This is a genomic window from Isoptericola sp. S6320L, assembly GCF_023015685.1.
Lineage (GTDB): Bacteria > Actinomycetota > Actinomycetes > Actinomycetales > Cellulomonadaceae > Isoptericola > Isoptericola halotolerans_A.
In genome coordinates this window covers 113,611-164,795 of sequence record NZ_JALKAT010000005.1, presented here as the reverse complement: position 1 = coordinate 164,795, position 51,185 = coordinate 113,611, and the positions used below count along the sequence as shown (strand labels likewise).

General features: G+C 74.9%; 46 protein-coding genes (1 of these 46 running past the window's edge). 31 read left to right on the top strand and 15 right to left on the bottom strand.

The genetic code is table 11. From position 1 onward, the window contains the following. Positions 1-74 precede the first annotated feature (74 nt). Positions 75-1,754: a glycosyl hydrolase family 18 protein gene (locus tag MWU57_RS05120; protein ID WP_281495270.1), complete on the top strand. Its 1,680-nt coding sequence runs from the start codon at positions 75-77 to the stop codon at positions 1,752-1,754. A gap of 95 nt (positions 1,755-1,849) precedes the next feature. Here MWU57_RS05120 and MWU57_RS05110 read toward each other — a convergent pair whose 3' ends face one another. Together MWU57_RS05110 and MWU57_RS05105 are read right to left on the bottom strand one after the other, a co-directional pair. Beyond that, complete coding sequence (locus MWU57_RS05110) at positions 1,850-2,935, bottom strand: LPXTG cell wall anchor domain-containing protein (protein WP_246907687.1); 1,086 nt, start codon at positions 2,933-2,935, stop codon at positions 1,850-1,852. A gap of 130 nt (positions 2,936-3,065) precedes the next feature. Further along, a complete protein-coding gene (locus MWU57_RS05105; RefSeq protein ID WP_246907685.1) occupies positions 3,066-4,937 on the bottom strand; it encodes a DUF4012 domain-containing protein in 1,872 nt (623 codons plus the stop codon). A gap of 156 nt (positions 4,938-5,093) precedes the next feature. Here MWU57_RS05105 and MWU57_RS05100 point away from each other — a divergent pair, with 156 nt between their 5' ends. From MWU57_RS05100 to MWU57_RS05090, 3 genes are read left to right on the top strand one after another with little or no spacing between them, the layout of a single operon-like run. Further along, complete coding sequence (locus tag MWU57_RS05100) at positions 5,094-5,672, top strand: RNA polymerase sigma factor (RefSeq protein WP_246907683.1); 579 nt, start codon at positions 5,094-5,096, stop codon at positions 5,670-5,672. A gap of 46 nt (positions 5,673-5,718) precedes the next feature. Next, positions 5,719-7,110 carry a hypothetical protein gene (locus MWU57_RS05095; RefSeq protein ID WP_246907680.1) on the top strand — a complete coding sequence of 464 codons (1,392 nt, stop codon included), beginning with the start codon at positions 5,719-5,721 and terminating at the stop codon, positions 7,108-7,110. Between the two features lie 55 nt (positions 7,111-7,165). Then, positions 7,166-7,609, top strand: a complete 444-nt coding sequence (locus tag MWU57_RS05090) for an OsmC family peroxiredoxin (protein WP_246907678.1) — start codon at positions 7,166-7,168, stop codon at positions 7,607-7,609. Positions 7,610-7,741: 132 nt separating this feature from the next. On the opposite strand, the gene MWU57_RS05085 is transcribed toward MWU57_RS05090, so the two are convergent. Then, on the bottom strand, positions 7,742-8,857 hold the full coding sequence (locus tag MWU57_RS05085; protein WP_246907676.1) for an NAD-dependent epimerase/dehydratase family protein: 1,116 nt from the start codon (positions 8,855-8,857) through the stop codon (positions 7,742-7,744). A 291-nt stretch (positions 8,858-9,148) separates the two neighbouring features. On the opposite strand from MWU57_RS05085, the gene MWU57_RS05080 reads away from it, so the two are divergent. Then, on the top strand, positions 9,149-12,046 hold the full coding sequence (locus MWU57_RS05080; RefSeq protein ID WP_246907700.1) for an FAD-binding and (Fe-S)-binding domain-containing protein: 2,898 nt from the start codon (positions 9,149-9,151) through the stop codon (positions 12,044-12,046). 34 nt (positions 12,047-12,080) lie between these two features. Further along, positions 12,081-12,686, top strand: a complete 606-nt coding sequence (locus MWU57_RS05075; protein WP_246907674.1) for a nitroreductase family protein — start codon at positions 12,081-12,083, stop codon at positions 12,684-12,686. A gap of 4 nt (positions 12,687-12,690) precedes the next feature. Here MWU57_RS05075 and MWU57_RS05070 read toward each other — a convergent pair whose 3' ends face one another. Next, on the bottom strand, positions 12,691-14,124 hold the full coding sequence (locus tag MWU57_RS05070; RefSeq protein WP_246907673.1) for a PLP-dependent aminotransferase family protein: 1,434 nt from the start codon (positions 14,122-14,124) through the stop codon (positions 12,691-12,693). Between the two features lie 70 nt (positions 14,125-14,194). On the opposite strand from MWU57_RS05070, the gene MWU57_RS05065 reads away from it, so the two are divergent. Together MWU57_RS05065 and MWU57_RS05060 are read left to right on the top strand one after the other, a co-directional pair. Continuing rightward, positions 14,195-15,175, top strand: coding sequence for an aldo/keto reductase (locus tag MWU57_RS05065; protein WP_246907671.1), 981 nt, complete (start codon positions 14,195-14,197; stop codon positions 15,173-15,175). A 38-nt stretch (positions 15,176-15,213) separates the two neighbouring features. Continuing rightward, positions 15,214-16,182 carry an aldo/keto reductase gene (locus MWU57_RS05060; RefSeq protein ID WP_246907669.1) on the top strand — a complete coding sequence of 323 codons (969 nt, stop codon included), beginning with the start codon at positions 15,214-15,216 and terminating at the stop codon, positions 16,180-16,182. Positions 16,183-16,186: 4 nt separating this feature from the next. Here MWU57_RS05060 and cofC read toward each other — a convergent pair whose 3' ends face one another. Together cofC and cofD are read right to left on the bottom strand one after the other, a co-directional pair. After that, complete coding sequence (cofC, locus tag MWU57_RS05055) at positions 16,187-16,930, bottom strand: 2-phospho-L-lactate guanylyltransferase (RefSeq protein WP_246907667.1); 744 nt, start codon at positions 16,928-16,930, stop codon at positions 16,187-16,189. After that, on the bottom strand, positions 16,927-17,889 hold the full coding sequence (gene cofD / locus MWU57_RS05050; RefSeq protein ID WP_246907664.1) for a 2-phospho-L-lactate transferase: 963 nt from the start codon (positions 17,887-17,889) through the stop codon (positions 16,927-16,929). The genes cofC and cofD overlap by 4 nt, the downstream gene beginning before the upstream one ends. A gap of 35 nt (positions 17,890-17,924) precedes the next feature. On the opposite strand from cofD, the gene MWU57_RS05045 reads away from it, so the two are divergent. Continuing rightward, positions 17,925-18,245, top strand: coding sequence for an MTH1187 family thiamine-binding protein (locus MWU57_RS05045; protein WP_106266177.1), 321 nt, complete (start codon positions 17,925-17,927; stop codon positions 18,243-18,245). 105 nt (positions 18,246-18,350) lie between these two features. Continuing rightward, positions 18,351-20,114, top strand: coding sequence for a hypothetical protein (locus MWU57_RS05040; protein ID WP_246907660.1), 1,764 nt, complete (start codon positions 18,351-18,353; stop codon positions 20,112-20,114). 141 nt (positions 20,115-20,255) lie between these two features. Here the strand turns inward: MWU57_RS05040 and MWU57_RS05035 are convergent, their stop codons facing one another. Beyond that, the gene (locus tag MWU57_RS05035; protein WP_246907658.1) at positions 20,256-21,215 is read right to left on the bottom strand and encodes a zinc-binding dehydrogenase; all 960 of its coding nucleotides are present in this window, start codon (positions 21,213-21,215) and stop codon (positions 20,256-20,258) included. Between the two features lie 51 nt (positions 21,216-21,266). On the opposite strand from MWU57_RS05035, the gene MWU57_RS05030 reads away from it, so the two are divergent. Next, entirely contained in the window at positions 21,267-22,256 is a 990-nt protein-coding gene (locus tag MWU57_RS05030) for a hypothetical protein (protein WP_246907655.1), read from the top strand. A gap of 9 nt (positions 22,257-22,265) precedes the next feature. Here MWU57_RS05030 and MWU57_RS05025 read toward each other — a convergent pair whose 3' ends face one another. The 3 genes from MWU57_RS05025 to MWU57_RS05015 all read right to left on the bottom strand — a co-directional run bounded on the left by MWU57_RS05025 (position 22,266) and on the right by MWU57_RS05015 (position 24,532). Continuing rightward, positions 22,266-22,685: a VOC family protein gene (locus MWU57_RS05025; protein WP_246907653.1), complete on the bottom strand. Its 420-nt coding sequence runs from the start codon at positions 22,683-22,685 to the stop codon at positions 22,266-22,268. Between the two features lie 78 nt (positions 22,686-22,763). Then, a complete protein-coding gene (locus MWU57_RS05020; RefSeq protein WP_106266166.1) occupies positions 22,764-23,999 on the bottom strand; it encodes a homoserine O-acetyltransferase in 1,236 nt (411 codons plus the stop codon). A 167-nt stretch (positions 24,000-24,166) separates the two neighbouring features. Then, the gene (locus MWU57_RS05015; RefSeq protein ID WP_106266164.1) at positions 24,167-24,532 is read right to left on the bottom strand and encodes a helix-turn-helix domain-containing protein; all 366 of its coding nucleotides are present in this window, start codon (positions 24,530-24,532) and stop codon (positions 24,167-24,169) included. A gap of 83 nt (positions 24,533-24,615) precedes the next feature. Here MWU57_RS05015 and MWU57_RS05010 point away from each other — a divergent pair, with 83 nt between their 5' ends. Both MWU57_RS05010 and MWU57_RS05005 read left to right on the top strand, forming a co-directional pair. After that, positions 24,616-25,395, top strand: a complete 780-nt coding sequence (locus tag MWU57_RS05010; RefSeq protein WP_246907651.1) for an NAD(P)H-dependent oxidoreductase — start codon at positions 24,616-24,618, stop codon at positions 25,393-25,395. Positions 25,396-25,502: 107 nt separating this feature from the next. Further along, a complete protein-coding gene (locus MWU57_RS05005) occupies positions 25,503-27,233 on the top strand; it encodes a DapH/DapD/GlmU-related protein (protein ID WP_246907649.1) in 1,731 nt (576 codons plus the stop codon). Positions 27,234-27,258: 25 nt separating this feature from the next. On the opposite strand, the gene MWU57_RS05000 is transcribed toward MWU57_RS05005, so the two are convergent. Continuing rightward, the gene (locus tag MWU57_RS05000) at positions 27,259-27,981 is read right to left on the bottom strand and encodes an ABC transporter permease (protein WP_106266159.1); all 723 of its coding nucleotides are present in this window, start codon (positions 27,979-27,981) and stop codon (positions 27,259-27,261) included. Positions 27,982-28,004: 23 nt separating this feature from the next. Further along, positions 28,005-28,901: an ABC transporter ATP-binding protein gene (locus tag MWU57_RS04995; RefSeq protein ID WP_106266157.1), complete on the bottom strand. Its 897-nt coding sequence runs from the start codon at positions 28,899-28,901 to the stop codon at positions 28,005-28,007. A gap of 164 nt (positions 28,902-29,065) precedes the next feature. Between MWU57_RS04995 and MWU57_RS04990 the strand changes: the two genes are divergently transcribed. From MWU57_RS04990 to MWU57_RS04980, 3 genes are read left to right on the top strand one after another with little or no spacing between them, the layout of a single operon-like run. Beyond that, positions 29,066-30,271 carry a sensor histidine kinase gene (locus tag MWU57_RS04990; RefSeq protein WP_246907647.1) on the top strand — a complete coding sequence of 402 codons (1,206 nt, stop codon included), beginning with the start codon at positions 29,066-29,068 and terminating at the stop codon, positions 30,269-30,271. After that, positions 30,268-30,870, top strand: a complete 603-nt coding sequence (locus MWU57_RS04985; protein ID WP_246907645.1) for a DNA-binding response regulator — start codon at positions 30,268-30,270, stop codon at positions 30,868-30,870. The genes MWU57_RS04990 and MWU57_RS04985 overlap by 4 nt, the downstream gene beginning before the upstream one ends. Positions 30,871-30,893: 23 nt before the next feature. Next, complete coding sequence (locus tag MWU57_RS04980; RefSeq protein WP_246907644.1) at positions 30,894-31,589, top strand: GPP34 family phosphoprotein; 696 nt, start codon at positions 30,894-30,896, stop codon at positions 31,587-31,589. A gap of 20 nt (positions 31,590-31,609) precedes the next feature. On the opposite strand, the gene MWU57_RS04975 is transcribed toward MWU57_RS04980, so the two are convergent. The 3 genes from MWU57_RS04975 to MWU57_RS04965 all read right to left on the bottom strand — a co-directional run bounded on the left by MWU57_RS04975 (position 31,610) and on the right by MWU57_RS04965 (position 34,678). After that, positions 31,610-32,671, bottom strand: a complete 1,062-nt coding sequence (locus MWU57_RS04975) for a zinc-dependent alcohol dehydrogenase family protein (protein WP_246907642.1) — start codon at positions 32,669-32,671, stop codon at positions 31,610-31,612. Between the two features lie 71 nt (positions 32,672-32,742). Then, positions 32,743-34,074: a bifunctional o-acetylhomoserine/o-acetylserine sulfhydrylase gene (locus MWU57_RS04970; protein WP_106266150.1), complete on the bottom strand. Its 1,332-nt coding sequence runs from the start codon at positions 34,072-34,074 to the stop codon at positions 32,743-32,745. Positions 34,075-34,183: 109 nt separating this feature from the next. After that, entirely contained in the window at positions 34,184-34,678 is a 495-nt protein-coding gene (locus tag MWU57_RS04965; RefSeq protein ID WP_106266148.1) for an inorganic diphosphatase, read from the bottom strand. 155 nt (positions 34,679-34,833) lie between these two features. Here MWU57_RS04965 and dacB point away from each other — a divergent pair, with 155 nt between their 5' ends. The 15 genes from dacB to MWU57_RS04890 all read left to right on the top strand — a co-directional run. Beyond that, the gene (gene dacB / locus MWU57_RS04960; protein ID WP_246907640.1) at positions 34,834-36,240 is read left to right on the top strand and encodes a D-alanyl-D-alanine carboxypeptidase/D-alanyl-D-alanine-endopeptidase; all 1,407 of its coding nucleotides are present in this window, start codon (positions 34,834-34,836) and stop codon (positions 36,238-36,240) included. A 22-nt stretch (positions 36,241-36,262) separates the two neighbouring features. Then, a complete protein-coding gene (locus MWU57_RS04955; protein ID WP_246907639.1) occupies positions 36,263-37,393 on the top strand; it encodes a zinc-dependent metalloprotease in 1,131 nt (376 codons plus the stop codon). A 4-nt stretch (positions 37,394-37,397) separates the two neighbouring features. Next, positions 37,398-38,513, top strand: a complete 1,116-nt coding sequence (gene tilS / locus MWU57_RS04950) for a tRNA lysidine(34) synthetase TilS (RefSeq protein WP_246907636.1) — start codon at positions 37,398-37,400, stop codon at positions 38,511-38,513. A gap of 3 nt (positions 38,514-38,516) precedes the next feature. Then, positions 38,517-39,068, top strand: coding sequence for a hypoxanthine phosphoribosyltransferase (gene hpt, locus MWU57_RS04945; protein WP_106266141.1), 552 nt, complete (start codon positions 38,517-38,519; stop codon positions 39,066-39,068). A gap of 110 nt (positions 39,069-39,178) precedes the next feature. Beyond that, positions 39,179-41,284 carry an ATP-dependent zinc metalloprotease FtsH gene (gene ftsH, locus MWU57_RS04940; RefSeq protein ID WP_106266139.1) on the top strand — a complete coding sequence of 702 codons (2,106 nt, stop codon included), beginning with the start codon at positions 39,179-39,181 and terminating at the stop codon, positions 41,282-41,284. A 26-nt stretch (positions 41,285-41,310) separates the two neighbouring features. After that, the gene (gene folE / locus MWU57_RS04935) at positions 41,311-41,910 is read left to right on the top strand and encodes a GTP cyclohydrolase I FolE (RefSeq protein ID WP_181340719.1); all 600 of its coding nucleotides are present in this window, start codon (positions 41,311-41,313) and stop codon (positions 41,908-41,910) included. A gap of 5 nt (positions 41,911-41,915) precedes the next feature. Continuing rightward, positions 41,916-42,851, top strand: a complete 936-nt coding sequence (gene folP / locus MWU57_RS04930; RefSeq protein WP_246907634.1) for a dihydropteroate synthase — start codon at positions 41,916-41,918, stop codon at positions 42,849-42,851. Next, a complete protein-coding gene (gene folK / locus MWU57_RS04925; protein WP_246907631.1) occupies positions 42,848-44,785 on the top strand; it encodes a 2-amino-4-hydroxy-6-hydroxymethyldihydropteridine diphosphokinase in 1,938 nt (645 codons plus the stop codon). The genes folP and folK overlap by 4 nt, the downstream gene beginning before the upstream one ends. 1 nt (position 44,786) lies before the next feature. Next, positions 44,787-45,260, top strand: a complete 474-nt coding sequence (locus tag MWU57_RS04920) for a DUF3180 domain-containing protein (RefSeq protein WP_246907629.1) — start codon at positions 44,787-44,789, stop codon at positions 45,258-45,260. 25 nt (positions 45,261-45,285) lie between these two features. Further along, positions 45,286-45,795 carry a PH domain-containing protein gene (locus MWU57_RS04915; protein ID WP_246907627.1) on the top strand — a complete coding sequence of 170 codons (510 nt, stop codon included), beginning with the start codon at positions 45,286-45,288 and terminating at the stop codon, positions 45,793-45,795. Continuing rightward, the gene (locus MWU57_RS04910; protein WP_246907625.1) at positions 45,792-47,474 is read left to right on the top strand and encodes a PH domain-containing protein; all 1,683 of its coding nucleotides are present in this window, start codon (positions 45,792-45,794) and stop codon (positions 47,472-47,474) included. The genes MWU57_RS04915 and MWU57_RS04910 overlap by 4 nt, the downstream gene beginning before the upstream one ends. Continuing rightward, positions 47,471-48,448, top strand: a complete 978-nt coding sequence (locus tag MWU57_RS04905; RefSeq protein ID WP_246907624.1) for a Rossmann-like and DUF2520 domain-containing protein — start codon at positions 47,471-47,473, stop codon at positions 48,446-48,448. The genes MWU57_RS04910 and MWU57_RS04905 overlap by 4 nt, the downstream gene beginning before the upstream one ends. Continuing rightward, positions 48,445-49,407 carry a pantoate--beta-alanine ligase gene (gene panC, locus MWU57_RS04900; RefSeq protein ID WP_246907622.1) on the top strand — a complete coding sequence of 321 codons (963 nt, stop codon included), beginning with the start codon at positions 48,445-48,447 and terminating at the stop codon, positions 49,405-49,407. Before MWU57_RS04905 ends, panC begins: the two co-directional genes overlap by 4 nt. Before the next feature lie 79 nt (positions 49,408-49,486). After that, positions 49,487-49,897: an aspartate 1-decarboxylase gene (panD, locus tag MWU57_RS04895; protein ID WP_246907698.1), complete on the top strand. Its 411-nt coding sequence runs from the start codon at positions 49,487-49,489 to the stop codon at positions 49,895-49,897. Then, on the top strand, positions 49,894-51,185 hold the 5' portion of the coding sequence (locus tag MWU57_RS04890; protein WP_246907619.1) for an L-aspartate oxidase. The gene runs 385 nt beyond the window's last position; 1,292 of the gene's 1,677 nt are visible here — the first part of the coding sequence; the start codon lies at positions 49,894-49,896; its stop codon lies beyond the right edge, outside the window. Before panD ends, MWU57_RS04890 begins: the two co-directional genes overlap by 4 nt.

The following is a 51,185-nucleotide window of genomic DNA, read 5'->3' as shown; positions in this document are numbered from 1 at the left end:
GTCCCCGCGCACCGGGGACCCGACCGGCACCCCGGCCCGGCCGAGCGGCCGGGCCCGACAGAGAGGAAGAGACCATGTCCAGACCAGCACGAGGAGCACGCCGGATCACGGCAGCCCTCGCCGGGACGGCCGTCGCGCTCGCCGGTGCCCTCGGCGCCGTCGCCGCGACCAGCGCCTCCGCCGCGCCGACATCGTCCGGCGACAGCGCCATCAACGGGTTCCGCAACGTCGGCTACTTCACGCAGTGGGGCGTCTACGGGCGCGACTTCCAGGTCAAGGACCTGGTGACCTCCGGCGCCGCCGAGACGCTCACCCACATCAACTACTCCTTCGGCAACATCCACCACGAGAGCCTCGAGTGCTTCGTGGCGAACAAGGCGCAGGGCACCGGGCCGAACGGCTCCGACGGTGCGGGCGACGCCTGGGCCGACTTCGGGATGGGCTACACCGCGGCGAACTCCGTCGCCGGGGTCGCCGATACCTGGGACCAGCCGCTGGCCGGCTCGTTCAACCAGCTCAAGCAGCTCAAGGAGCTGCACCCCGACCTCAAGGTCATGCTGTCGATCGGTGGCTGGACCTGGTCGAAGAACTTCTCGCGCGCCGCGGCCACGGCCGCGTCCCGGGAGAACTTCGTGTCCTCCTGCATCGACCTCTACCTCAAGGGCGACCTGCCCGTGATCGACGGTCGCGGCGGTCCCGGAGCCGCTGCCGGCGTGTTCGACGGCATCGACATCGACTGGGAGTGGCCCGGCACGAACAGCGGGCTGGAGGGCAACCACGTCGACGAGGAGAACGACGCCGAGAACTTCCGGCTCCTGCTCGCCGAGTTCCGGGAGCAGCTCGACGCCTACGGGGCGCAGACCGGGGAGGAATACCTGCTCAGCGCGTTCCTCCCGGCCAACCCGGAGGACATCGCCGCCGGCGGCTGGAACGACCCGCGGATCTTCGAGTCGCTCGACTACGGCAACGTCCAGGGGTACGACCTGCACGGCGCCTGGGACCCGGACCTGACCGGCCACCAGATCAACCTGTACGACGACCCGGCGGACACCCGTGAGCCGAGCCGGCAGTTCTCCGTGGACACCGCCGTCCAGGAGTACGTCTCGGCCGGCGTGGACCCGGCCCAGCTCGGCCTCGGCATGGCCATGTACGGCCGTGGCTGGCAGGGTGCGACCTCCTCGGACGCCTGGGGACCGGCGACCGGTGCGGCTCCGGGCACGTGGGAGGCCGGCATCGAGGACTACGACGTGCTGCGGAACGTCGGCACGGAGTACTACGACGCCACGCTCGGCGCGGCCTGGCGCTACGACGGCAACCAGTGGTGGTCCCTGGACACGCCGGCCACCGTGGCGCAGAAGTCCGCGTACGTCCGGGACGAGGGTCTCGGCGGCGCGATGTGGTGGGACCTCTCCGGTGACGACGACGCCGAGCTGCTCGACGCCGTCGCCGCGGGGCTCTTCAGCGGCCCGGCCGGACCGGTCGACCCCGGCACGCCGGACCCGGACCCCACGCCTGACCCGGACCCGACGCCGGACCCGGACCCGACGCCGGACCCGGACCCGACGCCGGACCCGGACCCCACGCCCGACCCGGACCCGACCTGTGGTGACGGGTGGAGCAGCGGTGCGGTGTACACCGCGGGCGACGTCGTCTCGTGGGACGGGCACAGCTGGCGGGCCAAGTGGTGGACGACGGGCGAGGCCCCCGGCACCACCGGCGAGTGGGGCGTCTGGGAGGACCTCGGTACCTGCTGAGAGCGCAGCGCGGGCTGGTTCCCGCGCCGCACACGCACGACGCCCCCTCCCGCGGCCCGTCGGGAGGGGGCGTCGTGCTGCGCTCGTCCGCCGGTCTACTCGCTGCCGACGGCCCCGCGGCGGCGGCGGACGACCACGACGATCACGGCGCCCGCGGCGAGGAGGCCGGCTGCGACGGCCAGCAGGCCGAGGACCTCGCCACCCGTCTGCGGCAGGAACGGCGTCGACGCACCCGGGTCCGGAGGGCCGGCCACCGTGGTGCCCGGGGGTGGCACCTCCTCGTCGATGCAGCCGTCGGTGTCCTGCGGGAAGGTCACCGGGACGGTCACCTCGGGGTTGACGGCGAACGTGACGTCGACGGTGCCGACCGCCCAGCCGAAGTCCCGGGTGTTCTGCCACATGTTGTTGACGAGCTCCCAGCCGTCCTCGGCGGACAGCTCGACGAACCGCTCGGGGTAGGCGCCGGGCCAGAGCACGCGGCCCTGGAGCGGCTGGTCGGTCTGGACGAAGTCCTCGCCGTCCGGGTTCTGCCAGGTCAGGGTCACCGTCGTCTCCGGCGTGCCCGTCACGGTCACCCCGTAGTCGAGGTAGGTCACGCCCTCCGAGCACAGGGGGGTGAGGGTGTCGACCTCGATCGTCGGCTCGTCGACCTCGGGCGGGTTCGTGGCGCAGTCCGGGGAGGACGGCGGGTAGCCGACCGTCCGCGTCGCCGACGGGTTGACCTCGAAGAGGACCTCGACCGACGGGCGGACCCAGTCCCACTCGTCGCCCACGACCCACTCGCCGTCGACGAGGCTCCAGCCCGGCCAGTCCGTGGGGTTGCCGGCACCGTCGACCTCAGCGCCCGGCCAGAGGACCCGCCCGGACAGCGGCTGGTCGGCGACGACGTAGTCGTCGCCGGAGGGGTTCACGAACGTGATCGTCACGGCGTCGGGCGGTGGCTCGACGCCCTCGGTGACGGCGTCGTACTGCAGGTACGGCACGTCGCCGTCGCAGATCGGCTCCAGGATCTCGAGCTCGAGGTTCTCCTCGGGCTCCTCCGCGTAGCCGGTCACGCTCGGGGACGGGCTCGGCCCGTCGTCGGTGTCGGCCACCGCGAGCGTCCCGCCGCCGAGCACGACGACGGCACTGAGGCCGAGCGCCATGAGTGCGCGTCGCCGCGCGCGTGGTGCCGAAGTCATCGGTCCGTCCCCTTTGGTGTGCCGTGCCCTGGTGCGCCGTGCGCCGGAGTCCCTGCGCGCCTTTCACGCTAGCCACGGCGCGGCGGCGCGGGTATGTCTGGTACGGGTGAAAGCGGCCGGACGGCCGTTTTCACCCGCAGAACGGGACCTCGAGCTCGCGGAGCCCGGACGTGCTCGCCGTCGGGGTGGACCACACCTCGAGGCGGCCGGGGACGCCGGTGCCCTCGCCGCGCGCCGCCGCGGCCGAGGCGGGCACGGCGACCTCGATCGTCGTCGTGCGCCCCGGGCGCAGCGTCACGCCGATGGTGGTGTTCTGCCGGCCGTGCACGGCCAGGCTCGACCCACCGACCGGGGCGCCGTCCTGGGTCAGGGCCGGTGCCCCGCCGCCCTGCGGCCCCGCAGCCGTGAGGTTGACGACGACGTCCCCCCGGCGCGGGTCGTCCTCGGGGCCGGCGACGTAGAAGGGCAGGTCGCGGGCCGTCTCGCGGTCGAGCCGGTTGGTGAGCGTCACCGCCACGGTGTCGAGGCGGCCGTCGCCGGTGCACACCGACCTCGCCAGGTCCAGCTCGACGTCCAGGTAGGCGGACATCTTGCCGACCCTCGTGTCCTCGAGGAACACGCCGACGGCGTCCGCGGTCCGCTCGGCACCGAACGTCCCGGCGATCAGCGTCCCCGTGAGCAGGTCCTGCTCGTCCGGATCCGCCGACCAGGTCAGGAGCCGGTGCTGCGCCGCCGCTCGCTGGAACGCCGGCAGGACGGCGCTGACCTCCATGTCGCTCGACGTGATGCCGGCGAACGTGGCCGCGGCGACGGCCGCGAAGAGCTGGTCGGCCTCCTCCGGCTGCAACGTGTCGTAGACCCGGCGCAGCAGCAGGTCGACGACGTTCTCCGCGCCGACCTCGACGCTGTCGCTGCCGACGGCGGCGGCGACCTCCTCGGGGAGCGGGACCTGGACCGGCCCGGTCACCTCGAGCAGGAACGACAGGGCGACCGGGTCGGTGGCGACGACGCCGTCCACCGTCTCGCCCTGCGAGCGCGCCCACATCTCGGCGGCGGCGGCGCCGGTCGTCGTGAACTCCGGGGTGGCCGTCACGTCCTGCACGAACCGTCCGATCCGCTCCGAGTAGGCCGCCTCCTCCTCCGGGTCGAGGGGGACGACGCTCTCCTCGAACGGCCCGACGTCGCCGCTGGCCGCCTGCTTCTCTATCGTCACCCGGCCGTCCTCGACGGCCATCAGGGTGAGGGCGCCGGGGATGCCGCCGGCGGCCCGCAGCTCGCCGTTGTTCATGCCGAGCAGCAGGTACTGGCGGGGTTCGTCCGCGCCGAGCATCGGTGGCAGGAGAGTCGTGACACGCTCGGCGGTCGCCGTGATGCCCGCGAGCTGATCGAGCCGCGCGTCGAGCGCGACCAGCGGTTCCACGAGCTCGGTGCGGATCCGGGTGGGATCGACCTGGTCCAGCTCGGCCCGCGCCTCGTCGAGGGTCACGCGTGCGGCGGACGCCTGCCCGGCCACCGCGGCGAGCGGGGCCAGGTCGATCCCGCCGTCGTCGGTGCGGCTGGTCGCCGCCGCCGCGTCGGCCGTCGCGGCGAGCGCCGGCAGCACGTCCGCGGCGAGGTCGTCGAGGGCCGCGGCGACGCGCTGGACGGCGTCCACCGAGGGGCCGATCACCGGCAGGTAGGAGGCGAGGTCCCACAGCACGCCGTCGGTGGCGTCCCGCGCGATCGCGGTCTGCTCCTGCAGCGCGATCAGCTCGGGGGCGTCCGTCATCGACCGGCCCGACTCCTCGAACAGCCCCGTGCGCAGCGTCTCCTCGACGGCGGGGACCTGCGCGGCGGCGTCCTGGAGCGCGTCGCGGGCCGTCAGGGCGTCGCGGATCATCAGCACCGCGGCGACCAGGACGGCGATGACGAGCACGACCATCGTCGCCAGCACCCAGCGCAGGGCACGGCGCCGCGGCCGCACCCTTCGCAGGTCCGCTGCACCGCCCGTCTCGACGGTCATACCGGCAGCGTACGTGGCCGGCCGACCGCGAGGTCAGCGTGTCGAAGGGTGAAACCCGCCTCGACGTGCTGCAAGGCTGGGGGTCCTCGTGACACAGAGCAGGCAACCGGCACGCGGACCGTCGCAGCGCCGCGACCACCGACCGCAGGAGGCACCGTGACCCCCGACGTGGCGACCGAGCACGACGACGCCTGGTTCGACGCGCTGTTCGCCGCGCACGCGGGTGCCGTGCACCGCTACTTCCTGCGCCGGCTCCCGGCCGGCGACGGGTCGCGGGACGAGGCCGAGGACCTCGCCGCCGACGTGCTCGCCACCGCCTGGCGACGCCGCACCGACGTGCCGCGCGGGGCGGAGCTGCCCTGGCTCTACCGGACCGCCGGTTACGTGCTCGCCAACCACCGGCGCAAGCACCGCGCCCTGCCGGTGGCCGCCGTGCCGGACGAGCCCGACGACGTCGACCCGGCGGTGCTCGCCGTGACCGACGACCGCGTGCGCCGGGCGCTGGCCGGGCTGTCGCCGCGGGACCGGCGCATCCTGCTCCTCGTCGCGTGGGACGGGCTCGGGGGCGACGACCTCGCGGAGGTCCTGGGCGTCGGCCGTGGCGGCGCCGACGCCGCCCTCTCCCGCGCCCGTGCCCGGCTGCGCGACGTGTGGGCGCAGGGCGACGAGGACGCCTCCGAGGGCGACGCACCGCCCGGGGCCACGTCCGACGGGACGCAAGGAAGCCGCCCGTGACGACACAGGCAGGGTGTCGAAGCGCGCACGCCCCGAGGAGGTCGTGATGAACACCGAGGACGAGTCCTTCGAGCGGCTCGCCGCCGCGGACCCGGCGGCCGACGCGGAGCCGCGGCCGGGTGTGCTCCGGGCCAAGGTCGACGCGCTGGCCGGCACGCCCGCGCAGGTGCCGTCGTCGGGCACCGACGAGCTCGCCGGGCGGCGGGAGCGGCGCCGGGCACCGTGGCTGGTGGCCGCGGGCGTGGCCGGTGCCGTGGCGCTGGGCGGCGGCGGGTACCTGCTCGGTGCGGCCGGTGCCGAGGGCGGGGCACCCACGGCGAGCGACGAGGCGGCGAGCGAGGTGCTGCCGCCGATCACCCTCGGCGGGGCCCGTGACGGGGCGGAGTCCGGCGGGGACAGCGCGGCGAGCGAGGCGATGGAAGGCCAGGCGGCGACCGAGGACTCGGCCGGTGCGTCGTCCTCCGCCGACATCTCCCTGCCCGGCTGGCACGACGGCCGGGCGGTGTTCAGCGGGAGCGGGCTCTCGGACGAGCCCGGCACCGCGGCGGCCTACGCCTACGACGCCCGGGAGGTGGCCACCGAGGCCGGCGCCGCCCGCCTCGCCGAGGCGCTCGGCGTCGCGGGCGAGCCCCGCTGGGAGTGGGGGTCGTGGCAGGTGGGTCCGCGCGACGGTGACGGGCCGAGCATCTGGCTCTCGGCGGACGGCACCGCCTACTTCAGCTACAACGACCCGGCGGCCGACCCGTGGCGCTGCGCCGAGGAGCCGGTCGAGACGCAGGAGCGCGAGGACGCCGAGGGCGGGGCCGACGTCATCGAGCCCGCCCCCTGCGCGGAGCCGGACCGACCCGAGGTCTCGCGGCAGGAGGCGACCGACCAGGTGCGGGACCTCATGGAGCAGGTCGGCGTGGACCCGTCCGGTTTCGCGTTCGACGTGCCGGACGACGGCGGCAGCGAGGGTGCGCGGTGGGTCTCGGCCACGCAGGTGGTGGACGGGCAGGCGACCGGGGCGACCTGGAGCGCGACCGTGAGCGACGACGGCATCGCGTGGCTCGACGGTTTCCTCGCCGCGACGGCACCGCTGGGCGACTACCCGGTGGTGAGCCCGGCGGAGGCCGTCGAGCGGCTGGGGGACCCGCGGTTCGGCGGGTCCTCCTGGCCCGTGGCGTACGCGCAGGAGACGGAGCGGATGCTCGAGGAGTCCGTCGAGGAGGACGGTGGCGAACCGACGCCGCCGCCCGCGCCGCCGTCGTCGGGCGGCGACCTGCCGTGGCCGGTGTCCGAGGTGACCATCACCGAGGCCCGCCTGGGGCTCACCCAGCACCACGACGCGGGCGGGGCCGTCCTGCTGCTGCCGGCCTACGAGCTGAGCGATGCCGCGGGGAACACCTGGTCGGTGCTCGCGGTGGCCGAGGAGGCGCTCGACACGACCTCCTCCTGAGGGCGTCCCGGGGTACGGTCGGAGCGTCCCTGAAGTCCTTCTGAAGGAGATCGGCATGCCCACTCGTACCGCACGCACCGCCTGGAACGGCACCCTGCAGGAAGGGTCGGGCCAGCTGGAGCTCTCGAGCTCCGGCACCGGGACGTTCCCCGTCTCGTTCCCGAAGCGTGCCGCCGACGACGCGGACGGCACCACCAGCCCGGAGGAGCTGGTCGCGGCGGCCCACTCCTCCTGCTTCGCCATGGCGTTCTCCGGCGAGCTCGGCAACGTCGGTGCGACGCCCGAGCAGGTGGAGGTCACGGCCGACGTCACGCTGTCGCCGGACCCGGCGGGCGGCTTCCAGATCTCCACGATCGCGCTGTCCGTGCGTGGCTACGCCACGGGCACCGACGAGGCCGGCTTCCGCAAGGCCGCCGAGGACGCCAAGCTCGGGTGCCCGATCTCCAAGGCGCTGGCGGGCGTCGGCGACATCACGCTCGACGTCTCGTACGAGGGCTGAGCCGGAGCGAGCGTGCGAGTGCAGGCCCAGCCCGACCGTGGGTCCGAGGGCTGAGCCGGAGCGAGCTCGCGAGTGCAGGCCCAGCCCGACCGTGGGTACGAGGGCTGAGCCGGAGCGAGCTCCCTCTCCTCGCTACTTGGTGAGCGGCGGGGTGTCGGCGTGAGCACCGTCGAGCACCCCGCCGATCACCTCGAGCAGCACCTCGCCCTGGGTGCGCGTCGGCTGCCAGTGCAGGACGTCGCGGGCGCGTGCGGCGTCCATGACGATGTTGGCCGCCGCCATGTCGAGCCAGCCCGCGTCGATCGGTACGAGGCGCGCGCGGGACGCCAGGTCCAGGCCGCGCCGCATCAGCCCGACCGGTAGCTGGACGAGGTGGCCGTCGGCGAGCAGGTCGGCCAGGTCCTGGCCGGTCAGCGCACCGTCGGGTGCCAGGTTGAAGGCACCGGGGTGGCGGCCGACGACGGCGGCCCGGACGGCGCTCGCGGTGTCGTCCGGGTGCAGCACCTGCAGCCGGAGCCCGCGGGGGAACGGCACGAGCGGGAACAGCGGCGGGTCGGCGGGCTCCGGCGGCCGGTCCGCCTGCCAGCCGCGGATCAGCCCTCCGACCGCCTTGCCCAGCGGCCCTGCCGCGATCTTCAGGCCGAGGCGGCCGACCGGCCCGAGGAAGTAGCGCCCGATCTCGGCACCGGCCTCGCGCTGCAGCATGATCGCCGCGCGCATCCGTGTCACGGTGAGCCACGGTTCGGCGGCCTCCACCTCGTCCAGCATGGACTCGACCTCGGCCTTGTCGAGCGCGTAGGACGAGCCGGGGACGCCGCGGGTGGGCCAGCTCTCGTCGATCGCGTGGCCGTCGGCCGGTCCGGGGGAGTAGACCCCGGACGCCGACATGAAGAGCAGGTGCTGCACGCGGTTGCGCACCACGGCGTCGACGACGGCGCGGGTCCCGTCCACGTTGACGTGGTGGAGCACGTCGGGCTTGCGCGCCGGCTGGATCGTCCAGACCAGGTGGATGACGACGTCGGCACCGGCGAGCGCCGCGTCGAGGCGCTCGGCGACGGTGGCGTCGTCCGCGAGGTCGGCGCGTGCCCACTCCACGGCGTCGTGCGGCGGGCCGACGGTGCTGGTGCCGTCCGTGCGGGGGACCCGGCGGGCGACCCCCACGACGGACGTGACGACCGGTTCGGCGACGAGGGCGCGCAGGATCGATGTCCCGACGTTCCCGGTGGCTCCGATGACGACGACTCGCATCCCCTGACGCTATCGGTGCTGGTCCGGCCGCGCGCGACGGGCGCACCGGGCACGGCGGCCTGCCCCGCGTGGCGGACGGTCGGGTCGATCCTGGCGCGGCGGTGGCACAATCGCCACGTGTCTGCCCAGTCGACGACCACACCTTCCGGCCACGACCCGTCCCCGGACGCCGCGCCGTCCGCGGAGGACGCGCAGGTGGCCGCGCTCGCGGCCCAGCGGGAGGCCGAGCGCGAGGCGCAGCTCGCGGCGGCCGAGGCGCGCGAGGCGGTCGCCACGGCCCTGCGCACGGTGATGGCCGGCGTCGTCGACACCATGACGCGCCGTCGTGCCGAGTACTCCACGGACGCCTCGAACTACCGGGTAGTCCCCGACGTGGTGGCCTTCCCGACGTCGACGGACGACGTCGTCGCGGCGCTGGAGGTGCTCCGTGAGCTCGGCGTCCCGGTCACCGCGCGCGGTGCCGGCACCTCGGTGGCCGGCAACTCGGTGGGCCCGGGCGTGGTCCTCGACCTCTCCCAGCACCTGCACGCCATCGGCACCGTCGACCCGGAGGCCCGGACCGCCGTCGTCGAGCCGGGTGTGGTGATGTCCTCGCTCCAGCGCGCCGCGGCGCCGCACGGGCTGCGGTTCGGGCCGGACCCGTCCACGCAGAACCGCGCCACGCTCGGCGGGATGATCGGCAACAACGCCTGCGGGCCGCACGCCGTCGCCTACGGCCGCACGGCCGACAACGTGGTCTCCCTCGACGTGGTGGACGGGCGTGGCCGCCGGTTCACCGCGGGCCGGGGCGACCCGACGTTCGCCGCGGTCCCCGGCCTGGCGGAGCTCGTCCGCGAGAACCTGGCGCTCATCCGCACCGAGTTCGGTCGGTTCGGCCGGCAGGTGTCCGGCTACTCGCTGGAGCACCTGCTGCCGGAGAACGGCTCGGACCTGGCCAAGATGCTGGTCGGCACGGAGGGCACGCTCGTCACCGTGCTCGGCGCCACGCTCGAGCTGGTCCCGGTGCCGAGCGCCCCCACGCTGGTGGTGCTCGGCTACCCGGACATGCCCTCTGCGGCCGACGACGTCCCGGTGCTCCTGCGGCACGACCCGCTCGCGATCGAGGGTCTCGACGCCCGCCTGGTGGACGTCGTCCGGCGTGCGAACGGTGCGGACTCCGTCCCGGACCTGCCCGACGGCGCGGGCTGGCTGATGATCGAGGTCGGCGGCACGTCGCCCGGCGAGGCCCGCGAGATCGCGGAGATGATCGTGGGGGCCTCCGCGGCGGTCGACGCCGCGATCTACCCGGCCGGCCCCGACGCGACGAAGATGTGGCAGATCCGGGCCGACGGCGCCGGGCTGGCCGGGCGCACGCCCGCCGGGGAGCAGGCCTGGCCCGGCTGGGAGGACTCCGCGGTGCCGCCGGAGAAGCTCGGCGACTACCTGCGCGACCTGGACGCGCTCATGGCGCGCTACGGCGTCGACGGCCTGCCGTACGGGCACTTCGGCGACGGCTGCATGCACCTGCGCATCGACATCCCGCTGGAGACGTCGGGCTCGGTGCTGCGCACGTTCCTCATCGAGGCCGCCGAGCTCGTGGCGAAGTACGGCGGGTCGCTGTCGGGTGAGCACGGCGACGGCCGCGCCCGCTCCGAGCTGCTGCCCCTGATGTACTCGCCCGAGGCGATCGCGCTGCTGGAGCAGGTCAAGGCGCTGTTCGACCCGGACGACGTGCTCAACCCCGGCGTGGTCGTGCGGCCCGCCGCCGTCGACGCGGACCTGCGCCGCCCCGCGGCCCGGAAGGTGCCGTCCACGGCACCGATCGGCGACCGGGGTCTGCTGGGCTCCGGGACCCTGCGCGGCCCGGCGAAGAAGACCGGGTACGCGGGTTTTGCGTTCCCCCACGACCACCACGACCTGACGACGGCGGTGCACCGGTGCGTCGGCGTCGGCAAGTGCCGGGCGGACACCAGCGCGGCCGGCGGGTTCATGTGCCCGTCCTACCTGGCGACCAAGGACGAGAAGGACGTCACCCGCGGCCGCGCCCGCGTGCTGCAGGAGGCAGTCAACGGGTCGCTCGTCGGCGGCCTCACCGCGCCGGAGGTGCACGAGTCCCTGGACCTGTGCCTGAGCTGCAAGGCGTGCTCGTCGGACTGCCCGGCCGGGGTCGACATGGCGCAGTACAAGTCCGAGGTGCTCCACCGGACGTATCGCGGGAAGCTCCGCCCGATGGACCACTACGCGCTCGGCTGGCTGCCGCGCTGGGCCAGGTGGGCGGGGCTCGCGCCGCGGGCGATCAACAAGGTGCTGTCCGTGGGCTGGGTCCGCAAGGCCGTGCTGTGGGGCGGTGGCATGGACACGCGCCGCGAGGTCCCGCGCTTCGCCGAGCTGCCGTTCCGTACGTGGTGGCGCCGCGGGTACGCCACGCACGGCGTGCCCGGCCTGGCGCACCGCGACCTGCCGGGCAAGCCGGCGCCGGAGACGCGGCCGAAGGTCGTGCTGTGGACCGACTCGTTCAGCGACTCGCTCTCGCCGTCCGTGCCCCAGGCCGCCGTGAAGGTGCTCGAGGCGGCCGGGTACGAGGTCGTCGTCCCCGACAAGCAGGCCTGCTGCGGGCTGACGTGGATCTCCACGGGCCAGCTCGACGGTGCGCGGCGCCGGCTGAGCGACCTGCTGACGGTGCTCGGTCCGTACGCGGTCAACGGGATGCCGATCCTGGGGCTCGAGCCGTCGTGCACGGCGGTGCTCCGCTCGGACCTGCTGGACCTGTTCCCCGACGACCCGCGAGCCGTCGCCGTCGCCGCCGCGACGAAGACGCTCGCCGAGCTGCTGACCGACCCGGCCACGGCACCCGCCGCGGACTCGGGCTGGGAGCTGCCGGACCTCAGCGACGTGACCGCCGTCGTGCAGCCGCACTGCCACCAGCACTCGGTGATGGGCTTCAGCGCCGACCGGTCGCTGCTGGCCGACGCCGGGGCGACCGTCACCGAGCTCGCCGGGTGCTGCGGGCTGGCCGGCAACTTCGGCATGCAGAAGGGGCACTACGACGTGTCGGTCGCCGTGGCGGAGAACGCCCTGCTCCCCGCCCTGCGGGCGCAGGGCGAGGGCGAGGAGTTCATCGCCGACGGGTTCTCGTGCCGCACGCAGGCGGTGCAGCTCGAGGGCGTCGAGGGCAAGGCGCTGGTGGAGGTTCTCGCCGAGCGGCTCTGACGCCGCGGAGGCCACGGGATGCCACGATGGCCGCATGGAGTTCCGTGACGTGGTCCGACGGCGGCGCATGGTCCGCCGCTTCCGCGACGAGCCGATCGCCCCGGAAGTGGTGGACCGGCTGCTCGACCACGCCGTGCGCGCCCCGAGCGCCGGGTTCACGCAGGGCTGGTCGTTCCTGGTGCTGACCTCCGACGAGGAGCGCGAGCGGTTCTGGGCGGCCACCACGCCCGTGGACTCGGTGCGCGACATGTCCGCCTGGCTGGCCGGGATGCGCACGGCCCCGGTGCTGGTCGTGGTGCTGTGCTCGCGCGACGCCTACGTCGGCCGGTACGCCGAGCCGGACAAGGGCTGGACGGACCGGGACGAGGCCCGCTGGCCGGTGCCGTACTGGCACGTGGACGCGGGCATGGCCTCGTTGCTCATGCTCCAGACCGCCGTCGACGAGGGCCTCGGTGCGTGCTTCTTCGGGATCGATGCCGGACGCCGGGCGGCCTTCCGGGAGGCGTTCGGCGTGCCGGACGAGTGGGCACCTACGGGCGTGGTCGCCGTCGGGCACCCCGAGGCCGGGGGAGCGAAGGGCTCACCCGCGCGCCGGCAGCGCAAGCCGATGGCCGACGTCGCGCACCGCGGGCGCTGGTGATCCCTCAGACGCACGCCGCGAGCCGGGCCACGGCCTCGTCGAGCCGGGCGTCGACGAGGTTGCCGTAGCCGAGCACCAGCGTCCGTGATCGGGCCGCCGGCCGCGCCTGGTAGCGCCGCAGGTCCACCACCCCGACATCGCGCGCGGCGGCGGCCCGCACGACGTCGGCGGCGTCGGGTGCCGACGGCGGCAGCTCCAGCAGCGCGTGCAGCCCGGCGGCCATGCCGTGCAGCCGTGCGCCGGGCATCCGGTGGCCGACGGCGCCGGCCAGCGCGTCGTGCCGCCGCCGGAACCGCGTCCGCGCGGCCCGCAGATGCCGGTCGTAGGCGCCGTCCGTGAGAAATCGTGTGAAGGTGAGCTGGTCCACCACCGACGGCGCCCCCGAGCGTGCGACGTCGCCCACCGCGGCGCGCCACGCGGTCGGCACCACCATCCATCCGATCCCGAACGCCGGTGACATCGTCTTGCTCACGGACCCGAGCAGCACGACCCGCTCCGGGTCGAGCCGCTGCAGGGCTGCCACCGGCCGCCGGTCGTAGCGGAACTCGGCGTCGTAGTCGTCCTCGACGACGAGGCCGTCGACGGCGCGGGCCCAGGCCAGCACCGCCTCGCGGCGCTCGCCGGCGAGCGCCACCCCCGTGGGGAACTGGTGGGCGGGGGTGAGCAGCACCGCTCGTGCTCCGGTCCGGGCGCCGGCCTCGGCGAGGCGGTCGACGTCGATCCCGCGGGCGTCCACCGGCACCGGCACGGGCCCCAGCCCGGCCTGTCGGGCGACGTCGCGCAGGACGGGCCACGACGGGTCCTCCACGAGCAGGTGCGTGTGCCCGGCGGCCCGCAGGGCGGCCGCGACGCGCGCCATCGCGTCGGTGGCTCCCCGCGTGACCACGACGGCGGTGTCCGGCGCCTCGATCATCCGCGCGCGGCGCAGATGGGCGGCCACCGCCGTGCGCGCGGCGGGGTGGCCCGGTCCGGGCGCCGCCGAGAGGTCCGTGCTCGAGGCCGTGGTCAGCGCCTCGCGCGCCGCCCGGAGCCAGGCGGCGCGCGGCACGTGGCGCAGGTCGGCGACCCCGGGGCGCAGGTCGAAGACGGGCCGCGGGGGAAGGGTCGGCAGGTGCGGCGGCGAGGCCGTCGCCGGAGCCGGGTCGCGGGCCGGCCCGGCACCGGGTCCCGGCCCGGCGGCCACCCGCGTGCCGGCACCGACCCGCGCCTCGAGCACGCCCTCGGCGACGAGCTGGCCGTAGGCCTCGGTGACGACCCAGCGTGAGACGCCGAGCGACTCGGCGAGCCGGCGGCTGGCGGGCAGCGCGGCACCGGCCGGCAACCGCCCGGAGCCGACGGCGTCACGCAGCGCCTGCTCGAGCCGCGCCACTCGCGGGCCGGGCGCGGAGCCCAGGTCGAGCAGCGTCTCCCACGCCAGATTGGTCTGGTCGATAGCCATGTCAGTGGACGGTACACCCGGACCGATCCCTCCGTAGCGTCGAGGACGTACCCCACGACACGGAGGAACCATGCGCTACCGCACCATCCGCAACGGCTCCACCTCCTTCGAGGTGAGCACCCTGGGCCTGGGCACCATGTGGTTCGGCACCCACACCGACGAGGAGACCGCGCGCAGCATCCTCGACCGCTTCGTCGAGGCCGGCGGCACGTTCCTCGACACCGCGAACAACTACAACGGCTGGGACGGCGGGCACGGCCGGGACAGCGAGGACGTCCTCGGCCGCTGGCTCGCGGACCGGGGCCTTCGCGACGAGGTGCGCCTCGCCACCAAGGTGGGCGCGGCCAAGAAGGACCCGGACCTGCCGCAGACGCACGTGCCGCCGTCGAACTACCAGGGCCTCGGCGCCGACACGATCGCTCGGGAGGCGCGGGAGAGCCTGCGCCACCTCGGCGTCGACCACCTCGACGCCCTCTACGGCCACGTGGACGACGTCGACACCCCGCTCGCCGAGACCGTCGGCGCGTTCGGCAAGCTCCAGGCCGAGGGAATCGTCGGGATCACCGGCATCTCCAACGCCGCGCTGCACCGCGTGGTCGAGGCCCGCGAGGAGGCCCGCCGTCAGGGCGTCGCCCCCTACGGGCTCGTGCAGCAGCAGCGCACCTACCCCTACCCGCGGCCGGACGTCGGCCGGCACAACTGGGCGTCGTCCGAGCTGCTCGACTACGCCCGCGCGTCGTCCGAGGCGGGCAGCCCGCTCGCCGTGACCGCGTACTCGCCCCTCATGCAGGGCGCCCTCACCCGTGCCGACAAGCCGTTGTGGGACGGGTTCGACCACCCCACCACCCACGAGCGGCTGCGGGTGCTGCGCGAGGTGGCGGCAGAGATCGGCGCCACCCCGAACCAGGTGGTGCTCGCGTGGCTGCTCGGCGGCGAGGTCCCGGTGATCCCCGTCGTCGGGGCGAGCAGCGTCGACCAGCTCGACGAGCTGCTCGGTGCCGCCGACCTCGACCTCGATCCCGCGCTGCGCGCCCGGCTCGACGCCGTCTGACCACCACCGACCAGCACGAACCGACCGACGGAGGAACCATGCGCTACCGCACCATCGGCACCGGAGACCGCGCCATCGAGGTCTCCCTGCTGTGCCTCGGCACCATGAACTACGGCACCCTCGTGGACCCGGCCACGTCGGAGGCGATCCTCGACCGGTTCGTCGAGGCCGGGGGCACCTTCCTCGACACCGCGAACAACTATGCGATCTGGAACGGAGGCCACGGCCGGGACAGCGAGGACCTGATCGGCGGCTGGCTGGCGTCGCGCGGCGTCCGCGACCAGGTGCGCATCGCCACCAAGGTCGGTGCCGGTCCCCGCGACCCGGCGGCACCCTTCGGGCCGGAGAACTTCGAGGGCCTGGGCGCCGCGGTGATCGAGGCCCAGGCCCACGAGAGCCTGCGCCACCTGGGCACCGACCGCATCGACGTGCTCTACGGGCACGTGGACGATCGCGACACCCCGCTCGCCGAGACGGTCGGCGCCCTCGGCAAGCTCCAGGCCGAGGGGTCGGTGGGCCTGACGGGCATCTCCAACGTCGCGCTGTGGCGCCTGGTGGAGGCCCGCGCCGAGGCCGAGCGCCAGGGGGTGCCGCCCTACGCCGTCGTGCAGCAGCAGCACTCCTACGTGTACCCGCGGCCGACGTCGCGCCCGTGGGTGAGCCGTGACCTGCTGGACTACGCCGCCTCCACGGGGGTGCCGGGCCGGCCCGCGCTGTCGGTCGTGGGGTACGGGCCGCTGCAGGCGGGAGCCCTGATGCGGGACGACAAGGGGCTGTACCACGACGCCGACCACCCCGGTTCGGTCCACCGGGTCAGGGTGCTGCGCGACGTGGCCCGCGAGATCGGGGCCACCCCCGCGCAGGTGGCGCTGAGCTGGATGATGGGCGGCGAGGTCCCGGTGGTCCCGGTGACCGGGCCGAGCTCGGTGGAGCAGCTCGACGAGCTCCTCGGCGCGGTGCACCTCGACCTGCCGGCCGAGGTCCGCGCCCGGCTCGACGCGGCCTGAGGCGCTACCGCGCGGTCAGCGGGTGCCCGACGGCGGCGCCCACCCGGGCACGGATCTCGCGCGGGAGCTCGGCCCAGTCGTCGAGGGTGTCGAGGTCGGCGGTCGTGCCGGGGCGTTGCACGACGGCGGAGGTCAGCCCGTGCGCGGCGGCCTCCGCCTCGTGGGCGGCCCGGGACCCGGGACCGAACCGGAACCGGAAGCCGTCGGCGCCCGGCACCTCCAGCGGCACGGACAACAGATTGGTGCCGGTGCCGTGCCGGTCGGTGGCGACGGCCACGTCCGCCTCGGTCGTGAGGAGGGCGTGCACGTCGGCGGCCGTGAGCCGCGGCAGGTCCGCGTGCACCACCAGCACCCGGTCCGCCCCGGGGTACGCGCCGTGCTCACGGGCGTGCTCCCGGACGTGCTCGCGGGCGTGGTCGAGGGCACCGTTCAGGCCGGGCCGGTCGGGCGGCTCCGGAATCACCTCGGCAACTCGTGACCTGATCGGCAGTCCGGACTGCCGATCAGGTGACGAGTTGCCGTTCAGACCGGGCAGTACCTCCTCGACGAACGGCACGTCCGCCGTCACGACCACGACACCCGCCAGCCCGCCGTCCGCCACCAGCGAGGCGAGCACCTCCCCGACGTGCCGGGCGAGCGCGACGACCAGCCGGCGTCGGGCACCCGGGTCCAGGGCGGCCGCCAGCCGCGACTTGCCCGAGACCCCGTCCCGCAGCGGGACGACCGCGACCGTGCGAGGGCTCGTCACGCCCGGTGCCCGACGCCGGCGAGGAGCTCGCGGGCGAGGCGCTCGCGGCCGTCCGGGCCACCCATGACGGTGTCGGTGACCACCACCTCGAACCCGAGGTCCGCGATCGGGGCGGCCAGCGCGGTGTCGGCCTCGTCGATCACCATGACGTCCACCACGCCGGTGTAGAGCCGGGCCACGCCCAGGGCCGAGACCTCGTGCCCGAGCGTCTCGAGGATCTGCGCGGCCGGACCCTTCACGGCGCGCCCGCCCACGATCGGGCTCACCGCCACCCGGCGCGCGCGCGAGGCCCGCACGGCGTCGCGCACGCCGGGTACCCCGAGCACCGGCTCCACCGACAGGAACGGGTTCGACGGCGCCACCACGAGCAGGTCGGCGTCCGTCACCGCCGGCAGCACCCCGGGGGCGGGAACCGCCGTCCCGATCCCGTCGAAGGTCAGGCCCAGCACCGCGTCCGCGTGCTGGCGACGCACGAAGTACTCCTGGAAGGCCAGCGTGCCCGACGGCGTGGTGACCCGCGTGCGCACCGGGTCGTCCGTGACGGGCAGCAGCCGGGCGTGCACCCCCAGCGACGCCGCCAGCGCGGCCGTCACCTCGCTCAACGGCGCACCCTCCCGGAGCCGGGCGGTCCGCACCACGTGGGTGGCGAGGTCCTTGTCCCCGAGCGTGAACCACGTGTCCTCGCCCAGCCGCTCGAGCTGCGCCAGCGTGGCGTACGACTCGCCCGTGAGCCCCCAGCCGCGCTCCTCGTCGTTGAGCCCGGCCAGGGTGTACATCACCGTGTCGAGGTCGGGCGAGACGTGCAGCCCGTGGCGTGCCGTGTCGTCACCCACGTTGACCACGCACGTCAGGCCGCCACCGCCCGCCGGCGCGCCGCCGTCGGGCAGCGCCAGCGCGAAGCCGTGCGCGAGCCGGGCGCCGCCGACGCCACCGGCCAGGACCGTCACCGAGGTACTCACCCCCCGAGCCTAGACGGGCACGGCATGATGGACGCATGGCTGTCTTCGCGTTCTCCGTCTCCCCGCTCGGCGCGGGGGAGTCCGTCGCGGGCCCCGTCGCCGAGGCCGTCCGCATCGTGCGCGAGTCCGGGCTGCCGCACCGGACCACGTCCATGTTCACCGAGGTCGAGGGCGAGTGGGACGAGGTGATGCCGGTGATCCAGCGCGCCACCGAGGCCGTCGGCGCGGGCGGCCACCGGGTCTCGCTGGTCCTCAAGGCGGACATCCGCCCGGGGTACACCGGCCAGCTCGACGCCAAGGTCCGCAGGGTCGAGGAGGCCCTCGCGGCGGACGAGGAGCAGGCCGGCCACGCGTGATCGTGGTCACCCACCTGGGGTGTTGCAGGTCACGGGACCCCGCGCCGTAGGCTATGCGGCACACGGCACCGGGCCGTGTGCCGCAACCGGGGAGAAGTCAGCGCGATGCCACTGTTCGAGGTCGACGCCAGCAGGCCGCTCCTCGTCCAGTCCGGGCGATCCTCCGGGGGCGTGGAGCCCGGGCTCGGGACGACGGCGCACCGCGTCGTGGACTCGCACATCGACGGGCTGCTCGGTGAGCAGATCTTCCCGGTCGCGCAGGGCGTGGGGCCGGACGAGCCGCACCTGCTCGCGCTGGACGCCACCGGCTCACCGGTCGTGGTCGAGCTGGTCGCCGATCTCGACCGCCCGGCCCTGACCCGGGCGCTGGACCACGCGGGCTGGGCTGGCCGGCTCACCCGCGGAGAGCTCGCGTCCCGCTACCACGGCGGGCCGAACGCGTTCCAGCGCGACGTCGCCTCGTTCTACGACTCCGTGCCGATCACCCGCTCCCAGCCGGGGCGTTCCAGCGCCCGGCTGATCATCATCTGCCAGGACGCCGGCGAGGAGATCCTCAACGCCGTCGACTTCCTGCGCCAGCCCACGATGCCCGTCGAGGTCCTCAAGATGGGCGTGGTGCACAGCCAGGACGGGCGGCGGTTCGTCGACGTCTCCCCGCTCGTCATCCACCCCGCCTCCGCCCCGACGGCGCCGCGCCTGTCCGGCGCCGCACCCGCGGAGGAGGCCCGCGGCGGTTCGGCGGCAGGCGGCGGCGAGCCGGAGTCGTTCGCCGAGGGCGTCAAGGTCGGCATCGCGCTCACCGGCAAGCACCCCGCGGTGACCCAGCCCGCCGCACCCAGCGCGCCCGCGGCACCCAGCACCCCCGCGGCACCGACCCGGCCGGCCACACCCGACCCGGCCCCGCAGCGGACCCGGGCGGGACGGCGGGCCGCCGCCGGCGCCTCCAGCCTGTCGCTGCCCACGGTCCGGCCCGACGCCCCGGGCGCGGGGGCACCGGGCGGTGTCGCGCCGGAGGGTGCGGTGCCCCGTCCGGCGCCCGCGGACACCCCTCCGCCGCCGCCTCCCGCGCCGCCGCAGCCGGCAGCCGCCCCCCAGCCGGCTCCGGCCCCCCAGCCGGCGCCCGCCGTCCGACGACGGTCCCGCACCGACCGCTTCTCGTCGCAGCCTCAGCAGCCCTCGCCGGAGCTCGCGGCCTTCACCGCGGCGTCCGCGGGCTCGGCGGAGGACCTCGACCTCGCGGAGCTGGCTCGCCGCACGACCACGTCGGCGGCGAGCACCGACACCCCCGGCCTCGGGGAGGACTTCGCGCGGTACACCGCCCCGGCGCTGGACCTGCCGCCGGCGCCTCGGCCGGAGCCTGCCGCACGACGTCGTGAGCCGGCGCCGTGGGACCCGCCGGAGGCCCGCTGGGAGGACCCGCTCAACGACCCGCCGCCGTACCGGTCCTCCGGCTGGGAACCGTCGACGCCGAGCACCTGGACGAACGCCTCCGAGGACCTGCCGCGCCTCGAGGTCCCGCCGCTCGAGGCGCCGTCATACACGCCACCGCCCGACCACGGGCTGTACGAGAGCGCGCCGCCGGCGCCCCTGGCGTTCGACGACGAGGTGGACGGCGACCTCATCGCGCTGGCGGCCACGCTGCACCGCCCCACCCTGCTCGTGTGGTCGCGGCCGCGCCGCCGCCAGCACTTCGAGGCGGTGCTGCACCCCGACGGCGTGATCGAGCTGTCCGACGGCTCGCGCTACCAGCACCCGGACCACGCGGCCTCGGCCGCGAGCGGCACGCCCACGGACGACGGCTGGAACGTGTGGCACCTCGGGCCCGACGGTCCGTCGTTGCTCGACGCCTACCGCGCCCGCTTCGCCTGACCCCCGCCGTCGGCCCCCTCGGGGCGTCGTGCGCGCGATCGTTGTGGGCGCGATTTCTGGGCCGAGAAGCCCGGCAAAGCGGGCATATCGGGCCATAAATCGCGCCCACAACGTGAGGTCAATCGCGCCCACAACCTGAGGTCAGGGGACGACGACGATCTTGCCCGTCTGCTCGCCGGCCGCCAGCCGGGCGAGGCCCGCGCCGACGTCGGCCAGCGACACCTCCGAGTCGATGACGGGCCGCACGCCGGTCCGTGCGCAGAACCGCAGCAGCGCGGCGAGGTCCTCGCGCGAGCCCATGGTGACGCCCTGGACGCGGATCTCGGAGAAGAACACCCGCGTGAGCTCCGCGGGCGGTGCGTCGCCGCTGGTGGCCCCGCACACGACGATCACGCCGCCGGGCCGCACGGAGCGCACCGAGTGCGCCCACGTCGCCTCCCCGACGGACTCGACGACGGCGTCGACGCGCGCGGGCAGCCGGGTGCCGGGTGCGACGGCGTGAGCCGCGCCGAGCTCGAGGGCCCGCTCGCGCTTGGCGCCGTCGCGCGACGTGGCCACCACCTCGAGGCCGGCTGCCGCGCCCAGGACGATGGCCGCCGTCGCGACACCGCCGCCCACACCCTGCACCAGGACCCGGTCGCCCGGCCGGAGCGCGGCCGCGCCGAACAGCATCCGGTAGGCCGTGAGCCACGCCGTCGGCAGGCAGGCCGCCTCGGCGAAGGTGAGCTCGGCGGGCTTGGGCACCAGGTTCGCCGTGGGGACGGCGACCTGCTCGGCCAGGGTGCCCGGGTACCGCTCGGACAGCAGCGACCGGCGCTCGTGCGGGCCGACGCCGTGGCCGTCCGCACCGACGACGCCGTGCAGCACCACCTCGGAGCCGTCCGGTGCGACGCCGGCGGCGTCCGTGCCGAGGATCATCGGGAGCTGTTCCTCGCGCAGGCCCACCCCCCGCAACGACCACAGGTCGTGGTGGTTGAGGGCGGCGGCACGGACCTGGACCGTGGTCCAGTGCTCCCGGTCCGTCGGTGCGGGCCGGTCGGTGACCTCGAGTCCGTGCAGCGGGTCGTCGGGGGAGAAGCGGGCGACGGTGGCAGCGAGCATGGTCCCAACGTAGAGGACCTTCCGGTGCCGCGGGCCACTATGTTGGTCGCCATGGTTGACGACGTCGTGCACCGACCTGCCGAGCCCGACCCCACCGATCCCGACTCCGCGGCCCTCGAGGCGCGCGTCGAGCGGGCGCAGCAGGACGCCACGCTGCTCGCCGACTACCTGGCCCGCCGGGAACGTGCGGCGTCGGGGCTGCGGGTGGCCGAGCAGGCGGTGGCGCAGGCGCAGGAGCTGCTCGCCGCCGAGTCGGCCGACGTCGACCGGCTCGAGTCGCCGAGCCTCGACCGGCTCTGGGCGACGCTGCGCGGCACCCGCGAGGACCGCCTCGACACCGAGCGCGCCGAGCAGCAGGCCGCGGAGTACGCCGCCGCGGCGGCCGAGGCCCGCCGGGCGGCGGCCCGGCGCGAGCTGCAGGTGGCCGAGGACGCCGTCGTCGGGCTCGGTGACGTCGCCGGGCGGCGGGAGCAGGCGCTGGCCGACAAGGAGGCGTGGCTGTGGACGGCGGGCGGTGGCCGCGGCGCCGAGCTCGTGGACGTCGCGGAACGCCGGGGACGCCGGCGGGCGGAGCAGGTCGAGATCGCGCAGGCGCATGAGGCGGCCGACGCCGCCGCGCACGCTCTCGAGGCAGCGGCGGGCGAGCTGGCCGGGGCCGACGGCTGGTCGACCTACGACACCTTCCTGGGCGGCGACTGGCTGGCGAGCATGGCCAAGCACCACCGCCTGGACCGGGCGGCCGAGCGGGTCCGGGTCGCCGACGCGGCGCTCGCCCACCTGGCGGTCGAGCTGGGCGACGTCGGCGAGCGCGGCGTCGGTGTGCTGGGCGTGGAGGGCCTGACGCGGACGTTCGACATCTGGTTCGACAACGTCTTCAGCGACCTGTCCGTGGCCCGGCACATCCGTGCGTCGCGCGAGCGGGTCGAGGCCGCCCGCGCCGCCGTCGAGCACGTGACACGGCGGCTGGCCGACCGGCGGGTCGTGGTGGAGCAGGACCTGGTGGCGCTCGAGCGCCGCCGGGAGGCGGTCCTGCTCTCGTAGCGGTCCGGGTCAGCTCGCGCCGACGTCGAACATCCAGGTGATGCCGTAGCGGTCGGTGAGCTGACCGTAGTGGTCGCCCCAGGGAGCCGGCTCGAACGGCATGACGTCGGTGGCGCCGTCGAGCAGCGTGCTGATCGCCGCCTGCACGTGGTCCATGTCCTCCGGGCCGCCGGTGAGCGCCACGGTCACGCCGCTCGTCGCGGGGACGTACGGCATGGACGACGGCGTGTCGGCGGCCATGAGGACGAGCCCGCCGGGCGCCTCGAGCTGACCGTGCATGACGAGCTCTTCCTCGGCGGGGTCGTCGGTCATGCCGGGCATGGAGCCGAACGTCATGATCTCCAGCTCACCGCCGAGCGCGGTCCGGTAGAACTCGAGGGCCTCGCGGGCCTGGTCCCGGAAGCTGAGGTAGGGGGTGAGCCTGGCCATGGTCGGTCCTCCTGGAGGGACGGGGACGCCCTGGCGGCGTCCCGCACCATGGTGGGGCCGGCGTGCCCCGCTCGCGCGCTATGCGGGGGGAACGGGCGCGACCTCGGTGAGGAAGTCCCGCAGCAGCGGACCCGTCTGGTCGTGCTCGAGCAGGAACCCGTCGTGCCCGAAGTCGGAGGTGATGACGCGCAGCTCCCCGGCGCCCGGCACCCCCGCGGCGATCCGGGCGCACTGCGCCGGCGGGAACAGCCGGTCGCTGTCCACCGCCACGACGAGCGCCCGCGCGGTGATCTGCGCCAGGGCGGAGTCCACCCCGCCGCGGTCCCGGCCGAGGTCGTGCGTCATCATCGTCTCGGTGAGCCGCAGGTAGGAGTTGGCGTCGAACCGGCGCGCGAGCTTGTCGCCGTGGTGGTCGAGGTACGACTGCACGGCGAAGCGGCCGTCGTCGAACGGGTCCTCGCCGCCCTGGGGCAGGCGCCCGAACCGCTCGTCGAGCTCGCGTGCGGTGCGGTAGGTGGTGTGCGCGATCTGCCGCGCGATCGCCAGTCCGGCGTGCGGACCCTCGCCGTCCGGGGCGTCGTAGTAGTCGCCGCCGTTCCAGCGCGGGTCGGCCCGGATGGCGCCGAGCTGCGGGTGGGCCCAGGCGATCTGGTCGCCCGACGACTGCGCGGCGGTGGCGATGGCGGCGACGGAGCGCACCTCGATGCCGGCCTCGGGCCCGAGGATCGCCCACTCCAGGACGCGCATGCCACCCATGGAGGCGCCGACGACGGTCGCCCACGAACGGATGCCGAGCAACCGGGCCAGCTCGACCTCGACGGCGACCTGGTCGCGCGTCGTGATGCGCGGGAACCGGCCGCCCCACGGCCGGCCGTCGGGTGCGGTGGACGCCGGGCCGGTGGTTCCCTGGCAGCCGCCGAGCACGTTGGGCACCACCACGAAGTACCGGTCGGTGTCGATCGGTGCGCCGGGGCCGATCATGGGCTCCCACCAGCCGGCGGTGAGCTGGCCGGGCCCGGCGGGACCGCGCACGTGGGCGTCGCCGGTGAGCGCGTGGAGGACCAGGACAGCGTTGGAACCGTCCGGTGCGAGCTCGCCGTACGTCTCGTAGGCCACGCGCACGTCCGGCAGGCGTCCGCCGGCCTCGAGGTCGAAGGTGCCGACGTCGGCGAACCGGCGGTCCGCGACCGGGTCGCCCTCGCGCCAGGCGCCGGACGCCGGGACGGGCGACGCGGGGCCGCGGCGGGTGGCGCGGGGTCGGACTGCCGCGGGAGCGCCCGCCGGTCTCGTCGTGCTGGTCGGCGTCGGGGTCATCGTCTCTCCTGGCTGCGGTCTCCGGCGGTGCGGTCGGGCGGGCGCACGCGGCGTGTGGCTGCCCGGTGCGTGGCCGCAGGCAGGCGAAGGTGCGCGGTGGTCAGCTGCGCATTCGACGAGTCATGGTGCGACGGTAACGCCCTGTCAGGGGCGCTGCCCAGCGGATCTCACGATGCGGGACCATATTCTGAGACGGCATCTGGTCCCGGCCGGGGGACGAACCGCTCGCTCCAGCGGCCCAGCAGCGTGGCGATCGTGGCCAGCTCGCGGCCGGCCTCCGTGAGCTCGTAGGTCACGCGCGGCGGTACCTCGGGGTACACGGTGCGCAGCACGACGCCGTCGGTCTCCAGCGCCCGGAGCTGGCGGGTGAGCGTCTTGGCCGAGACGGGACCCACGGCCCGCTGCAGCTCGCCGAAGCGCAGCGGCCCGTCGGCCAGCTTCGACACGGTGGTCAGCTTCCAGTCCCCGCCGGCGACGGCGATGCCGACCTCGACCGGGCACACCTCCAGCGCGCGTCGTACCGCGTCCCGCATGGCGTCCTCGCTTCCCCTGATGTCCCTTGGTGACACAGATGACCGTACTACCGCTGGCGGTCGGTTGTGCCTACGGTCGCACCATGCAGGCACTCATCGTCTCCGCGGCTCCGTCGGCCGGCTCCCTGACCGCGGACCTCGCCGCCACCGCCGAGTCGACGCTCCGTGACCAGGGCGACGACGTCGTCCTGGTCGACCTGGCGCGGCTCGGCTGGCACCCCGCCGTCCGGCCGTCGGACTACGGCGTCGAGGAGCTGACCGCGCCGGTCGGCACCCACGCGCTCGACGCGGCGGCGTCGGGCACCCTGGACACGGAGGTCGCGCGGCACCAGGAGCTCCTGCGCCGGGCCGACCTCCTCGTGCTGCTCTTCCCGCTCTGGTGGGCGGGGATGCCGGCCGTCCTCAAGGGATGGGTCGACCGGGTCTTCACCCAGGGCTTCGCCTACGGCCTGCGCGACGCCGCGGGCAACCCCCGCAAGTACGGCGACGGTGCGTTCGCGGGCAAGCGCGGGCTGGTCGTGACGACAGCGGGCCGGGCGGAGGCCTTCGGGCCGCGCGGCGTGAACGGCCACATCGAGGACCTGCTGTTCCCCGTGAACCACGGGATCCTCTGGTACACGGGCATCGAGCCCCTGGCGCCGCTCGCCCTGCTCGGCGTCGACTCCCCGGTGTGGGCGGGCGTCGAGGACGCCAGGGCGCAGGTGCGCAAGCGGTTCGAGAACCTCGGCACCGACGAGCCGCTGCCCTACCGGCGGCTGCTCGACGACTACGACGCGCAGCGGCGGCTGCTCGAGGAGCACGCGCCCGGACGGACCGACCTGGCGATCCACCGGCGCACCGGCGGCCCGGCTGATCGACCGTGATCGTTCCCGGACCGCGGCGGCCGAGGAGCCGTCCCGGCCACCGGGCCCGCCGTAGCATGTCCGCGTCGGCGCCGACCGGGCGTCACCCGCCCGATCCCAGGAGCACTGTGAGACCCGATGCGCAGGGCGTCGCCCCCGGCAGCGGCACACGTCCGCACGACCACGACTTCTCACCCTGGGGCTTCTGGACCGACGCCGACGACGAGCAGCGTGCCCGCCAGCTCGCCTGGCAGGACCACCTGCAGGGCCTGCACCCCACGTGGAGGCTGGCGGACGGCGTGTTCGTCTCGGAGCACGCCGCCGTGCAGAACGAGCACCTCACCCTCGGGGAGCGGACGTACGTGGCGGCCGGCGCCTATCTCACCGGGACGCTGCGTGCCGGGCGGGACTGCTCGGTCAACGCGTACACGGTGGTGCGCGGCGACGTCGTCCTCGGCGACGCGGTGCGCATCGGGGCGCACACCTCGATCCTCGGGTTCAACCACACGTTCGACGCCGGCACCGAGGTCCACCAGCAGCCGTTGACGTCGCGGGGGATCAGCGTCGGGGACGACGTGTGGATCGGGTCGCACGTCGTCCTGCTCGACGGCGTCACGGTCGGCGACGCCGCCGTCCTCGCCGCGGGTGCCGTCGTCACCAAGGACGTGCCGCCCGGCGCCGTCGTCGGGGGGAACCCGGCACGCGTGCTCAAGTGGCGGGTGCCGCCGTCCGGCGCTCCCCGTGCCGCCGCCTCGGGCGACGGCCTGGCGGAGGCCCTCCGCGCGTTCGCCGACCGCGCTCGCGACCAGGCGCCGGACGTCCTCGCCAGCCACTGGGACCCGCGGGCACGGCTGTTCCTCGACCGGCCCGGCGGCCGGGCGACGGTCCGCGCCCAGTGCGACGCGATCGAGGTCGCGGACCTCCTCCTCGGTGCAGCACCCGGGCAGCTGCCCGCGGCCGAGCAGGTCGACCGGCTGCGATCGTGGCAGGACCCGAGGACGGGGCTCGTGGGCGAGCTGTCGTCCGACGGCGGGCGTGCCCCGGCCGACGAGCCCTGGCCGCACCCGGACGAGAGCTACCACGTGCTGTGCGTCGGGTACGCGCTCGACCTCCTCGGTAGCAGGTTCGCGGCGCCGATCCGGTTCGCCCGGCGCAGCGCTTCCGAGCTCGTCGCCGCCCTGGACGCGCTGCCCTGGCGTCGCAACGCGTGGGGCGCCGGGCACCAGGTCGACGCGCTCGGGACGGCTCTGCTGTGGAACGCCCGCCGGGACGACGCGGAGGGCGACACAAAGGACGGCGCGGACCACGGCCCGGTGTCCGGGGCGCTCGAGACGCTCATGGGGTGGTTGCTGACGAGGGCCGACCCCGCGACGGGCCTCTGGGGGCGACCCACTCCGGACGGGGGTCTGCTCCAACCCGTCAACGGGTACTACCGGACGACCCGCGGCACCTTCGCGCAGCACGGCCTGCCTGTCCCGTACCCGGACCGCGTCGTCGACACCGTCCTGGCACACGTCCGGGACGACCGCTGGTTCCGCCCGGAGAGCTACACCGCGTGCAACGTCCTCGACGTCGCCCACCCGCTCTGGTCGGCTCGATCCACCGGCCACCGCACCGACGAGGTCCGGGCCACGGCCCGCCGGCTCCTGGCGGCGGTGCTCCCCGGCTGGCAGGACGGCGTCGGCCTCGCCTTCCGCGTCCCGCACCCGGCGACCCGCGGGGCCGACGACACCCTGCCGAGCCTGCAGGGAACCGAGATGTGGCTCGCCACCGTCTGGCTGCTCGCGGACCTCCTCGACCTCTCGGAGGAGCTCGGCTACCGGCCTCGAGGCGTGCACCGGCCCGAGCCGGCCGCCTGAGAGGCGGCCGGCCCGCGCGAGAGCGTCAGCGGCGCGGCTCCCACCGGAACATCTTCGCCGCGACGGCGACAGCGACCAGGACCCATGCCAGCGTCGGGGCGAGCAGGGGGAGCGAGCCGGTCAGCGCGGCGCCGCCGTCCCAGGCGGCGACGATCAGCTCGGTGGCCGCACCCCCGGGCAGGAGCCGCTTGAGCAGGGCCATGCTCTCGGTGCCGGTGATGCCGACCCAGCTGGCGACGGCGATCACGCCGATGCTCAGGGGCAGGGCGGTCACCTGGGCGTGCTCGGGGGAGTTCGTCACGCCCGCGGTCGCGATCCCCAGGGCGAGCATCATGGCGAACGCCGCGAGGGTCGCCGCGACGAGGAGCACGGCGTCGACAGGTCCTCCGCCGCTGGCGGCGGCGAAGACCCCGAGGATCAGGGCGATCTGCACCAGAGCGATGGCACCGACCGGCAGGACGAGCCCGGTCAGGATGGTGGCGTCGCTCGCCGCCGTCGACCGGAGCCGCTTGAGGAAGAGGCCCTGGCGCCGGGCGGCCAGCGTGGTGACCGTCGTCGCATAGAGGTTGAACGCGGCGATCGTGAACACGAGCACGGCGGCGACGTACCCGATGCTGCCGATCCGCGTGAAGACGTCGCGGTAGCTGATGAAGAAGACGGCGACCGCGACGGGCATGAGGAGGCTGGTGACGAGCACCGACCGGTTGCGGAAGAGCTGGACCAGCTCGGCCTGGGCGAGAGGAAGCACGATGATCTCCTGTTCGGGGTAGGTCAGGAAGCGGTGGAGTCGGCGCCGATGGCGCGGAAGACGTCGTCCAGGCGGGTCGGTGCCGCGGAGAGGCCCTCCAGCTCGACGCCGTGGGTGTCTGCCCAGTCGAGGAGCTGCTTGAGGTCTCGCTGGAGCTCGAAGGTCTCGATCGCGTAGGACGCGTCGGCCTGCGGGACGGAGCTCGTCGGCGGGGCGGGGGCGTGCCGCGGCAGCGAGAACTGGATCGAGGCCGGGAGCGACCGGGTCAGCTCGGCCACCGTCCCCTGGTGGCGGAACGTGCCGCGGTGCATCAGGCCGATGCGGTCGGCACGCTGCTGCGCCTCCTCCAGGTAGTGGGTCGTCAGCACGACCGTCGTGCCCTCGTCGCGCAGCCGCTGCACCGTGGCCCACAGGGAGTCCCGGGACGCGATGTCCAGGCCGGTGGTGGGCTCGTCGAGGAACAGGAGCTCCGGGTTGCCGTACACCGCGGTCGCGAAGTCGAGCCGACGCCGCTCCCCGCCGGAGAGCTGACCGGTGCGGGTGTCCGCCTTGTGCCCGAGGTCGACGAGGCCCAGGACGCGCTCCACGGAGTCCTCGCGTCCGCTCAGGCGGCCGATCAGCCGCGCGGACTCCGCGACGGTGAGGTCGGCCGAGAAGCCGCTCTCCTGCAGCATGATCCCGACCCGTGGGCGCACCACCGAGCGGTCGGCCGGGTCCGACCCGAGCACGCGCACCGTGCCCGAGGTGGCCTGGCGGTGCCCCTCGACGACCTCGAGGGTCGACGTCTTGCCGGCACCGTTGGTCCCCAGGAGCGCGTAGAGCTCTCCGCGCTCGATGTGGAACGACAGGTCCTTGACGGCGTGGAAGTCGCCGTACGCGACGTCGAGTCCCTCGACGTCGATCACAGTGTTGGTTGACATGGCCCCATCAGACCGCCGACGGCGGCGGGATCCCAGTGTCCCGGCGTCACCCGCCGGCATGACGGACCGCATCGCCCCGGTGTGACGCAGCGTCACTAGCAGGAGGTTCGTCCGTGGACGGATACTGGTGGGCACGATCCCTCGAGCCCTGTGAGCCGCCCACCATGGATGACCGCACCTCCGCCCCGCAGCGCGCGGCCGCGGGGCTCTGGAAGACGTCGACGGCGTCACGGTCCTCGCGTCGGCGGTTCCGCCGGGTCAACCTCACGGCGCTGCTGCCGGTGATCGCCGCCGTGGGGGTCCTGCTGGTGGCGAGGCAGGCGCAGACCTGGGACCAGGCGCTGGTGCTGGGGGCGGGCCTGCTGGCCGCCCTGGTCGCGTTCGAGCGGTGGTCCGCCGGCGACCTCGCGCGGGTGGCGGCGCCCTGCCTGCTCGTCTCGGCGGCGGTGTGGCCGTACGGCGCCCTGGTGGTCGACGGCGACACGCAGGCCGCCTACTACGCGCTGGCCGTCGTGGCGTGCCTGGTGGTCCCGGAGCTTCCGCGCCACCGGGCGGCGGCAGCCGTCGGGGTCGGGCTGTACGTCGCGGCGGTCGGCACCTGGGGGCTGGTCGCTGCCGGGCCCTTCTCGGCGGGTGCGCTGATCTCCTTCGTGATCCTGCCCACCGGTTTCACCGTCGTCTCGATCTGCCTGCGGCTTCCCAACAAGGGGTTCTACGACGTGATGACGGAGCTGGAGGAGGCACGGGAACGGGAGGCGGAGCTCGCCGTCGTGCGTGAGCGGGTCCGGTTCGCGAGCGACCTGCACGACATCCAGGGCCACACGCTGCACGTGGTGAAGCTGAAGATCGCGCTGGCGCAGAAGCTCCTGCGCGCGGACACGGCGCGCGCGGAGCAGGAGCTGCGCGAGACGTACGACCTGGTCGGCGACACGATCGCGCAGGCCAAGGAGCTCGCCTACGGGCGCCGTCGGCCGAACCTGTCGGCCGAGCTGGAGAACGCCAGGAACCTGCTCGAGGCCGCGGGCATCCACGTCCGTGTCGACCACCCGACGAGCGTCCGGGCGCAGCCCGGCGACCTGCTGGCGCAGGTGCTGCGGGAGACGACCACCAACGTCCTGCGCCACTCGCGCGCCACGCTGGTGCACGTGGCGGTCACGGACCACGGCATCACGATCGTCAACGACGGGGTCGACGGGCACCCGCCGCCGACGCTGCGCGGGCTGTCGCTGCTCGCGAGCCGGGTGGCGGACAACGGTGGCACGCTGACCGCGGAGCTCGCGGACGACCGGTTCCGGACGGCGGCCACCTTCCCGGCCGGCGCCGCCGGCGCAGCCGGGGCCGACCTGCGACCCGAGGAGGACGCACGATGACCACGGTGGTGCTGGCCGACGACGAGGCCCTGCTCCGCAGGGCGCTCGCTGCGCTCCTCCCGCTCGAGGGCGACGTCACCGTCCTGGCGGAGGCGGCCGACGGCGCTGAGGCGGTCGAGGCCACGATCGAGCACCGGCCCGACGTGCTGGTCGTCGACCTCGAGATGCCGGGGGTCGACGGCCTGGAGGCCGTGGCCGAGATCCGCCGTGTCCTGCCGGGGCAGGTGGTCCTCATGCTGACCCGCCACGCCCGGCCGGGGGTGCTGCGCCAGGCCCTGCGGCTCGGGGTGCAGGGCTTCGTGAGCAAGTCGGCCGAGCCGGCGCACATCGCCCGGGTCGTCGCGGCGCTGCACGAGGGAGGGCGGTGGATCGACCAGGACGTCTCCGCCGCGGCCCTCATCGACGACGTCCCGCTGACGGACCGGGAGCTCGACGTGCTCCGGGTGACGCGCGACGGCTACTCGGTCGCCGAGATCGCCGCCCGGCTGTACCTGGCACCAGGAACGGTGCGCAACTATCTGTCCAGCGCCATGCAGAAGACGCAGACCCGCACGCGGCACGAGGCCGCACGCTATGCCCGTGAGCACGACTGGCTGTGACGCGCACCGACGAGAGGAACGACATGTCCGAGCGCCCTGGTCCACCGGCCGCCCCGACGCTGGCGGAGGACCTGCTGCTGCTGCTCTTCCAGCCACGGTCCGGCACCATCGCCGGGGAGAACACCCTGTACTACGTCCTGGCCGGCGGCGTGCTCGCGGACCTCGCGCTCGGCGAGCACGTGCGCACCACGCGCTCGCCCGGAGGCAACGTCCGCGTGGGCGCCGTCGAGGACCGGGCGCCGTCGGACCCGGTCCTGCGGTCGGCCTGGGACTACGTGGCCGGCAAGCCCCGCGGGGTCCAGACCGTGCTCGCCGCCATCGGCCCCGGGCTGCGGGCGCCGCTGCTCGAGAACGTCGTCGCGCGCGGCGACATCCGCCAGGAGTCCCGCACGGTGCTCGGCCTCTTCCGATCGACCGCGCTCGTGGACGGCGGGACGCCCCGCCGGGCGGAGCTCGTCGAGAGCGTGCGTGCGGTGCTCGTCGACGGCGCGGAACCGACGCCACGGGTGGCGGCGCTCGGGGGCCTGCTGGCGGGCAGCGGCACGCTTCCCCAGCTCCACCGGGAGATCCCGTGGACGACGCCGGTCATCAAGCGTGCGCACGAGCTCGAGCGCGGGACCTGGGGCGCCCAGGCCGCCGGCGCGGCGGTGGCGCGCACGGTCACCGCCACGGTCGTCAACAGCACGACCTACGCCCTGACCCTCGTCCCGCGGGGCTGAGCCCGCCCTGCACCCGGGTCTCAGGGGCGCAGCAGCACCTTGGTCGCCCGGCGCTCGTCCATCGCGGCGTAGGCCTGCGCGACGTCGGCCAGGGGCATCTCGGCGTCGAACACCTTCCCCGGCCGGATCGCACCCGACAGCACGTCGGGAAGCAGCTCCGCCATGTGGGCACGGGCGGGCGCCATCCCGCCGCCCACGGTGATGTTGCGGCGGAAGAGCTGCCCGATCGGCACCTGCGAGCCGCCGTGCGGCACCCCGACGAACCCGACACGGCCGCCGCCACGGACCGACCCGAGCGCCTGCGCCATGGACTCCTCGGTGCCGACGCACTCGAGCGCGGCGTCGGCCAGGTCGCCGCCGAGCAGCTCGCGCAGCGCGGCGACGCCCTCCTCGCCGCGTTCGGCGACGACGTCGGTGGCGCCCAGCTCGCGCGCCAGGGCGGCCCGGTCCGGGTGCCGCGAGAACGCCACGACGCGTTCCGCCCCGAGGCGCCGCGCGGCGATCACCCCGCACAGCCCGACGGCGCCGTCGCCCACCACGGCCACGGTGTCGCCCGGACCGACCCCGGCCGACACGGCGGCGTGGTGTCCGGTGGACATCACGTCCGACAGCGTCAGCAGGTGCGGCACCAGGCCGGCGGCCTCCAGGTCCGCCAGGGGGCGGCCCACCGGGAACAGCGAGTGCTGCGCCAGCGGGATGCGGACCCGCTCGCTCTGGGCGCCGTCGACGGGGTGCCCCTCGCGGTCGGTCGAGCCGAAGCCGGTCACCCGGTCGCACGCCGAGGGGTACCCGGCCCGGCAGGACTGGCACCGCCCGCAGCTCAGCGAGAACGGCACGACGACGACGTCGCCGGGCTCGGCCGAGGTCACCTCGGCGCCCACCTCCGCGACCACGCCGATCAGCTCGTGACCGATGGGGTGCGGTTCCTTGGTGGGGGTCACGCCGCGGTAGGGCCACAGGTCGGAGCCGCACACGCACGCGGCCACCACCCGCAGGACGGCGTCGTGCGGCGTCAGCAGCACCGGGTCGGGGCGCTCCTCGGCGCGGACGTCACGGGCGGCATGGATCATCGTGGCGAGCATGCGACCACCGTACGGCGCGCGCGGCGCGCGCGACGCCGTCGGACATCGTGAGACGGCGTCGCGCGACGACGTCAGCGTCCGAGCGCCGCCTTCGCGGCGGTGAAGCCCAGCTCGAGGTCGGCGAGGATGTCGTCGACGTCCTCGATGCCGACGGCGAGGCGCACCAGGCCCGGTGTGACGCCGGACTTGGCCTGCTCGGCCGGGGTGAGCTGGCTGTGGGTCGTGGACGCCGGGTGGATCACCAGGGAGCGGACGTCACCGATGTTCGCCACGTTCGAGTGCAGCTCGAGCGCCGAGACGAACGCCTGGCCGGCCTCCGCCCCGCCGTCGAGCTCGAACGCCACCACCGCGCCGGCACCCCGCGGGGCGTAGCGCTGCTGGGTGGCGTGCCACGGGCTGGACGCCAGGCCCGCGTAGTGGACGGTGCGGACGTCGTCGCGCGCCTCGAGCCACTCGGCGACCCGCTGGGCGTTGGCCACGTGCCGCTCGACGCGCAGGGAGAGCGTCTCGATGCCCTGGGAGATCTGGAACGCGTTGAAGGGGGAGACCGCTGCGCCGAGGTCGCGCAGGAGCTGCACGCGCGCCTTGAGGACGTACGCCAGGTTGGCGCCGAGGATCCCGTCGACGCCCAGGTCCCGGGCGTAGACCACGCCGTTGTACGAGGGGTCGGGGGTGTTGAAGCCCGCGAACCGCTCGGGGTACCGGGCGTAGTCGAAGTTCCCCGAGTCGACGATCACGCCAGCCACGGACGTGCCGTGCCCGCCGAGGTACTTCGTGGCCGAGTGCACGACGACGTCCGCGCCGTGCTCGATCGGCCGCACGAGGTACGGCGTCGCCACCGTGTTGTCGACGATGAGCGGCACCTCGGCGGCGTGCGCGGCGTCCGCCACCAGCGCGATGTCGAGGAAGTCCCCGCGCGGGTTGGGGATGGTCTCGGCGAAGAACGCCTTGGTGTTCGGCCGGACGGCGGCGCGCCAGGCGTCGGCGTCGTGCGCGTCGTCGACGAACGTGGTCTCGATGCCGAGCCGCGGCAGGGTGTGCTTGAGCAGGTTGTACGTGCCGCCGTACAGGCTCGAGGAGGCGACGACGTGGTCGCCGGCCTCGGCGACGTTGAGGATCGCGAACGTCTCGGCCGCCTGGCCGGAGGCGAGCAGCAGGGCGCCGACGCCGCCCTCGAGGTCCGCGATGCGGTTCTCCACGACCTCCTGGGTCGGGTTGTTGATCCGCGTGTAGATGGGCCCCAGCTCCGCGAGCGCGAACCGCTTGGCGGCGGTCTCGGCGTCGGGGAACACGTAGGACGTGGTCTGGAAGATCGGCAGCGCCCGGGCACCCGTCGTCGGGTCGGGCGCCTGGCCGGCGTGGATCTGGCGGGTGGTGAAGGACCAGCGGGGTGCGTCTGTCATGACGTGACCGTACGAGCGCGGTCTCGCTGAGTGGAAGGGGTGATCCACAGCGTGAGACGACGGCGGCCCCCTCGCCCGTCGAGGGGGAGGGGGCCGCCGGTGCGACGCGTCAGTGGCTGTAGCCGGAGTCCTTCGCCCGCTGGAAGGAGCGCTCGATCTCCGCCTCGGCCTCCTCGCGGCCGACCCAGTGCGCACCCTCGACCGACTTGCCCGGCTCCAGGTCCTTGTAGACCTCGAAGAAGTGCTGGATCTCCAGGCGGTGGAAGTCCGAGACGTCGTCGATGTCCTGGCGCCACGCGGCGCGCTGGTCACCGAGCGGCACACACAGGACCTTGTCGTCGCCGCCCGCCTCGTCGCGCATCCGGAACATGCCCAGCGCGCGGCACTTGATGAGGCAGCCGGGGAACGTGGGCTCCTCCAGCAGGACGAGTGCGTCGAGCGGGTCGCCGTCCTCGCCGAGGGTGCCCTCGATGAACCCGTAGTCGTCCGGGTAGCGGGTCGAGGTGAACAGCATCCGGTCGAGCCGGATCCGGCCCGACTCGTGATCGACCTCGTACTTGTTCCGCTGACCCTTCGGGATCTCGATCGTGACGTCGAACTCCACTGTTCCTCCAGTCTCGGGGCGTGCGCGCAGCCCCAGTGTGCCACGCAGACGCCGTCCGGACGCCGTGGCGCGGTGCTGCTCGAGCGCGAGAACGTGCGAGAATGCGGGGGACGGAGCCTGCTTGTGACCAGGTTCACGAGAACGGGGAGGACCGCATGGGGTGGCGGCTGAGCATCGGCGCCACCGTCACGACGGTCGTGGCCCTCTTCGGTGGCTACCTGGTGGCCGACGCGTACGACGTCGTGCCCGGCATGGTCACCCTCGAACCGGCCCCCGAGCCCCCCGCGCCGTTCCCCGACGCCCCCGGCGCGACCACCGGCCCGAGCCCCTCCGCCGTGCTCCCCGCCGTGTCGCAGGACGCCCCCGTGCCGGACGCCGCCGCCGTCGACGACCTGGTCGACGACCTGGCGGGCGACAACCGGCTCGGCAAGCGGGTCGGGGTGCTGGTCGCCGACGGCGCCACGGGGACGACGCTGGGACAGTCCGCCCCGGACCGGCTGATGATCCCGGCGTCCACCCAGAAGATCCTCACCGCCGTGGCGGCCTACGCCGGGCCCGGCGGCGACACCCGGCTCGTCACGCGGGCGATGCTGCACAGCGACGACCGGCTGGTGCTCGTCGGCGGTGGCGACATGCTGCTCGCGGCGGGCGAGGGCGATCCCACGGCGGTCAACGGCCACGCCGGCCTGGGCGACCTCGCTGACCAGGTGGCGGCGAAGATCCGCCTGACCGGTACGGACTCCGTGACGCTCGCCGTCGACGACACCCTCTTCACCGGGCCCGCGATCGCCCCCACGGTCCGGGCCAGCGACGCGGCCGACGGCTACGTCGCCCCCGTGGCCGCGCTCGCCGTCGACGCCGCCCGGCTCACCGACGACAAGTACGCCCGCCGCGAGGAGGACCCCGCGCTCGCCGCCGCCCGCACGTTCGCCGACGCGCTGGCCGACCGCGGCATCGAGGTGTCCGGAGAGATCGTGCGGCAGGCGGCGCCGTCGTCGGCGGTGGAGGTCGGCCGGGTGGAGTCCGCACCGCTCGGCGACCTCGTCGGCTACCTGCTCGAGGAGTCCGACAACACCCTCACGGAAGTGGTGGGACGGCTCGTCGCGATCGACGCCGGCCTGCCCGGCTCGGCGGACGCGGCCGTCAGCGAGGTGCTCGCCACCGTCGAGGACCAGGGCGTGGACCTGTCGGGCGCTGTGCTCACCGACCTGTCCGGGCTCGGCACGGGCTCGCGCATGAGCGCGCAGCAGCTCGTCGACAGCCTCCTCGTGGCCGCGGCGCAGCCCGAGCTGCGCGCAGCCGTGACCGGCCTGCCCGTGGCCGGCCTCGAGGGCACGCTCGCCGACCGGTTCGGTGGTGACAACCCCGGCCGCGGCTACACGGAGGCGAAGACGGGGAGCCTGCCCGACGTCCGGGCGCTCGCCGGCACCGTGGTCACGGACGACGACCGGCTGCTCGTCTTCGCGCTGGTCGCCGACCGCATCCCCGAGGGCGGCTCGGTGGGCGCCAACCTGCTCTTCGACGACTTCGTGGGAGACCTCGCGGCCTGCGGCTGCTCGTAGCCGCCGCGGTTACCGTGGACCCGTGACCGCACCGAGCACCGCCCTCGTCGACTGGTCGACGGCCGCACAGATCGCCCGTCGCGTCGCGCGGCCGGGACCCGTCGCCACGCGCGGCGAGCTCGACGACCTGGTCGGGTCGCTGCGCACGGCCGCCCACGACGCCGTCCCGCACGTCCTGCGGGTGACGCGGATGCGTCCCGCGACGGGGGCCGACGTCGAGCGGGACCACCACCCGGACGGCCGGCTGCGCCGCGTCCGCGTGCCGCGACCCGACCTCGGCGACGTCCGCGTCGTCGACCGCGCCACCTGGGCGCTGGCCAACACCCGCTCGATGGCGGCGATGACCGCGCCGGCGCTCGCCGTCCTCGGCAAGGACGCGCCGTCGGCGGGGTCCGGAGCCGCCCGGCTGGCCGGAGCGGCCGAGGTCGGCGGGCTCCTCGCGCTCCTGTCGTCGAAGGTGCTCGGCCAGTTCGACCCCTACGGCGAGGGCCGGCCGGCCCTGCTGCTGGTGGCGCCCAACGTGCTCGCCGCGGAGCAGGCGCTGCGCTTGGACCGCCGCGACTTCCACCTCTGGGTCTGCCTGCACGAGCAGACCCACGCCCTGCAGTTCGCCGCCGCACCCTGGCTCGCGGACCACCTCGCCGGCCGGCTCGGCACCCTCCTGCAGGACGTCACCACCACCTCGATGGGCCTGGCCCACGCCCCGTGGCGGGACAAGGCCGCCCTGGTCGGGCGCACCGTGCTCGACGCCGTCCGCGGCGAGCTCACCACACCGCTCGACCAGGTCCTGGGCGCCGAGCAGAAGCGCGTGCTCGCCGAGATCACCGCCGTCATGGCGCTCCTGGAGGGGCACGCCGACGTGATGATGGACGCCGTCGGCCGGCGCGTGGTGCCGAGCGTCCGCACCATCCGGTCCCGGTTCGAGAAGCGGCGCGACGGCGAGGGCGCACCCCGGTTCGACGCGGTGCTGCGGCGGGTCCTCGGCATGGACGCCAAGCTGGCGCAGTACCGCGACGGCGCCCGGTTCGTGCGCGCCGTGGAGGAGCGCGCCGGCCGTGACGCGCTGAACGCCGTGTGGGCCGCCCCCGAGCACCTGCCGTCCGCGCGGGAGATCCACGACGCGCGGGCCTGGGTGCGCCGCGTCCACGGCTGAGACCGTGGCCCGCGTCGACCCCGCCCTCGCCGCCGCCCGCGCCGCGGTGCGCGGCGAGCTCGCCGACCTCCCGCCCGACGCCCTGGTGCTCGTGGCCTGCTCGGGCGGCCCGGACTCGTCGGCGCTCGCGGCCACGCTCGCCACGGAGTCGCGACGGGTCGGCCGCTCGGTGCGCTCCCGGGGGCACGCGGTGCGGGCGGGCGCCGTCGTCGTCGACCACGCCCTGCAGCCCGGCTCCGACGGCGTGGCCCGGCGGGCCGCGCAGCAGTGCCGCGAGCTGGGCCTCGACCCGGTGGTGGTGCGTCGCGTCGAGGTGGACCCGGTGGCCGGCGGCCCGGAGTCCGCGGCGCGCGACGCCCGCTACGCGGCGTTCGACGACGTGGTCGCCGCCACGGGCGCGGCCGCGGTCCTGCTGGGCCACACGCTGGACGACCAGGCGGAGCAGGTGCTGCTCGGCCTCGCCCGGGGGAGCGGGACACGCTCGCTGGCGGGGATGCCGCGGCGTCGCGGCCCCTACCGCCGCCCGTTCCTCGGGCTGCGGCGCGCCCAGACGGAGCGGGTGTGCGCCGTCGTCGGCCTCGCGCCGTGGCAGGACCCGACGAACGACGCGTCCGCGGCCGGGGCACCGCTTCGCTCGCGCGTGCGCGGACGGCTGCTGCCGGCGCTCGAGGAGGTGCTCGGCCCCGGCGCGGTGGCAGCGCTCGGGCGCAGCGCGGACCAGCTCCGCGACGACGCGGACCTGCTCGACGCGCTCGCCGCGGACCTGCTGGCCGCGGCGCGCGTCCCGGCCGGCCCTCCCGGCGGTCCTCCGGCCGGGACCGGGGGGACGGGCCCGACGGACGCCGGCGACGCCGTCGTGCTCGACGTCACACCGCTCGCCGAGGCACCCGCCGCGCTGCGCCGTCGGGTGCTGCGTGCCGCGGCCCTGGCCGCAGGCTGTCCTGCGGGGACGACGACGTCGCGGCACGTCACGGCGCTCGACGCCCTGGTGGTGCGGTGGCGCGGTCAGCGCGAGGTGCACCTGCCCGGTGGCGCACGGGCCACGCGCGCGTGTGGCAGGCTGGTCCTGCGCTCGGGCACGGTTCCCGGCGCGGAACCCATCCCGCACCATGAGGAGTAGCCCGTGGACCAGTCGGACGTCGCCGGCGACCTCGCCGACATCCTGCTCACCGAGGAACAGCTGGGCAGCCGGCTGGACGAGATGGCCGCCCAGATCGACGCGGACTACGCGGGCAAGGACCTGCTGCTGGTCGGGGTGCTCAAGGGTGCGGTCATGGTCATGGCCGACCTCTCGCGCCGCCTCCACCACCCGGTCTCGATGGACTGGATGGCCGTGTCCTCCTACGGCTCCGGGACCAAGTCGTCCGGGGTGGTGCGGATCCTCAAGGACCTCGACACCGACCTGTCGGGGCGCAACGTCCTGATCGCCGAGGACATCATCGACTCGGGTCTCACCCTGTCCTGGCTGGTGCAGAACCTGCGCTCCCGCGGACCGGAGTCGGTCGAGATCGCGACGATGCTCCGCAAGCCGGACGCCGCGAAGGTGGAGGTCGACGTGAAGTACGTCGGCTTCGACATCCCCAACGAGTTCGTGGTCGGCTACGGCCTCGACTACGCCGAGAAGTACCGCAACCTGCCGTTCATCGGGACGCTCGCACCGCACGTCTACGCCTGACGTGCGCTGAGCCCTGCGCGAACACACCGGGAACTCTCAGGACGGCCGTGTAGTTTCGCCTATCGAACCACCGCCCGGACGAAGGGAAGCGGGGCAGCGCCCCGTCACGGATGAACCTCAAGAAGATCTTCAGCGGACCGATCATCTGGATCGTGCTCGGCCTGGTGCTCGTCGCGCTCGCGTTCTCGGCCTTCACGGGCGAGCGCGTGAGCCGCGTCGAGACGTCGCAGGGCCTCGAGCTGCTCCAGGGTGACACGGTGGAGCACGCCCTCATCGTTGACGGTGAGCAACGGGTCGAGCTCGACCTCTCGGAGCCCTACGTCGTCGACGAGGACACCGACGACGAGGTGGACCACGGCGAGAAGGTCGACTTCTTCTGGGTGGCTCCTCAGGGCGAGGACGTCGTCGCGGCCGTCGAGGGCGCGGACCTGCCCGACGGGTACGACACCGACGTGCCGCAGGCCTCCTTCTGGGGATCGATGCTGTCGTTCCTCGTCCCGTTCCTCATCATCCTCGCGATCTTCTGGTTCGTGATGTCCCGCATGCAGGGCGGCGGCAACCGGGTCATGGGCTTCGGCAAGTCCAAGGCGAAGCTCATCAGCAAGGACATGCCCCAGGTGACGTTCGACGACGTCGCCGGCGTGGACGAGGCCGTCGAGGAGCTGCACGAGATCAAGGAGTTCCTCGCCGAGCCGGACAAGTTCCAGGCCGTGGGGGCGAAGATCCCGAAGGGCGTCCTGCTGTACGGCCCGCCCGGCACCGGCAAGACCCTGCTCGCGCGCGCCGTCGCGGGCGAGGCCGGGGTGCCGTTCTACACGATCTCCGGTTCCGACTTCGTCGAGATGTTCGTCGGCGTGGGTGCCTCGCGCGTCCGCGACCTGTTCGAGCAGGCGAAGAACAACGCCCCCGCGATCATCTTCGTCGACGAGATCGACGCCGTCGGCCGCCACCGCGGCGCGGGCATGGGCGGCGGGCACGACGAGCGCGAGCAGACGCTCAACCAGATGCTCGTGGAGATGGACGGGTTCGACGTCAAGACGAACGTCATCCTCATCGCCGCGACCAACCGCCCGGACATCCTGGACCCGGCGCTGCTGCGCCCCGGCCGTTTCGACCGTCAGGTCGCCGTGGAGGCGCCGGACCTCAAGGGTCGTGAGCGGATCCTGCGGGTGCACGCCCAGGGCAAGCCCATGGTCGACGAGATCGACCTGGCCGCCGTCGCGCGCCGCACCCCCGGGTTCACCGGCGCCGACCTGGCGAACGTGCTCAACGAGGCCGCGCTGCTCACCGCGCGCTCCGGTGCCCAGCTCATCGACGACCGCGCGCTGGACGAGGCGATCGACCGCGTCATCGCGGGCCCGCAGAAGCGCACCCGCGTCATGCAGGTCAAGGAGCAGAAGATCACCGCGTACCACGAGGGCGGGCACGCCCTGGTGGCGGCGGCCATGCGGTACACCGACCCCGTCACCAAGGTGACGATCCTGCCGCGCGGGCGCGCCCTCGGCTACACGATGGTCATGCCCACGGAGGACAAGTACTCGACCACGCGCAACGAGCTGCTCGACCAGCTCGCGTACGCCATGGGCGGCCGCGTGGCCGAGGAGATCGTGTTCCACGACCCGACCACGGGTGCGAGCAACGACATCGAGAAGGCCAGCGCCATCGCCCGCAAGATGGTGATGGAGTACGGCATGAGCGACAAGGTCGGGGCCATCAAGCTCGGCTCCGCCTCCTCCGAGCCGTTCCTCGGCAAGGACATGGGCCACCAGCGTGACTACTCCGAGGCCGTGGCGGGCACCGTCGACCACGAGGTCCGTCGCCTCGTGGAGGCTGCCCACGACGAGGCCTGGGAGGTCCTGACCCAGTACCGCGACGTCCTGGACGACCTGGTGCTGCAGCTCCTCGAGAAGGAGACGCTCAACCAGGCGGAGCTGGCCGAGATCTTCGGCCCCGTGGTCAAGCGCCCGGCCCGCGACGTGTGGCTCTCGAGCGAGCAGCGTGCCGTGCACACCCGCGGACCGGTCATGACCGACGGCGAGAAGGCCGCCTACTCGACCAACGGCACGCCGGGCGTCCCGCAGGACGAGGCCGCCGTCGTCGGGAACGTCGAGGCGGAGGCGGCGGCACGCTCCGACGTCACCGGGCGCATCTCGCGTGCTGCCGGCGAGCCGCGCGACGGCGGCCACCACGAGGAGACCTCCGAGGAGAGTCCGTGAGCGACGAGGACCTGCCGCTGACCGCGGTGTCCATCGGGGTGCGGCCTGCCGCCGACGTGCCGGCCTACGACGCCGAGCGCGCCGAGGCCGCCGTCCGTGAGCTGCTCGTCGCCGTCGGCGAGGACCCCGACCGCGAGGGCCTGGTGGACACCCCGGCCCGGGTCGCCCGCGCCTACCGGGAGATCTTCGCCGGGCTGCGCCAGGACCCCGAGGACGTCCTGACCACCACGTTCGACCTCGGTCACGAGGAGATGGTGCTGGTCAAGGACATCGAGGTGTACTCCACCTGCGAGCACCACCTGGTGCCGTTCCACGGCGTCGCCCACGTGGGCTACATCCCCAGCGCCGACGGCCGGATCACCGGGCTGTCCAAGCTCGCCCGCCTGGTCGAGGTCTACGCCCGGCGGCCCCAGGTGCAGGAGCGGCTGACCACGCAGGTCGCCGACGCCCTGGTGCGCATCCTGGAACCCCGCGGCGTCATCGTCGTCGTCGAGTGCGAGCACCTGTGCATGTCGATGCGCGGCGTGCGCAAGCCCGGGTCGCGGACCGTGACCTCGGCGGTGCGGGGCGCCATGCAGAACGCCGCGACCCGTGCCGAGGCGATGAGCCTCATCCTGGGACGGTAGTCCGCATGGCTGGACGCGACGCCGTGGTCGCCGGGCTCCCCGAGCTCACCGCGACCGGACGCTGCCTCGTCATGGGGGTCGTCAACATCACCCCCGACTCGTTCTCCGACGGCGGCGAGTGGTTCGAGCCGGACGCCGGCGTGCAGCACGGCCTGGACCTGCTCGCGGAGGGTGCGGACATCCTGGACGTCGGCGGCGAGTCGACCCGGCCCGGGGCCGCGCGCGTCAGCGAGGCCGAGGAGCTGCAGCGCGTCATCCCCGTCATCGGGCGGCTCGCCGCGGCCGGGGCGGTCGTCTCCGTCGACACGACGCGGGCGGCGGTCGCCGAGCGTGCCGTCGCCGCGGGCGCCCGGATCGTCAACGACGTGTCCGGCGGCCTCGCCGACCCGGCGATGGCGGACGCCGTCGCCTCGACGGGCGCCGCCTACGTCGCCATGCACTGGCGCGGCCACGCCGACGTCATGGACGACCTCGAGACGTACGACGACGTCGTCGTCGACGTCCGTGCAGAGCTCGGCGAGCGCCTCGCGGCCCTGCACGACGCCGGGGTGGCGCCCGAGCAGATCGTCCTCGACCCGGGCCTCGGGTTCGCGAAGGCCGGGGCCCTGAACTGGCCCCTGCTGGCACACCTCGACGCGCTGCACACGCTCGGCCGGCCCGTGCTGGTCGGGGCGTCCCGCAAGCGGTTCCTGGGGCACCTGCTCGCGACCGACGCCGGTGAACCGGCACCCCCGCTGGCCCGCGACGACGCCACCGCGGCCATCTCCGCGCTGGCCGCACACGCCGGGGCATGGTGCGTGCGCGTGCATGCCGCGCGTGCGAGCGTTGACGCCGTGCGCGTCGCAGCCGCCTGGGACGCAGCCCGCACCACCCAGGAGAAGACCTTTCCGGGGCGCGACCACGTCGCGTCGCCGGACCACGAGACGGAGGCCACCCCGTGACGTTTGCCGATGCCGTACCCGGCCCGGACGGGCAGCCCCTCGACCAGATCCGGCTGTCGGGCGTGACCGCGACGGGGCACCACGGCGTGCTCCCCGAGGAGCGTGCCGAGGGGCAGACGTTCCGCGCCGACGTCGTGCTGCACCTGGACACCCGCGCCGCGGCGAGCTCCGACGACCTGGCCGCCACGGTGAGCTATGCGGAGGTCGCCGAGGACGTACACGACGTGCTCGCCGGCTCGCCCGCGGACCTCGTCGAGACCGTCGCCGAGCGGATCGCCGCGGTGGTGCTCGAGCGGGGCCCCGTGCAGGCCGTGGACGTCCGTGTGCACAAGCCGCAGGCGCCCATCAGCGTGCCGTTCGACGACGTCGAGATCGTGGTGCGCCGCGACCGCGAACGGATGCCGGCGGTCAGCGTGCCCGCCGCGCAGGAACCGGCCACCGCTCCGGAGCCGCCGCCGGTGCCGCCGGCCCCGGTGCCCGCGCCGTCCGGCCCGGTACCGGTCGCGGTGGCCGAGCAGTCGGCGCACGTCCCGGACACCGGCGAGACGATGATCTCCGCGATCCCGGTGGAGCTCGCGCCTGTCCCGGCGCCCGAGCCCACCCCCGCAGCCGCGTCCGCCTCCGAGCCGGAGCCGACGCCGGGGCCCGAGTCCGCCCCGGAGCCCGAGCCGGCCGCAGCCGCGCCGGCCGACCCGCTGGACGCCGCGCCGTCCGGTCCGGTCGAGGCGGTCCTCGCCCTGGGCTCCAACCTCGGCGACCCCCAGGGCACGCTGCGCGCCGCCGTGACCGACATCGACCGCATCCCCGGGCTGCAGGTCATGGAGGTCTCCCCGCTGGCCCGGACCGCCGCCGTCGGGCCGGAGCAGCCGGACTTCCTCAACGCCGTGCTGATCGTGCGGACCACGTTGCCGCCGCGCGACCTGCTCGGCGCGTGCCAGGAGGTCGAGCTGATGCACGGCCGCGTCCGCGAGGAGCGGTGGGGCCCGCGCACCCTGGACGTGGACCTGGTGCAGTACGACGGGCTCGTGGCGAGCGCCGAGGACCTCGAGCTGCCGCACCCGCGGGCGCGCGAGCGGGCGTTCGTGCTGGTCCCGTGGGCCGAGGTCGACCCGGACGCGGTGCTGGGCGGCCTCGGTGGCGGCCCCGTGGCGCAGCTTGCCGCGACGGCACCGGACCGGCCGGGCATCCGCTGGCTGGCGCTGGACTGGCTCACCGAGCCGGCCACGACCGGCGCGGTCGCCGCGCAGCCCCAGGCGGCGGCCGAGCCGGAGCCCGCGGAGTACGCGGAGCAGCCGGAGCAGCAGCAGCCGGAGCAGGAGCAGCATGCTGCGCTGCCGGTCCGCGACGCACAGCCGCCCGCCGGGCCGTACACCCCGGCGCAGGGCGACCCGGCGGTGCCGCAGCCGCTGCCGCCCGCGCCCGGGCCGATGCCCCCGTCCGTCCCCGTGCCGCGTCAGGACGGCCCGCCGTCGACGGGTCCGACGGCGCAGGCCGCCTGGGTCTACGAGCCGGAGCAGGTGCCGGAGCGCCAGGAGCCGCCGGCGTTCGTCCCCGCCGCCCAGGAGCCGACCTCGTACGCGGCGCCGGAGCCGACGCCCGCCGCCGAGCAACGTCCGGAGCACGCGCCCGAGCGCCCGTCCGAGCAGTACCCGCACTACGCCCCGCAGGCGGACTACGCACCGCAGCTCGGGTACGCACCGCAGGCGGAGTATGCGCCGCAGCCGGACTACGCGCCGGAGCCGCCCGTCCAGAGCACCCGCCCGCAGCCGGTCTACGCCGAGCCGCACCGCACGGTGGCCCCGCCGTCGGTGAGCCCGGCCCCCGCGAGCCCGCCCGCACCGTACTCCGGGCACGTCGAGCAGGCGACGGTCCCCGCGCCGCACCAGCACGCACCGATCCCGCCCGCGCCGGACGCCGACCCCGGACGCCCCTGACGTGCGCCGCACCCGCCTGCGCACCCTGGCGGCGGTCGCGGCCGTCGTCGCGGTCGTCGGTGCGCTGCTGCTGCGGCTGCTGGAGTCGCGGCGCGTCTACGTGCCGGGGGCCGCGTGGGTCGAGGTCCTCGCGATCCTGCTGCTGGCCGGGCTGATCTTCGGTGCCGGCTGGTCGGTGCGTGCCTACCTGCGGGGTGACCGGCCGGACCTGTCCGGCCTGCGGGCGGCGCGGACCTTCGCGATGGCCAAGGCGGCGGCCTACACCGGGGCGCTGCTCGCCGGCCGGTACGTGGCGCACGTGCTCGTCGTGCTGCCGGAGCTCGAGGTCGAGGCCCGGCGGGACCAGGCCGTCGTGTCCGGCGTCGCGGCCCTCGCGGCGGTGGCGCTGAGCGTGGTGGGGCTCGTCGTGGAGAAGTTCTGCGAGGTCCCGCCGCCGGAGGACGACGACGGCAAGGCCGAGGCGATCACGTCCTGACCGCGCGGGATGGCAGGATGAACGTATGACCTCGCTCGATCCTGCCGCGCAGCCCGCGGGCCCGTTCGACCCGCCCGGTGTCACCTGGGACCGCGTCTCGCCCCGGCTGATCACGGCCCGGCTCGTCGTCCTCGCCCTGACGTTCGGCCTCCCGCTCGTCGCCTGCGCCGTCGTGGCGGCGCTCGTGACGCCGTGGGTGTGGATCCCCGCCGGCGTCCTGGCGGCGCTGCTGCTGTGGACGGTGCTGCTCGTGCCCCGGCAGGTCCGGGCCATGGGGTACGCCGAGCGCGACGACGACCTCCTGATCCGCAAGGGCATCCTGTTCCGCCAGCTCGTCGTGGTGCCCTACGGACGCATGCAGTTCGTCGACGTCGAGGCGGGACCGCTGGACCGCAAGCTCGACATCGCCAAGGTCCAGCTGCACACGGCGGCCGCCAGCACCGACGCCGTCATCCCGGGCCTCGCCCCGGACGAGGCCGAGCGACTCCGCGACCGTCTCACCGCGCGCGGTGAGGCAAGGCTGGCGGGTCTGTGAGCGACAGCGGCCCGGTGCCCTCCTCGGCGTCGCGCCCGGCGCAGAGCCCGGAGCCTCCGGCGCAGCAGCAGTGGCGGCGGGTCCACCCGGTCACGCCGTTCGTCCGGGGCTGGGCGGTGATCGTCGCCCTGCTCTTCGTGGTGGCGCAGCAGAGCTTCGACGGCGTCCCGTACGGCGAGATCGTCGACGACCTGGCGCGGCTGTGGTGGGTCTTCGCCCTCGGTGTGCTGGTCGTGCTCTCGATCGTCTTCGGGTACGCCGCGCTCGCCTGGCGCATGACGAGCTACGCGGTCGACGACGACGCCGCGCACCTGCGCAAGGGCATCCTGTTCCGCCAGCAGCGGCACGCCCGGCTCGACCGGCTGCAGGCGGTGGACGTGCGCCAGCCGCTCCTGGCCCGGATCTTCGGGCTGGCGGAGCTGACGCTGGAGGTCGCGGGCGGCACGGACTCCGCGGTGGCGATCGGGTTCCTGCGCCTCGACGACGCGACCGAGCTGCGCGCGGACCTGCTCGCGAGAGCTGCCGGGGTGAAGGCCCGTCGCGCCGGCGCGGTGACCGCCGGGACGACGGCCCCTGCGGTGGCCACCGACGACTCCGGCACCGCCGCCGCGCCGGTGCCGGACGCCGAGGCCGAGGCGCCGCGAGGGTCCGCCGTGGCCGCCGACGCCCCGGACCCCGCGGTGCTCGGGGCCACCGTTCCGGCCGAGGCCCCCGAGAACCAGGTCTACGAGGTGCCGCCGGGCCGGCTGGTGGCCTCGCTGGTCCGTCTGCCCGTGGTCTGGATCATCCTGGCCGTCCTCATCGCGGTCGGGGTGGGCGTGGCCGCCACCCGCAACTTCGGGATCCTGTTCTCGCTGCTGCCGGCCCTGCTGGGCGTGGGGACGTTCCTGTTCAACCGGTTCGCGGGCGAGTTCGGCTTCCGGGCGGCGGTCTCGCCGGACGGCATCCGGCTGCGCCACGGACTCCTGGAGACCCGTGCGCAGACGATCCCGCCGGGCCGGGTGCAGGCCATCGAGCTCACCCAGGGCATCTGGTGGCGCGGCAAGGACTGGTGGCGCATCAAGGTCAACGTCGCCGGGTACGGCGTCGAGGGCACGGACACGCAGAGCGTGCTGCTGCCGGTGGGCCCACGGCAGGAGGCGCTCACCGCCTTGTGGCTCGTGCTCCCGGACCTCGGCACGCAGGACCCGGCCGCGCTGGTCGACGAGGGGCTGACGGGCGACGCCCGCACGGACGTGAGCTTCACGACGAGCCCGCGCCGGGCCCGCATCCTCGACCCGCTGACGTGGCGCCGCAACGGCTTCGTGGTCACCGACCGTGCGCTGCTGCTGCGCGGCGGGCGCCTGACCCGGCGCCTCGCGGTGGTGCCGCACGAGCGCACCCAGTCGCTCGGTCTCGAGCAGGGCCCGTGGCAGCGACGCCGGGGCGTGGCCTCGTTCACCGTGCACTCGACGCCGGGCCCGATCAGCCCCGCCGTCCACCACCTGGACGCCCCGGACGCGGCGCGGCTCATCGCGGAGCAGGCGGTGCGCGCCCGTACCGCCCGTGCGCAGCAGACGCCGGAGCGCTGGATGGAGACGGTGGCCGCGGTGGCCGCCGCGCAGTCGGACGCACAGCCCGACACGCAGCCCGACATGCAGCCTGACGCGGGGCCGGCGCGACCCGAGGGCGACGCGTGACTGCCGTGCCGCCGTCGGGCACGCCGGACCCGGCGGCCACCACCCGACCGGGCCGTCTCGGCGTGGGCGTCGTCGGCGCGGGCCGCGTGGGTGCGGTGCTCGGCAGCGCGCTGCGCTCGGTGGGGCACGCGGTGGTCGGGGCGAGCGGCGTCTCCGACGACTCCCGCGAACGCATCGAGACGCTCCTGCCGGGCGTGGCGAACCTCGAGATCCCCGAGGTCGTCGAACGGGCGGAGCTCGTCCTGCTGGCGGTGCCCGACGACGCCCTGGCCGGCCTGGTCGCCGGGCTCGCGGAGGTCGGTGCTTGGCAGGGCGGGCAGATCGTGGTGCACACCTCGGGCCGCTACGGCACCGACGTGCTCGCCCCGGCCCAGCGTGCCGGCGCCATCCCGCTGGCGGTCCACCCGGCGATGACGTTCACCGGCACCTCGCTCGACCTCGCCCGCCTCACCGGCTGCACGTTCGCCGTGACGGGCCCGGGAGCGGTGCTGCCGATCGGCCAGGCGCTGGTCGTCGAGATCGGCGGGGAGCCCGTCGTCGTCGACGAGGCGGCACGCGGGCTCTACCACGCGGCGCTGGCGCACGGGTCGAACCACCTGGTGGTGCTGGTCGCGCAGGCCGCCCAGGCGCTGGAGGCCGCCGGGATCGAGCATCCCGGCCGGGTCCTGGCGCCGCTGCTGGGCGCGGCCCTCGACGGCGCGACCCGCTCCGCCGACGTGCGTGACGGCGTCGGCCCCGGCGCGATCTCCGCACTCACCGGCCCGGTGTCCCGCGGCGACGCGGGCACGGTGGCCACCCACCTCGAGGTCCTCGGGGACCTCGCGGCACGGACCGGGGCGACCGACGTCCCGGCCACCTACACGGAGCTCGCCCGGGGCGCCACGCGCCGCGCGCTGGCGAGCCACCGGATCGACGACGTCGCGGCCCGGGTGCTGCTCGACGCCCTCGACGAACCTCGCAAGGAGCACGAATGACCGCCCCCGCCCACGACGCGCACGACGAGCCCCGGCTCCCGGTGGTCGTCGAGACCCGGTCCCGGCTGCAGGACGCCATGGCCACGTGGGCGCTCACCGCGCCCGAGGTCACCGACCGGCGCGCCGTCGTCATGACGATGGGTGCGCTGCACGAGGGTCACCTCGACCTGGTGCGCCGGGCCCGGGCCGAGGCCGGGCCCGGCGGCCAGGTGCTGGTGACGATCTTCGTCAACCCGCTGCAGTTCGGTGCCGGCGAGGACCTGGACAGCTACCCGCGCGACCTCGAGCGGGACGTCGCGCTGCTCGCCGGCGCGGGGGCCGACGTCGTCTACGCGCCGACGCCCGACGTCGTCTACCCCGACGGCGACCCGATCGTGCGCGTCAGCGCGGGCCGGATCGGCGAGGTGCTCGAGGGCGCGTTCCGGCCCGGGCACCTCGACGGGGTCCTGACGGTGGTCCTCAAGCTCCTGCACGCCACGCGCCCGGACGTCGCGCTGTTCGGCCAGAAGGACGCCCAGCAGCTCCTGGCGGTGCGGCGCATGGTGCGTGACCTGGACCTCGACGTGGAGATCGTCGGCGTCCCCACCCGCCGCGCCGAGGACGGCCTCGCGCTCTCCTCCCGCAACGCGTACCTGTCCGACGCCGAGCGCCGCTCCGCGCTGGCGCTGTCCCGCGCGCTGCGGGCCGGGGCGGAGCGTGCGGCCGACGGCGCGGGTGCCGCGGCGGTCCGGGCGACGGCCTCGGGAATCCTCAACGAGGCCACCGACGTTGTGGTGGACTACCTCGCGCTCGTCGACCCGGATACCGTGGAGGAGGTTCCCGCCGAGCACACCGGACCCGCGCTCCTGCTCGTCGCGGCGCGCGTGGGGACCACCCGACTGATCGACAACCAGGCCGTGGACGTCGTCGCGCCTTCCGACGGCAGCGAAACCCTAGGCCAGGAGGCATCTCGTGACTGACCAGACTGCTTCGTCCGTGGGCTCGCACGCCCCCGTGCCGAGCGCGCCCCCGCGCCGCCCGGCCTCGCTGCAGCGCCCGATGATGATCGGCAAGATCCACCGCGCCACGGTCACCCAGGCGGACCTGCACTATGTGGGATCCATCACGGTCGACAACGACCTGCTCGAGGCGGCGGACCTGATCCCCGGTCAGCAGGTCGACGTCGTGGACGTCGACAACGGCGCCCGGCTCACCACCTACGTCATCCCCGGCGAGGCCGGGTCGGGGCAGATCAGCATCAACGGCGCCGCCGCGCACCTGGTCCACCCGGGCGACACCGTGATCATCATCGCCTACGGCATGCTCGCCGACGCCGACGCACGCAGCTTCCTGCCGCACGTCGTGTTCGTGGACGGCGAGAACCGGATCGTCCAGGTCGACGACGACCCGGGTCAGGTGCCGGACGGCTTCGGGCTGGTCAGCTCCGGCATCCCGCTCGCGGCCCGGTGAGGTCCGCCCGGCTCGCCCGTTCCCTCGCCGCCCCCGCACCGGGCTGGACGACGCGCGCCGACGCCGTCGTCGTCGGGTCCGGGATCGCCGGGCTCACCGCCGCGCTCGAGCTGCGCACCCGCGTGCCGCGCGTGCTGCTCGTGACCAAGGCGGAGCTGTCCTCCGGGTCGACCGTGTGGGCGCAGGGCGGGATCGCCGCGGTGCTGCACCCCGACGACACCCCGGCGGCGCACCAGCACGACACCCTCGTGGCGGGCGGCGGGCTGAGCGACCCCGCGGCCGTCGAGGTGCTCGTCACGGAGGGCCCGGACCGCGTGCGCGAGCTCGTGGCCCGCGGCGCGACGTTCGACCGCGGGGCCGACGGCGGCATCGCGCTCACCCGCGAGGGCGGTCACCGCGCCGACCGGATCGCCCATGCCGGCGGTGACGCCACGGGGGCGGAGATCTCCCGCGCGCTGGTCGCGCAGATCGAGGCCGTCCAGCACGACCCCGGCATCGAGGTGATCGAGAACGCCCTGGTGCTGGACGTCCTGACCGGGGCGCCGTCGTCGGACGGGCCCGGGCCCGTGGCCGGCGTGACCCTGCACGTGCGCGGGCAGGGGTCGCGCGACGGCGTCGGGGCGGTCCTCGCGCCCACGGTCGTCCTCGCGACCGGGGGAGTGGGCCAGGTGTTCCGCTCCTCGACCAACCCGCCCGGCGCGACGGCGGACGGCATCGCGGCGGCGCTGCGGGCCGGTGCCGAGCTCGGCGACCTCGAGTTCGTGCAGTTCCACCCCACCGTGCTGTGGCTCGGCGCCGGGGCGCGCGGCCAGCTGCCGCTCATCAGCGAGGCCGTCCGCGGCGAGGGTGCGCTGCTGCTCGACGTCGCGGGGCAGCGGTTCATGCCGGACGCGCACCCGATGGCGGAGCTCGCGCCGCGCGACGTCGTGGCGCACGCCATCGTGCGGCAGATGGCGGCGACCTCCGCCGACCACGTGCTGCTGGACGCCCGCGCGCTGGGTGCCGACTTCCTGCGCCGCCGGTTCCCGGGCATCACCGCCCGACTGCTCGAGGCCGGGATCGACTGGACCGAGGAGCCGGTGCCCGTCGCCCCGGCCCAGCACTACCACTCCGGCGGCGTCGTCACCGACCTGCACGGCCGTACGTCGGTGCCGGGGCTGTACGCCGTCGGCGAGGTCGCGTGCACCGGGGTGCACGGCGCCAACCGGCTCGCGTCCAACTCGCTGCTGGAGGGCCTGGTGTTCGCGCACCGGGCCGCGGCCGACGTGGTGCGGCGGTTCGAGGCGGG

Bases quoted from the DNA above. Each gene is read 5' to 3' on its own strand.
- MWU57_RS05120 (WP_281495270.1), top strand. From the start codon at position 75: ATGTCCAGACCAGCACGAGGAGCACGCCGGATCACGGCAGCCCTCGCC.
- MWU57_RS05110 (WP_246907687.1), bottom strand. From the start codon at position 2,935: ATGACTTCGGCACCACGCGCGCGGCGACGCGCACTCATGGCGCTCGGC.
- MWU57_RS05105 (WP_246907685.1), bottom strand. From the start codon at position 4,937: ATGACCGTCGAGACGGGCGGTGCAGCGGACCTGCGAAGGGTGCGGCCG.
- MWU57_RS05095 (WP_246907680.1), top strand. From the start codon at position 5,719: ATGAACACCGAGGACGAGTCCTTCGAGCGGCTCGCCGCCGCGGACCCG.
- MWU57_RS05090 (WP_246907678.1), top strand. From the start codon at position 7,166: ATGCCCACTCGTACCGCACGCACCGCCTGGAACGGCACCCTGCAGGAA.
- MWU57_RS05085 (WP_246907676.1), bottom strand. From the start codon at position 8,857: ATGCGAGTCGTCGTCATCGGAGCCACCGGGAACGTCGGGACATCGATC.
- MWU57_RS05080 (WP_246907700.1), top strand. From the start codon at position 9,149: ATGGCCGGCGTCGTCGACACCATGACGCGCCGTCGTGCCGAGTACTCC.
- MWU57_RS05075 (WP_246907674.1), top strand. From the start codon at position 12,081: ATGGAGTTCCGTGACGTGGTCCGACGGCGGCGCATGGTCCGCCGCTTC.
- MWU57_RS05070 (WP_246907673.1), bottom strand. From the start codon at position 14,124: ATGGCTATCGACCAGACCAATCTGGCGTGGGAGACGCTGCTCGACCTG.
- MWU57_RS05065 (WP_246907671.1), top strand. From the start codon at position 14,195: ATGCGCTACCGCACCATCCGCAACGGCTCCACCTCCTTCGAGGTGAGC.
- MWU57_RS05060 (WP_246907669.1), top strand. From the start codon at position 15,214: ATGCGCTACCGCACCATCGGCACCGGAGACCGCGCCATCGAGGTCTCC.
- MWU57_RS05045 (WP_106266177.1), top strand. From the start codon at position 17,925: ATGGCTGTCTTCGCGTTCTCCGTCTCCCCGCTCGGCGCGGGGGAGTCC.
- MWU57_RS05040 (WP_246907660.1), top strand. From the start codon at position 18,351: ATGCCACTGTTCGAGGTCGACGCCAGCAGGCCGCTCCTCGTCCAGTCC.
- MWU57_RS05035 (WP_246907658.1), bottom strand. From the start codon at position 21,215: ATGCTCGCTGCCACCGTCGCCCGCTTCTCCCCCGACGACCCGCTGCAC.
- MWU57_RS05030 (WP_246907655.1), top strand. From the start codon at position 21,267: ATGGTTGACGACGTCGTGCACCGACCTGCCGAGCCCGACCCCACCGAT.
- MWU57_RS05025 (WP_246907653.1), bottom strand. From the start codon at position 22,685: ATGGCCAGGCTCACCCCCTACCTCAGCTTCCGGGACCAGGCCCGCGAG.
- MWU57_RS05020 (WP_106266166.1), bottom strand. From the start codon at position 23,999: ATGACCCCGACGCCGACCAGCACGACGAGACCGGCGGGCGCTCCCGCG.
- MWU57_RS05015 (WP_106266164.1), bottom strand. From the start codon at position 24,532: ATGCGGGACGCGGTACGACGCGCGCTGGAGGTGTGCCCGGTCGAGGTC.
- MWU57_RS05010 (WP_246907651.1), top strand. From the start codon at position 24,616: ATGCAGGCACTCATCGTCTCCGCGGCTCCGTCGGCCGGCTCCCTGACC.
- MWU57_RS04995 (WP_106266157.1), bottom strand. From the start codon at position 28,901: ATGTCAACCAACACTGTGATCGACGTCGAGGGACTCGACGTCGCGTAC.
- MWU57_RS04990 (WP_246907647.1), top strand. From the start codon at position 29,066: ATGGATGACCGCACCTCCGCCCCGCAGCGCGCGGCCGCGGGGCTCTGG.
- MWU57_RS04985 (WP_246907645.1), top strand. From the start codon at position 30,268: ATGACCACGGTGGTGCTGGCCGACGACGAGGCCCTGCTCCGCAGGGCG.
- MWU57_RS04980 (WP_246907644.1), top strand. From the start codon at position 30,894: ATGTCCGAGCGCCCTGGTCCACCGGCCGCCCCGACGCTGGCGGAGGAC.
- MWU57_RS04975 (WP_246907642.1), bottom strand. From the start codon at position 32,671: ATGCTCGCCACGATGATCCATGCCGCCCGTGACGTCCGCGCCGAGGAG.
- MWU57_RS04970 (WP_106266150.1), bottom strand. From the start codon at position 34,074: ATGACAGACGCACCCCGCTGGTCCTTCACCACCCGCCAGATCCACGCC.
- dacB (WP_246907640.1), top strand. From the start codon at position 34,834: ATGGGGTGGCGGCTGAGCATCGGCGCCACCGTCACGACGGTCGTGGCC.
- ftsH (WP_106266139.1), top strand. From the start codon at position 39,179: ATGAACCTCAAGAAGATCTTCAGCGGACCGATCATCTGGATCGTGCTC.
- folP (WP_246907634.1), top strand. From the start codon at position 41,916: ATGGCTGGACGCGACGCCGTGGTCGCCGGGCTCCCCGAGCTCACCGCG.
- MWU57_RS04915 (WP_246907627.1), top strand. From the start codon at position 45,286: ATGACCTCGCTCGATCCTGCCGCGCAGCCCGCGGGCCCGTTCGACCCG.
- panC (WP_246907622.1), top strand. From the start codon at position 48,445: ATGACCGCCCCCGCCCACGACGCGCACGACGAGCCCCGGCTCCCGGTG.
- panD (WP_246907698.1), top strand. From the start codon at position 49,487: ATGATGATCGGCAAGATCCACCGCGCCACGGTCACCCAGGCGGACCTG.